Origin of the sequence: Kordia zhangzhouensis (assembly GCF_001005305.1) — a bacterium.
GTDB classification, from domain to species: domain Bacteria; phylum Bacteroidota; class Bacteroidia; order Flavobacteriales; family Flavobacteriaceae; genus Kordia; species Kordia zhangzhouensis.
The window spans coordinates 288,357-346,027 of record NZ_LBMH01000003.1 but is presented as its reverse complement, the minus strand read 5'-3'; the positions used below and the strand labels follow the sequence as shown (position 1 = coordinate 346,027).

The following is a 57,671-nucleotide window of genomic DNA, read 5'->3' as shown; positions in this document are numbered from 1 at the left end:
ATGAAGATATTGAAAACGCTATTATCGAGCTGTTTATACGTACACAACAAGACCTTAAAGAAACCATAGAAGAACGCAATAGAATATTAGGTATACAGTAAGATATTTTTGTCATCTTTTACATCTAGTGTAGTCTGCAAATCACAATTCGCTAAAAATACTGTACTTTTACAAAACACATAGATTTTTATAGTCAAACGTGTTTTATGTATTATGGATATAGTTTTAGCAGTATTAATTGGAGGAATCGTTTCATATTTCATTTATGATTTTGTAAGTAAACGGCAATCACAAAACCGAACTGTTCGCCAGTCTCATCTTCTTTTAGATAAAATAAAAAGTGTTTGTAAACTTACTACAGTAGAAGGAGACTTTAGCGAAATTTATCATTATGAAGATAAATCAGCACATTTCTTACGAATGATTTCTAGTAAGAAGCGAGCGCTTATTGTTATTAAAGCCAAAGCCAGTGTAGGATATGACTTGAAGAAATTGCGGCTAGAAGCTGATAAAGATCAGAAAAAAGTAAAGATTTTAAATTTTCCGCAGCCCGAAATATTAACGGTTGAAACAGACTTTACCTATTACGACAAGAAAGATGGAATGTTTAATAAATTTGGTGCAGCCGATCTTACAAAACTTACACAAGAAGCAAAGCAACATATTATCAATAAAGTTCCTGAAAGTGGCTTGATAGAGTCAGCCAAAAAAGAAGCATTGGATGCAATTTTAGTCATTGAAAAAATAGTACAAACCATTGGTTGGCAACTTGATTATTCAGCTCTTACGCTTCCAGAAGAAGACGTAACATATTTACAAAAGAACTAAAAGAGATTTTTTTATAAATATCTAAAAAACAATTTTTTAGCAAAAATCTACTACTTCAATAGATTTTTGCGTATTTAACATGTATTTTGTCGAAATTTTATATGGATTTAAAGAAAAGCTAACCTTTACTTTGACATTCTTGCCGTATATTTGCAATAACCTAAATAACAAAAGATGTCACTAATTGATAAAGTAATATATTATCTGAATGATGTTCTTGTAAGTCTGGATATTACACCTATTCACAAAACAACTACCAAGCAAAAAAATAAAAATAAGGAATTGCATGACCAATCAGATGTAAATGCCTAATTTTTTTAACGCTATATTTCTACAATCATTAGCGTGTATTTTTTATCTTGTTATCAAATTTGTTATATGAATATAGAAACTTTACGAGAATACTGTATCGCTAAACCAGCGGTTACAGAAGAGTTTCCTTTTGATCAAGATACACTTGTTTTTAAAGTACTTGGAAAAATGTTTGCATTGACTTCTTTAAAAAAATGGGAAGAAGGTAAAGGAGCTGTTAACTTGAAATGTAATCCAGAAAAGGCAGAAGAATTACGAGCAACATATGAAAGTGTATTGCCCGGATATCATATGAGTAAAAAACATTGGAATACAGTAGAATTATTTCAAGGAGAGCTTTCAACAGATTTTATTAAAACACTTATTGATGAATCGTATGAACTGGTTGTAAAAGGGATGCCTAAAAAACAACAAGCCGAATTGAAAAAACTTTCTTCTTAATGCTTGAAATTAGACCAAATTGTGAACATTGTGACAAAAATCTTTCTCCTGACGACTCTTCAGCTATGATTTGCACTTTTGAATGCACTTTTTGCTATGACTGTGTGTCAAATGTACTTCAAAACGTATGTCCAAATTGTGGAGGAAATTTTACTAAACGCCCTGTAAGACCAGAAAAGCTACTTACAAAATATCCAGCAAGTCAAAAACGGGTACATCGTCCTGTAGATGTTAATGCACATCTTGCAAGCATTAAAAATAGGATGATTTAAACAAAATAATAAAACCATTAATCTACTATAAAAGTCCATTCATCTTTCATAAAATATAATTAATCGAAAGAAAAGTGTGGTCTCGTATATAAAAAGGAAATTTACTAATTAATTGCTGAAACAATATAAATCCAATGAAAGAAAATCTTTCGTTTTTATTCATAGAAGATGATGAAATTGAGGTAATGAAGTTCAAGAAATCCTTAAAAAAATTAGGATTTACGCATCGAATATTGGAAGCTAAAAATGGCGAAGAAGCTCTTGCAATTTTAGAAAAGAAAGAAGAGCTTCCAGATGTTATTCTATTGGACTTGAATATGCCTAAAATGAATGGACTTGAATTCTTAAAAGAACTCAAGGAAGATTCTCATTTGCGTTACATTCCGGCAATTATTGTCACTACTTCCAACAATCACCAAGATATGCTAGAAAGCTATAAGCTTGGAATTGCAGGTTACATTATCAAGCCACTCCGCTACGAAGATTATATCAAAAAAATACAACGTGTCGTAGATTATTGGATGGTTAATGAAGTGATTAATTTCTAAATAGTTACTTCATATTATACAACTCTTAGTTTGTTTCTTACGCTAAACATGGTTGCAAATCAGCAACTCATCGGTTAATTCTGTTTATTGACCGAAAATTATTAAGAATTTAGTATATTCCATGCGCAAAATCCCAACAAACCCTATTTGCGTTCAATGAAAGATAAGATTCAAGCCCTAGAACTAGCACTTCAGAACGAAAAAAGAGCGCGCGAAAAAGCCGAAGAACTACTGCTGAATCGTACTAGCGAATTACTTGAAGTACGAGAAGCATTGAAGGTGAAAACCAACGAATATAATATCTTCTTTGAAAATATTTTGGATTCATTTATTGTAATGGACACAATGGGTAATGTCATCAAAATGAATGAAGCGGCTGTTAAATTGTTTGGGTATGATATTGAAAAAGAAAAATTTAATGTTGTAAATATCATCTATAAGGAAGATTTCGAATATGCCATGAATTCCTTCGCAAAACTTATTGAAGATGGCTCTTTTCCAAATTATGAAGCACGTGTCTATACAAAAAATAAAGAGGTAAAATGGGTTCAAATTAATTCTAGTCTGATTTACGATGAAGAAGGAAAAATCATAGCAGCGCAAGGAATTGTTAGGGATATTACAGAAGCCAAAAAAAACGAGGTAAATTTTGAAGAACAAAGAGAGCAACTTGAAGCTATTGTGGATAACTCTACTTTTGGAATTGTTTTAGCACAAGATCGAAAAATAATCAAAACGAATAATGCTTTTCAAAAACTTATTAAATATACAGAGGAAGAACTTCTAGGAAAATCAGTAGAGAGCCTGTCGTTTGAAGATGCACATGAAGAATCTAAAAAACTGTATGCACAAATGCTTAATAGAGAGATTGATCATTACAGTCTTAAAGAACGGTATTTGCGAAAAGACGGCACTTCTTTTTTATCTAAAACAAGTGTAACTAGTGTGCGCAATCAACAAGGTGAGGTAAAATATCAATTAGCATTTATTGAAGACATTTCTACTAAATACAAAAGACGTTTAATGTTGAATACACTAAACAATTTAACACGTTCTTTTATAGGAAAATTGAATATCCACGATATAGCTTGGGAAATTGCGAATGTGATTGCACACGAGTTAGAGTTTGAAGATTGCGTAGTTTACTTAGTTAACAAGGAAAAGAAATTGTTGGAGCAAATTGCGGGATATGGAGCCAAAGTAAACGCTAAAAAGGAAATTGTCAATAAATTGTATATTCCTTTGGGAAAAGGTATTGTGGGTAATGTTGCATTAACAGGAAAGGCTGAGCTCATTCGTGATACTAGTAAAGATGTACGATATGTAGTGGATGATAAAAGACGGCTTTCTGAAATTACAGTTCCTATCATTATCAACAAAGAAGTAGTTGGTATAATTGATTCAGAACACTCTTCAAAGGATTTCTTCACCCAAGAACATTTACGGTTACTAAGAAATGTAGCCAATTTGGTATCCATACAATTGACGAATGCCTCCAACTTAGAAAGAAGAATTGCCGCAGAAAGTGAAAATGAAGAATTACTGGAAAATCTTAAGCGAAGCAATAAAGAATTGCGTGATTTTGCGCATATAGTATCACACGATCTAAAATCTCCTTTGCGAAGTATAAATGCCTTAATTTCATGGTTTCAAGAAGATTATGAACATGTGTTAGATGATGATGCCATAGAAACTTTTGACAAGCTAAATAATAAATTAGAACAAATGGATGCGTTGATTGATGGAATTTTACGCTATTCTAGCGTCAATGACCAAAATATATTGAACGTACAAAAAGTAGATATTGTTGAAGTCCTTGATGAAATTAAAACCATTTTATATGTGCCAGAGCATATTCAACTAATTTATTCTAAAGATTTGCCTATTATCAAAGCTGATAAGACGCGTATCAAACAACTGTTCCAAAATTTAATTAGTAATGCAATCAATTATATTGATAAAGAAGCAGGAAGAATAGAAATAAAATGTAGAGAACTTAAGCATTATTGGAAGTTTTCTGTGTCCGATAACGGTGTGGGAATCGCAGAAGCGTATCACGATAAAATATTCAAGATTTTTCAAACACTAGACAAAAAAGGAAAATCTACTGGGATTGGATTATCAATCGTAAAAAAAATCATAGAACTGTATAAAGGAGAAATTCATCTAGAATCTGAAGAGGGAAAAGGAACTACTTTTTTCTTTAAATTAAAAAAATAACATGCAACTAGACATCCCAAATTTACACTACATTAAAGAGCTTTCCGATGGCGATGCAGAATTTGAAGCTCACTTAATTGCAATCTTACAAAAAGAGTTTCCTACAGAAAAAGAAGCTTACATAGAGAGCATTGAAGAAAAAAACTATCAAATTTCAGCAGCTCATGTACATAAAATTAAACATAAAATTAGTATTTTGGGGCTCGAAAAGAGTTATGAGTTTGCAATTTTGTATGAAGAAGAACTAAAAAGTGAAACCCCCTCAAAACACGAAATGTTCTTAAAAATTTTGCAAAACATAGAAGAATTTTTATTGACCTTATAAGCCTACCTACTTATGAAGAGTATAATAGTAGACGATGAAGCAGCAGCAAGAGCAATCACCAAACAACTATGTAAAAAAGTAGAGAAAATTGTTATTGTAGAAGAATTTGATAATGCAATTGATGCCATAAAATATCTAAATAATCATACTGTCGATTTGATTTTTTTGGATATTCACATGCCTACATTTTCTGGATTTGATTTTATTCAAACACTGAAAAACCCGCCACAGATTATCCTAACAACATCTGATAAAAATTTTGCCCTTGATGCTTTTGAGTATGAATGTGTTGTAGATTATTTGGTAAAACCAATTACCCAAGAACGTTTTGCAAAAGCTGTTGCCCGAATAAAAAATACAAGCACAGGTACTAGGACTCATGCAGAAGAAGCTATCAGTCAGGGTGAAGAAACTGCAGCAATTGGAAATGACTTATATGTAAATATTGACCGCCGTTTGGTAAAAATTAATGTGCCTGATATTTATGTCATTGAAGCCAAAGGAGATTATATAAAAATCAAAGCGGAAGATAAAAACTATGTAGTACACTCTACACTTAAAAAAATAGAAGAAAAACTTCCAAGTCACTTATTTCTGAAAGTACATCGCTCTTATATTATCAATACTACAAAAATTGTCGATATTGAAGACAATAGCGTCCTAATCAAACAGGACGTAATTCCTGTGAGTAGAGCCAACAGAAAAGAATTGATGCAGCGTTTAAACTTACTATGATTAGCCCTACATTCGTAACAAAATAGATGGTTTTCAGAACAATTTTGATATATAGATCGTAAAGACTTACATATTTTTCTTATCTTTTTTCACGCTAAGAAAATAACCTACTCACCTATGAGATGGAAAGGAAATAAAAAATTTAAAGAAGTCATAACTGAAGATGGCTATCACCTCAAGGCTGAATTTATCCACGAACAAAAATACTGGTGGATTGTATACAAAAACGGAAAAGTACTAGGACGCGCTATAGCTGAAGAAGAATTTGCTTGTAGTTTACAACTTGCTCAAGTTAGAGCCCAACAACAAATGATTCGACATTTAAAGACAAATAGCAACTAATCTATAATTGCTTTTTCTGTAAATTATAAAAGGAATCTGCTTGTAGTTGCATTAACTCTCTAGCTTTTTTACGCTTATAATTATATGCTTCCTCTTCTTCAGCAATATCATTATATACTTTATTGTTAAGGGATACATCTGTTTGCAAAAGTGTTTTTCGTTGATGAACCTTTTGTGCTACCCATGTTTTCACAGCATCTTCAGCATCTTGTAGCTTGGCATCATATTCTCCTTTAGGAGAAAAGAGTTTTGCAAAAATAGGAGAAGTTTCAATTGCCAAGAATAACAGGAATATAAAAAATGAAGGAAGCCAAGGAAGTTTGGTAAGTGCATTTACCCGAGCCATCAATCCATCAAAGCCATCTATGATAGGTTGTGTGTTGATTTCTTGATTTTTTTGTTGTGCGGCTAATTCTGAAATAGCAAGTTCTTTATGAGCAATTTTTTCGCTATTTTCAGTACGTAGTGTTTGCAGAGCTTGTAATGCGGTATCGTGTTTTTCTCGTTTCTCTTTATATACAGGTCCTTTCCCTACAATTTCAGTTCCTTTACGGCCTTCGGCTTCTGCAATATAGGTTTCATACAAGTCATTGACCTCTTTTTCTTTAGTGACAATTTCATCTTTTAACAAACGGATTTCTTCATGCAATTGTTTAATTTCTGGAGTAAATTGTTCTGCGATTTGCGCTTTATTTGCAAGAGTCAATTCGTTTTTTTGTTCTAACAATACTTGATCAATTTCTTTCTCAAATATTTTTAATTCTAAAGGTTTGGAAATAACGATGGCAATGATTATTGCTAAAATAATTCGAGGTGTAGCTTGTAAAAGCTCTGCAAATTTATCATTTTTTTTACGGAGAGTGGAAACAATAAAACGATCAAGGTTAAAAATTAATAATCCCCAGATAAGTCCAAAACCAATAGCTGCATAAGGATTGTCAAAAACCGTATACAAAGCATATGCGCTGGCAATAAAAGCCATTAAAGCTGTAAAAAAAACAGTTGCTCCAATTCCTACATATTTTGTCTGCTCTCCATCGCTACAATCACGAATAAGGGTAAGGTCGACACCCGAACATACGAGAAAAAAATGTTTTAACATAAAATGATTTTTGATTGATGATATGTATAAGAACGTAAAATAGATAGAAATGTTATATAAAAAAGCGACTTAATTTCTCAAAATCAGTCGCTTTCTGTAATGATTATAATGTGATTTAACTCTTATAAAAGCTTCGATAGTGCTTTTTGAAACTTCTCATCTTTAGAATTCAATTTTTGCCCATATCTATTGTAAACAGTTATAGTTTTGGCATTAATTGCATAATAATAGGCTTCTCCTTCTGCAACAAAACTTCCTGTTTGTTGTTTAGGATTTAAAAAATAGGTTACCTCTTTCCAGTTTTCCGAATTATTGGCTTCTTTTTCTACTTTTGGAAAATCCTTTTTGTTGTTTTCTGATTTCTTCGGAGTTGGAACTCTAATCTCTTTAATTTGAGGTTTTTCTGGTTTAGGAGCTGGTGGAGGCGGAGGTGGGAGTAAGTTACCTTCATCATCAACTAATCTGCTATCTTCATTAAAAATAAATTTTCTCCCTTTTTTTATCACATAGGTATATTTTTTACCATTAATCATCATGGTTTTTAATGATTCGCCTTTGGTGATTTTTTGCATAATCTCTACAGCTTTCTCATTGGAAGGAAAAACTGAATCTCTTTCTGCTGTTGTTTTTTTAGGAGCTGGAGGAGGTGGTGGAGGCGGAGGAACATTAGCAGCGTCTATCGTATAAATTTCATAAATTTTGTGTGTGTTCAAAAGTTTGCGAACGTCGTCAACTAAAGATTTTTGATTGCTTTCAAATATAATAGTAGCTCTACGAGCTCTTTTATGTAGAATTTTTTTCAATTCTATTTTAATATACGAATCGAGTTTAGTGAAATCCCCTATATGTTCATAATTCACGAGATACTTTCCACTTTTATTAATCATAATCACAATGTCACTTTTGTTTTTTTGACTCTTCTTTTTGATTACGACAGGACTCTTTTTTGAAGTTTTTTTATTGATATGAATAATGGTTCCTTTGTGTAAAGGGTTTGCAAGCTCTTTTTGTAACGTATCAAAGCCTGTTTGTGTGTATAATTGAACTTGATAGGATTGCGGAAACTTTTTACTTCGGGCATTTTTATGCACAAAACTACTTGTATAATGTACAATTGTATGTTGGTCAATCATTGTATTATTTACAGATTTTCCATCAATCCAAATTGCAAACTGCGCTCTATTTTTCCACTCGTTCAATAGTTTTTTGGAAGGAGGAGTTGCTATTGTTTTCTTAGAAAGAGGCAATAACGTTGTTTGTTGTTCGCTTGAAAGTTCATCATAGGTTTTGGTCAGTTTTGTGCCATTTTCATCTTCAACGATGAATGTAGTGTGTTCATAAAAAGTTGCCTTTGAATCTTGTGTTACTGTACTTTCTTTAGATATCTTTTGAAAATCATTGTCTTTTTGTGCAATTATCTTTGTGCTAAATAAAAAGAAGGCACTTATAAAAACAGGAAGTGTTAGCGAGGCAAAAAACCAGGCGCGTTCACGAGATGTATGTTTTGTCATCATTTGTAGTCTCTTTTTTGTTACTGAAAAATTAAAATTACTCGCCAATCGAAAATGACGATTACCATTCACTTTTTCTAATAGGAGTTGCTGGTAGTGCCAAACTTGTTGTGGGTTGGACTTTAATACCGCTTCATCTGCAAGAAATTCGTGATTGAGTTGCATGGCTTTTTTATAAAAAATCACCAAAGGATTGAACCAAAATAGTATTTGAATCAGTTCAATACATATAATATCTAACGTATGTTTTTGTCTTACATGTGCCAATTCGTGTGTGTATAATTCTTCTGCAATTTGCTGCTCTTGATGCGCTTTTTCGTCAAGAAAAATATAATGCAAGAAAGAATGTGGCAATACGTGCTCTTTCAATAATACCAATGAGGCTTCATTGTATAAAACCTTTATGTTTTTGGTTATTTTATGAAAAATTTGAAACAAATTGGTTACAAATCGAGACGTTAATAAGATACCGCCTATACCATATATAACAGCTAGCCAAAATGTCCAGTGAAAACTGGCAGTAATTTCTGGAGTGTCTGTTGTGGATACTGATTGTACAATAGGTGTTACGGCTATTGGATTTTTTTCTACTACAGAAACAGTTTCATATGAGGTAATAGTCATCAAAGGAACCGTTAAAGAGAAACACAAACCGAATAATAAATAATAACGATTAAACTGATACATACGCTCTCGTTCTAACAAGAGTTTATATATCATCCAAACAATTGCTAAACACAATCCAGACTTTATGATATAGGAAATCATTTTTTATTACTTTCTATTTGTTGGTCGATTATTGAGCGAAGTTCTTTTAATTCTGCCTCAGATAAGTTTGTTTCTTTTGTAAAAAAGGAAGCAAATTGAGAAGCTGAATCGTTAAAAAAGTTCTTGATTAGTCCGTTCAAGTGTTTCGAAAAATAATCTGCTTTTCGGATGAGCGGATAGTATTCTCTCGATTTTCCATGTGTTTTGTATCCTACATAGCCTTTATCAGTCATGCGTTTTAACAAAGTGGCAATCGTAGTTGTTGCAGGTTTAGGATCTTCATATTGTTCCAAAAGATCTTTCATGAAAGCTTTTTCAAGTTTCCATAAGTGTTGCATTAACTGTTCTTCTGTTTTAGATAATTTCATTTGTTAGATGATTTGTGCTTCGTATGAATCATATAAACGCATCATTATTGGTCGACAACAACAAAAATTTGTTTACTGATTACACTATGCGAAATGTAATATTACTCTACAAATGTAGAATTAAATTTTGTATTCTACAAGTGTAGAAGTGATTTTTATGATTTTAAATTTCTTCAAGCTTAAAAGAGGATTTTTTTAAATAACTTAAAATGAACCGCGCTATATAGGGTTTTATATGTATGTCATAAAAAAATCCGCCGTAGCGGATTCTAAAAAATATTATTTGGAAAGTTCTGTAAAATATTTGTAGAATAGTGGAATTGTTTCAATACCCTTGAGATAGTTGAAAATTCCAAAATGCTCATTTGGTGAATGAATAGCATCACTATTCAATCCGAATCCCATTAAAATAGTTTTACTTTTGAGTTCTTTTTCAAACAATGCTACGATAGGAATACTTCCTCCTGAACGTTGTGGAATAGGAGTAACGCCAAAGGTATCTTCATATGCTTTGCTGGCGGCTTGGTAACCAATATTATCAATAGGAGTTACATAACCTTGTCCGCCATGATGCGGTTTTACTTTTACTTTTACACCAGCAGGAGCAATACTTTCAAAATGATTTTTAAATAATTCTGTGATTTCTTTCCAATTTTGATTAGGGACTAAACGCATTGAAATTTTAGCGTATGCCTTACTAGCAATTACAGTTTTGGCACCTTCACCTGTATATCCTCCCCAAATTCCATTTACATCTAATGTAGGGCGAATAGAGTTTCGTTCATTGGTTGAGTAACCAGCTTCTCCATAAACAGCATCAATATCAAGAGCTCTTTTATATTCTTCTAATGAAAAAGGGGCTTTCGCCATTTCGGCACGTTCTTCAGTAGATAGTTCTTCCACTTTGTCATAAAATCCCGGAATGGTTATGCGATTGTTTTCATCGTGTAAAGATGCAATCATTTTTGTTAAAATATTAATTGGATTTGCTACAGCACCTCCATATAATCCTGAATGTAAATCACGATTAGGACCTGTAACTTCCACTTCAACATAGCTCAATCCTCGTAAACCAGTGGTTATAGATGGTTGTGTATTACTAATCATCCCTGTGTCAGAAATTAAAATGACATCGTTCGCTAGTTTTTCTTGATTACGTTCTACAAACCAGGCTAAGCTTTCAGAGCCTACTTCTTCTTCTCCTTCAATCATGAACTTAACGTTACAAGGTAGTTGTCCAGTAGCATTCATTAACTCCAATGCCTTTACGTGCATGTACATTTGTCCTTTATCGTCACATGCTCCTCGGGCGAAAATAGCACCTTCTGGATGGATTTCAGTTTTTTTAATAATGGGTTCAAAAGGACCGCTTTCCCAAAGGTCCAATGGATCAGGTGGTTGAACGTCATAATGCCCATATACCAAGACAGTAGGAAGATGATCAGAGATATGTTTATGTCCATACACAATAGGATAACCAGGTGTTTCACAAATTTCTACGTGGTCACAACCAGCTTTTTCTAGGCTATTCTTTATGGCAGTAGAAGTATCTATAACATCTTGTGTGTAAGCTGGATCAGCACTGATTGAGGGAATTTTTAAAAGTTCGATGAGTTCATCTATGAAACGGTTTTTATGCGTTTCTACATATGATTTAATTGTATTCATGTAGTCTATTGAATTTTTCTAGATACTCAAAAATACTAAAAAAACAGGGAAAAAATACTGTCGACTTCCTTTGAATATTAAAAATGTTCTTTATATTTGCAGCCACATTTGCGGGTGTGGTGAAATTGGTAGACACGCTAGACTTAGGATCTAGTGCCTCACGGTGTGAAGGTTCGAGTCCTTTCACCCGCACAACAAACGAAAGCCGAAGTTGTTTAGACTTCGGCTTTTTTATTTTTATAAATGTTGTGAAAATTATTTCCCATAAGGGTTTAATACGTTTCCTTTTTAACAATACTTACCTATTGATATATAAATTACGACTAAGAAAGTTGCCCTAAGCCCTAGAATATATAAATCACGACTAGCAATATTTTTTCATAGTATCTTGATGTAATAGTTTCGAGTCAATAAATAATTCTAAATAAATTTATTATGAAAAAACAAAATGTTAAAGGATTGACTTTAAACAAGAAATCAATTTCTAATTTGGAAAGTTTTAAAGCAGGTTTATCAAGAGATACTAATGATTGCCCAGATACAATGACCTGCCCGCTTTGGTCATGTGCAAATTGTACAGAGTTGACAAATGATACATGCAGAAACTATTGTAATACTCAAAAACAATAGGAAAGTTTACATTCCATTTGTGACTTGTATAATTATTAAAAAACGGACTTCGGTTCGTTTTTTTGTTTCAAAAATGATAAGTGGCTGTAAATAAGTGTGATAGTTTCAGTTTTTTTAATTACAGAATCATTTTTTGTGAGTTTTTTAACACATTATATCCTGTAATTTTCTATTCGCGTATATTCTTTTTAGAATATAATCAACTGATTTATAATATGTTAATTTTACGGTTTCTCCATAATTTATTGAGAGCGTAAATATCTAGTTTTGAGTAGATTAACCAAAATTAGAATACTATGAAAAAAATTACTTTTATTTTAGCGTTATTTACAAGCAGTCTTATTTTTGCACAAAATCAGTCTGCAGGACCTGTTCAATCTTCAATTACCACTCCTATACCACAGCAGTTTGGAGGTACAGAAATGTTTAGATTTAGTAAAGGGTTGATTACTCAGTTAGATTCTGGATCAGCTTTTGACTTTTCAACCAGTAGATGGTTTTCTTTTGGGCGACTTAATACGGGAAGCCAAACGGTGTACGGTTTACGTTTTCAGTTACCAGAGAGAGCAATTACTTTAGGTTATCAAGATGTAAATGATGACAATCCTCGAATTCAGTGGATTGGAGATTCTACCAAAAGTAACTTAGAGTTTAGAGCCGCTACAAGTTTTACTTCGACAAGTTCTACCCTTAATGCGACTATGACTTTTGATGGAAGAACTTTTTTTGGAAAACCTCTAGCTTCTAATGAGCCGTTGGTGGGAATTGATTATAGTACAGTGCCAGGAAGTACCAAAACCGGATTAATTGTTAGAAATAACACAACTTCTGGAAGTTACTTTACCGATATCAAAGCAATCAATACTATTTCTGGATACATTAAAACGGGAGTAGATGTGAATCATACTGGTGGAGCGTATAGTGACACAGGTGTAAATGTTCGTGTTGCAGATGCTTTTCAAAGTACAGGAGTTCGTTCTTCGGTAACAGGAAGTTCCAATGGAAGTACATATGGTGTTCAAGGATTTATAAGTAGCGTAGTAAGCAATCCTACAGGTTTTGGAGCAGCTATATATGGTAGTTCAGCTTCTCTTACAAATAGATATGCGGGATATTTTAATGGAGATGTGTTTGTAACAGGAATGTTTACAGTGTCTGATAAAAAATTAAAAGAAAATATTAAAGCAGAAGAAAATGCTTTAGAAAAACTGTCACAGTTAAATGCAGTTACCTATACATTCAAGGATAATGAACATTTAAACTTATCATCACAACTTCAACACGGATTCTTGGCTCAAGATTTAGAACAGGTTTTTCCTGAATTGGTCACTACAATTAACAAGCCTATTTACGATAAAGAAAATAAAGAAACAGGTTCATATGAGTACAAAGCAGTGAATTATACAGGACTGATTTCTGTATTAACCTCTAGCTTAAAAGGTCTTAATGAAAAAGTTACTTTGTTAGAAGCTGAAATTGTAGAGCTCAAAAATGAATTGGCAGAAAGCAAAAAGAACTTAGGAACTCTAGACGAAACAGAAGTTGGCTTTTCAATGGAACAAAATAGACCTAATCCTTTTACAAATCAAACCACAATCAATTATACATTGCCTGCAAATACAAAAGCAACAATCTCTGTATTTGATATGTCCGGTAAGTTTGTACGAGATTATAACTTAACTAGCCAAAAAGGACAGGTGGTTATTAGCTCAAATGAAATTGGAAAAGGAATGTTTATATATAGCCTAGTTTCCGATAATGAGATTATGATTAGTAAAAAAATGATTGTGAAATAATACTTCTTGTGAAAAATATATCAATAAAAAAAGCTTCTCTTTTTAGAGAAGCTTTTACTTTTTTAACTAGTGACAATTAGTGTCCTGTTGTTTTTTCTTTTAGGTCGTTAGCTGCTTTTTTTGTGTCTTCAACCGCTTTGTTAGCCGCATCTTTTACATCATTTGCCGCATCTTTAGTAGCATCAATAGCATCATTTACTGCATCTTTAGCACCATCAACAGCATCGTTAGCTGCATCTTTTACATCATTTACTGCGTCTTTAGTAGCATCAACAGCATCGTTTGCCGCATCTTTTACATCGTTCGCAACATCATTTGCTGCGTCTTTTACATCTTTCACTGCCTCTTCAGTTTTATCTGCAGCTTTTTCACCTTCTTTTTTTACTTCTTCACAAGAAGTCATTCCGAATGTTAAAGCAGCAACCAAAGCAGCTCTTAAAATTACTTTTTTCATTTGTATGTTTATTTATTGTTAATTGTAATAACAATGTTACTACTTCTTTTTGTATTCACAAAGAATCGGAGTCTATCTTTTTTAAATTTTGATGAATTGCTATTTTTTAGGAATGAAGTACAATAATTTTTAAGAAAACGGGTCTATTTTTTTAAATATGATATGATTGTTTCGGTTGCGTTTCCTTGTGTTTGAATATAATTTTTATTGATTGAACCTAAAGCATTTCGGTACTTTATATCAGTAAGCAGTCGTTTCATTATTTTTTCAAAACTTTCTTTAGAATTGATTGTGCAAATTCCCCCAAGCTTAACCAAATCTTCAGCCTCTTTGAAGCCTTTATAATTTTTACCAATGATGACCGGAATCCCAAAAACAGCTGGTTCTAATGTGTTATGTAATCCTGTATTTCCCATGCCGCCGCCAACATAGGCTACATCAGCATAGCTATATATTTTTGTCAAAATTCCAATCGTATCAATAATAAAAACGTCAAATTGATTCAAATCAGAATGTTGTTCCATTTCAGAGAATAATACAGTTTGTTTGGAAAGACTATTGGTTAGTTTTTGTATTTCTTGCGTTTTAATATTATGCGGAGCAATGATAAACTTACAACGTGTAGAAGTATTATTTATAAACGGGATAAAAACAGCTTCATCTTCCTGCCAGCTACTTCCTATAACTACACAAGGTAACTGTTCTTTGAATTTTTCTATAAATGGTAAAGAATTGTCTCGTTTCAATATTTCTAATACTCTATCAAAACGAGTATCTCCACTAATTGTCACATTTGTATAACGTATATTTTCTAATAGTTTTTTAGAGTTTTCGTCCTGTACGAAAATATGATCAAACGCATATAACGATTTTCGCATCCAAAATCCGTAAGACTTAAAAAATGCTTGAGAAGCTCTGAAAATAGCCGAAATAGAAATGGTTTGCACTGATTGTTTTTTAAGCTCTGCTAAATAGTTTGGCCAAAACTCATATTTAACAAAAACAACCAATTCTGGTTGTACTATCTGCACAAACTTTTTAGCATTTGCCTTTGTATCTATTGGTAAATATGTAATTACATCTGCAACACCACTATTTTTTTTGACTTCATAACCTGAAGGAGAAAAAAAGGTCAATACAAAGGTGCGATTAGGAAAATGTTGCTTCAATGCTTCCAACACAGGGAGTCCTTGCTCGTATTCGCCTAATGAAGCAGTGTGAAACCAAATCACTGAATCACTTGAGCTAATCTGCTCTTTGAGCGTTTTAAAAACATCTTTTCTACCCTTAACAAATAACGAGAGTTTAGTGTTGAAAAGGGCAATTATTCGAATAAAAAATCCAACAATATGAACTAATATGTTGTAGATGAAATACAAATGCTATCTGTTTGTTGCTAAAATACATTCTTTCACTCAAATTCATTGGGTATCGTTCTACAATTTTGTAATATTGTTAGAATAAAAGAAAGATACGAATGAAGAAAATCCAAATGGTCGACCTAAAAGGTCAGTACGAAAAAATTAAAGACCGAGTTGATCAATCTGTACTAGATGTTATCGAATCTTCAGCATTTATAAATGGACCAGAAGTACATACTTTTCAAAAAGAATTAGAAACTTACTTAGGAGTAAAACATGTTATTCCTTGTGCAAATGGAACAGATGCACTACAAATTGCAATGATGGGACTTGGACTGCAACCGGGAGATGAGGTTATAACAGCCGATTTTACCTTTGCAGCTACAGTTGAGGTAATAGCGTTATTACAATTAACGCCTGTCCTTGTTGATGTGGAGGAAGGTTCTTTTAATATTGATCCTGAAGCCATCCGCAAAGCGATTACTCCAAAAACAAAAGCAATTGTTCCAGTGCATTTATTTGGGCAATGCGCAAATATGGATGCAATATTAGAAATAGCTCAAGAGCATGATTTATTTGTAATTGAAGATAATGCTCAAGCAATTGGAGCTACTTATACATTTGCAAACGGAAATAAGAAAAAAGCAGGAGCTATTGGACATGTAGCTTCAACATCTTTCTTCCCTTCTAAAAATTTAGGTTGCTACGGTGATGGAGGAGCTATTTTTACCAATGATGATGATTTAGCACACATAATCCGTGGAATTGTAAATCATGGTATGTATGAACGATATCATCACGATGTAGTTGGTGTGAACTCTCGCTTAGATTCTATACAAGCAACCATCTTACGTGCTAAATTACCACATTTAGATTCTTATAATGCAGCACGCCAAAGTGCAGCGCGAAAATATAATGCTGCTTTTGAAGGAAATACTAAAATTAGTACGCCTTATATTTCAAAAACATGTGAAAATTCAATTTGTGAAAATTGCGATTGCCATGTGTTTCATCAATATACTTTACGTGTAAAAAACGTAAATAGAGATGCTTTGGTAAAACATTTGAACGATCAAGGAATTCCGTGTGGAGTGTATTATCCGATTCCTTTACATTCACAAAAAGCATACAAAGATGCACGTTATAACGAAGCTGATTTTCCAGTAACAAATCAATTAGTAAAAGAGGTAATTTCTCTGCCAATGCATACCGAACTGGATGACGAACAAATTGATTTTATTACCAAAACAGTATTGGATTTTGTAAACAAATGAAATAACGATTTCAAATTATAAAAGGTTGAAAAGAATAGTAGTTACTGGCGGATTAGGTTATATAGGCTCTCATACTGTTGTAGAGCTGCAATTGGCAGGTTTCGAAGTTATTATTATAGATAATCTTTCTAATTCATCTAAAGATGTGTTGAAAGGAATTGTAAACATTACCCAGAAAGAACCAACATTTGTAGAATTAGACCTAAGAGACAAACAAGCAACTATTTCATTCTTTACAAAATATGACAATATTGATGGAATTATCCATTTTGCAGCTAGTAAAGCGGTAGGAGAAAGCGTTGTAAACCCATTATTGTATTATGAAAATAATGTTACTACGCTAATTACCATTTTACAACAAATACAAAAAAAAGAGAACATACCTTTTATTTTTAGTTCATCGTGTACTGTATATGGTCAAGCTGAACAAATGCCAATTCCTGAAAATGCTCCCATTCAACAGGCATATTCTCCGTATGGAAATACCAAACAAATTGGAGAAGAAATTTTGTTAGATACTACAAAAGCGGTAAATGGGTTACAAGTAATATCGTTACGCTATTTTAATCCAATAGGAGCACATCCAACAGCTGAAATAGGAGAATTACCTATAGGAGTGCCGCAGAATTTAGTGCCATTTATTACACAAACAGCTATAGGATTACGAAAAGAGTTAGCTGTTTTTGGAAATGATTATCCTACAAAAGACGGAACGTGTATCCGTGATTATATACATGTTGTAGACCTTGCCAAAGCTCATGTAATTGCACTAAAAAGGTTGCTTTCTAAAACCAATACAGAGTCGTTCGAAGTATTTAACATTGGAACAGGAAAAGGAAGTTCAGTACTGGAAGTTATTGAAAGTTTTGAACGAGTTAGTAAACAAAAACTCAACTACTCTATAACCAGTAGGAGAGAAGGCGATGTAGTTGCAGCGTATGCAAATACTACAAAAGCAAATACAATTCTTGGATGGAGAGCAATCTCTTCTCTTGATGAAGCGATGCTTTCTGCTTGGAATTGGGAACAAAAGATTAGAAAAACCAACTAAAAACCAACCAAATGAAAAAACTACTCATCTTATGCGTGAGTATCTTGTGTGCTACTATGGCAATGGCACAAGATACCTATTTACATTGTGGAAAGATCATTGATACGAAAAGCGGAAAAATTCTCACAGAGAAAACGATTATAGTTTCTGGGAATACCATTAAAAGTATCCAAAACGGATATATTCAACCAGAAACAGAAAATGATAAAACGGTTGATTTAAAGTCCAAAACTGTCATGCCTGGCTTAATAGATATGCATGTTCATATAGAAAGTGAAACGAACCCAAAAGCATATTTAGAAAAATATACATTAAACGATGCAGATGTGGCTTTTCGTTCGGTAGGTTTTGCAAAAGTTACTTTACATGCAGGCTTTACTACTGTTAGAGATCTTGGAGGTTCAGGAGTAAATATTTCGCTTCGAAATGCAATCAATCAAGGAAAAGTAGAAGGACCAAGAATTTTTACTGCAGGGAAAGCGTTAGCTACTACTGGTGGGCATGCCGATCCTACAAATGGAAATCGTAAGGAAATTATCGGTGACCCAGGTCCAAAAGAAGGAGTTGTAAACAATGTAAACGATGCAAAAAAAGCTGTTCGACAACGTTACAAAAACGGTGCAGATGTAATTAAAATTACGGCAACTGGAGGAGTTTTAAGCGTTGCCAAAAGTGGAAGTAATCCACAGTTTACTATTGAAGAAATAAAAGTGATTTGTGAAACAGCCAAAGATTATGGAATGCATGTAGCAGCACATGCGCATGGAGATGAAGGAATGCAGCGTGCAATTATTGGTGGTGTAAAAACGATAGAACATGGAACTTATATGAGTGACGAAACAATGGAACTCATGAAAAAACACGATGCGTATCTTGTGCCTACCATTACAGCAGGAAAAGAAGTAGAAACTAAAGCAAAAATAGAAGGATACTATCCAGATATAATTGTACCAAAAGCATTAGCAGTTGGGCCAAAAATACAAGGAACATTTGCAAGAGCTTACAAAAAAGGTGTTGGAATTGCATTTGGTACTGATGCGGGTGTTTTTAAACATGGGGAAAATGGAAAAGAGTTTGGATATATGGTAGAAGCGGGAATGCCTGCAATTGAAACGATTCAATCAGCGACGATTACGAATGCTAAAATTTTAGGAATGGAAGACCAGTTGGGACAATTAAAAGTAGGTTTTTTGGCAGATATTATAGCTGTAGATCATGACCCTACTCAACACATATCTACTATGGAAAAAGTTTCTTTTGTAATGAAAGATGGAAAAATATATAAACAATAATTTATTCAATTAAATACTTTAAAAGCGGGTTATCAGCCCGCTTTTTTTGTTACCAACATTCAACTAATGATTGACAAGGATAATTAAGTGTCTCACACATATTGTTAAACGTTTTACAATCTGTAAATTGAGTACATGCCAAAGCAGAAGGACATGCATCAATTTGTGATCCGCATACTTGGATATCAGTGATTCTTATTAATCCGCCAGAAACATTAGCTCCTAACTTAGAAACAGAATTTTTACGAAGTTTTAGTAATTTCAAATTTCTTTTTTTCATGGGTTCAAGTTTTTGATTCTTAATTACTTAAAATAGAAAAATTAAATATGTTTTTAGTAAGGAAATCCCGTAATTAACAATTCTACATTTCGTATTGTTTGCGTATTGATTGTATAAGAATGGAAACTGATTAAAAAAAAACCTAGTCAAAAACTAGGCATTCTTTTAAAAAAAGTTATGAGATTGATAATTAAAAGTTTTACAGAAATCTTTTAATTTTCCTTTTAGATAGGAAAAGGACATTCTCTCGGGTTTTCAGTCAATGGACATACCCAAGCAGAAGGACATGCGTCTATAAACGAAGTACAAGGGCTGTCTAAAAAAGTTTGACAATCAAATTTGGTGTAATATGCCCCACCTTTTACATTTTCATTTGTTAAGTTTGACACTGAACTTTTATGAAGTTTCAATGACTTTACGTTTCTTTTTTTCATAATAAAAGTTTTTATTAGTTGTTTTATTATGATAAAATATAAAAACTACATAGAAAATCTCTACGGGAATACCGTAAATTAACGTCTTAACTTTGTTTAAATGAGGTCTTTAGATTAAAAGAAATAGTATAGGTGGTTACGATAGGGAGACTTCTTTTCGCTTGATAAAAGAAAGTAGAATTAATCCTGTTCCAAGCATCACAGAGACGTCTGCCATATTAAAAATCCCAGTTTTAAAGATACCGCCCAAATCAATGTGCATAAAGTCTGTAACGGAGCGATACACTATGCGATCATATAAGTTTCCAATTCCGCCTCCAATAATACAACATAAGCCAAAAATCATATAATTGTCCAAATCGGTATTTATAATAATTGTGCGGAGAATTAAAAACAAAACAACTACGGGAAGTATAATTAAAAAGATGCTTTTCAAAATAGGATTCTGCATAGTAGATAAAAAACCTAGAAAAGCACCTTTATTTTCAGTTTTCACTAAAACAATGTAGTTTCCAATAACAGAAATTTTTTCTGTACTATCAATATGCGTTCTTGCAACTGATTTTGACACTTGATCGCAACCAATATTCATCAAAATCAATCCAAAAATTAATACTATTCGTAGCGTATTGGAAATTTTCATTGGATAATTATATTATTCTGTTTCAAAAGTAGCACTCTCAGAAGTTACTGAACGATCTATTTTTCGTAACAATCCTTGTAGCACTTTTCCGGGACCAACTTCGATAAAATGTGTGGCGCCATCAGCAATCATTTGTTGTACAGATTGTGTCCATTTTACGGGAGCTGTTAATTGTAGAATCAAGTTTTTCTTAATTTCATCAGGATTCATAACAGCTGTTGTCGTTACATTTTGGTATATTGGACAGCTCGGTTTGTTAAATGTTGTATTTTCTATCGCAGTTGCTAATTCTTCTCTAGCTGGCTCCATTAAAGGAGAGTGAAAAGCACCACCTACTTGTAGAGCAAGAGCACGTTTTGCTCCAGCTTCTTTAAGTGTTTCACAAGCTTTTTCTATAGCTTCTGTTTCTCCAGAAATTACAATTTGCCCAGGACAATTATAGTTGGCAGCTACAACAATTCCTGAAGTGTCATTACAAACTCTTTCAACAGTCGCATCATCCAAACCTAATACAGCGGCCATAATACTTGGTTGTAATTCACATGCTTTTTGCATAGCCATTGAACGTGTGGAAACCAAGCGTAAACCATCTTCAAAAGTCAAAGTATTGTTGGCTACTAAGGCAGAAAGTTCTCCTAAAGAGTGTCCTGCAACCATTTCAGGTTGAAATGTATCTCCTAAAATTTTACTTAAAATTACAGAATGTAAAAAGATAGCAGATTGAGTTACTTTTGTCTGTTTTAGATCTTCAGCAGATCCTTCAAACATAATATCCGTTATTTGAAATCCTAAAATGTCATTGGCTTCTTCAAATAGGCGTTGAGCTTCGGGAGAACTTTCATATAAATCTAATCCCATTCCTGTGAATTGAGCTCCTTGCCCTGGAAAAATATATGCTTTCATTTGTAAGTTTTTAGGTTTCTTCAGTATGTCAAATGAAGAAAAGGGGTTTTTTAATTATGGAGCAAAAATAGGTAATTTTAAAATAACATTAAGTTAAACTCTATTTAAACTCGTTCGTATGTAATGAAAGAAAACTCGTATTCGTGCTTATTGTCTTTCGGGTGAAATTCATTAGCAGTCTCTTTCCAGTCTTTTGTGTCAATTTCGGGGAAATATGTATCTCCTTCAAATTCATGATGAACACGAGTCAGTTCAATTTTAGTAGCAAAAGGAAATGCTTGTTTGTATATTTCACCACCGCCAATCACATAAGGGTTAGCATCGCTAAGTGTGGCTACACTTACAGCTTCTTTCATGTTGTGAACTACAATTACACCTTTCGGGGCTTTGTAGTTTTTTTGTCGCGTAATAACTACGTGCGTTCTATTAGGAAGTGGTTTTGGAAAACTTTCAAAGGTCTTACGTCCCATAATGATATGGTGTCCAGAAGTCAGTTTTTTAAATCGCTTTAGATCATCACTTAAATGCCAAATCAATTGATTGTCTTTTCCAATCACATTATTTTCTGCAGCAGCGACAATTAACGATAAAGAGCTTCTATCGATTATTTCAGGTTTTACCGTATTTTCGAGCTCAGCTTTGGCTTGTTCTTTTGCTATTTTAGTTTCTTGTTCTAAGAATTTTTGTTTAAGTTTTTCGATGCGGAGTTCTTGTTGGCCAACCAAACGCTCTAATTGTTTAGCTTCCCAATCTTTTCCCATAAATTTATTGGTGATGTATACATCAAAAACATGAAATACAAATAAGAACAACCATGCTAATACAGCCCAAACAAACCACTGAGTTCCAAATAATGTAACATTATTGCCAAATCCTAATACTACATTAAGCAATACTAAAATGGCAGAACCTATAATAAAAATTACCAAATGATAGTATAAACGTTTTTTTTGTTTGATACGTTTTTGGGCATTTTTAATTAAAGCCAACTGTTCTTGATCTATTTGTGTGGTAGGTTTTTTTTTAGAGCCGAACATTTAAATAATTATAATTTAATTTGACTAGACTTATGTACTAAGGTTTCAGAAAGATTGAGATATAAACTATAAGCTGCACTTACGGTGCGACCATCTTGTTTTCCAGGAGAAAATGTAGGTAATTTTTCTAAAACCTTTTGTATGCGAGCTTTTAAGAGAGTGTTTTGAGTACGAACGCCAATATTTTGTACAGAGCCTTGTTCGGTTACTATAAAACGCACATATACTTTTTGCTCTTTTTCTTTTTTGATACTAGCTGTTATTGCGTTGTCTTTGGCTAATTGTTCCATTACAAATGCTTTGATTTTATCATCTGTACACTTTGAAGCATTTGTGGTTGTTTCACAACCTTTCAATAATGGAGCTTTATCCAATACAGCATGATTTACACTTCCATCAGGAGATACTTTTACCACAGACATATTGGTTGCTTTTTGTGCAAAACTTACTTGGAAGAAAAGACACGCCAAAGCTGGAAAAATAAATTTTTTCATTGCAGAATATTTTTAATGATATAAATATACTTCTCTTTTTTTGAATTGTTCATTTTGTGAAGAGGAAAAGATAAAGTTTTACTATGAAATGCTACTTTTTTCGGATGAATTTAAAATTGATTTATGCTAAAAAGTTGAAAAATTACGAAAACGATATCGTTGAAAATCAGGAGGTAAAGGGCTTAAAATAGCGTTGTTAATCCTTTAATTAAAGTGCTTTTTTGTTGTAGGTTTTTAATTTAAAAAACCAATTTTTTATCAAAATCATAATTCTTTCATATTTATGAATTCTTTCATTTGTTTACCAAAAATTCTTCTATACATTTGATTGTATCAAATACTTGAAATTATGGCAATTAAGAAACAATATTTAAAAAGTAAACCTGTTTGCAAAGTAACCTTTAGTGTTGATGCAAAAGAGGCAGAAGCGGTATCAGTAGTTGGAAATTTTAATGAATGGAATACCGAAGCAACAAGTTTGAAAAAATTAAAAAATGGAACTTTTAAAGGAACTGTCGATTTAGAAAAAGATAACGAATATGAGTTTCGTTATGTAGTTGACGGGATTTACACAAACGATGCCGAAGCAGATGCTTACAAGTGGAATGACTTTGCAGCTGCCGAAAACGGAGTTTTAAGTTTATAATCAGAATTTGACACTTAAAAAAGCCTTTTGCATTTCAGTAAAAGGCTTTTTTTTATAATTTTTTTAGAAGTTCTCGTTTGACACGGCTAAACCATTCGTGGCGCAAAATACTTAGTACTATACTATCTCTTCTTGTTGTAGGTGTAGCGCAATTACTGCGAAGTACGCCTTCTTCAGTACAACCAATACTCTTCATAGCAGCAATGCTTCTTTTATTTTTCAAATCAGCTCTGAATTCAACTCGTTGTACTTTCATATGTTCAAAAGCAAATTGAAGTAATAAAAATTTACAATTTTTATTGAGACCAGTTCCGTGAAAATCCTTTCCATACCAAGTATATCCTAAGGAAACAGTTTGATGAGTTTGGCTAAAATCATAAAAACGGGAGCATCCAGCGTACGTATTGTAACGTTTGTCATATACAATAAAAGGATAGGCGTTTTCGTCTTTTCTGTCTTGCAACGCTTTTGCGATATAACGCTTTAGATTTTCTTCACCATCTGCAGGAGTTAAAGAATATGTCCAAAGTTCAGGTTCATTTATAGAATAGGGTAATAAAAACTCAAAATCTTCAGTTTTTAATGGGCGTAATTGTACAAAACCATTGTCTAAGATGTAATTCTTTTTAAAATCTAGTAAAATCATAACTAAAAGATTGTCAATCTGTTAAAAAGGTACTACTTATTTCGCTTTCTTTTTTTTCTTTCGTTAACTTCTTTTCCTTGTACATTAAAGACAATAGGAAGCGCATAATTAATGCTTACGGGAGTATTTTCGATAATAGCAGGTTGCATAGGTGGAAGCATTTTTATAACTCTAATTGCTTCTTTTTCCAGTTGTGGGTGCGGCGCTCTTGAGCGTATTTCTTCGACTCCACCTTCTTTATTAATTTTAAAAACAACATAAATTCGATTGATGCCATCGAGCCCTAGTTTTTCTCCCAAAGTGTTGTCAAAATTTTCACCAACAAACTTAGAAATGCTTGTAGTCATGCATCGTTTTCTTTCTTCATTGGAAGTTGTTTTTTCACAACCAGGATATATAACTCCAACTTCAGGGCCGCTAAACGGAATTCTTTTTGGAGTGTATTCAGGTAAAGGAATTAATTTGTTTTGTTTGCGATCAACGACTAAATACAAGTGGCTGCGAAAGGATACTTTTTTGTCAGTATCCGCATGTGGAGCAAATGGTAAATCTTTTAAGGAAAAGCTTAAATCAATATCAAAATAATTTAACTCACTTTCGTGAAAATTCATAGAAGATTTTTCAATTTCTAAAGATTGATTTTCAAGAAAATACAATTTAGTATTCATGAAAATAGTATCTTTTTCTGTTTTCGCTATTACCTTTTCCATATCTATTTTTGTCAATGCATTATAAGCAACAGTTCGCAGTTTTTCTTCACTACATTCTGTAGGTTGCTCAGTGTTTTCACAGCCTTCTGCATAGACAGGTTTTGGAAGTGAGTTTTGCGTAAAACTGATTGTTATACAACAAAGAAAAAGGAGGGTAAAAAGATATCTTTTCATAAAATAGATTTGCTTTCAAATTCAATTATATCGCTACAGCGCCTTTAATGTGTGGATGATGCTGATAATTGACCAGTTCAAAATCATCAAACGTAAAGTCAAAAATACTTTTTATAGTTGGATTGATTTTCATAGTCGGTAGCGGGTAGGGCTCACGAGTTAGTTGCAATTGAACTTGCTCAAAATGATTACTATAAATATGAGCATCACCAAATGTGTGAATAAAATCACCATACTCATATCCGCACACTTGTGCTATCATCATAGTTAGCAATGCATATGAAGCAATATTGAAAGGAACACCTAAAAATACATCGGCACTTCGCTGATATAGTTGGCAAGATAGCTTACCATCAGCAACATAAAACTGAAAAAAGGCATGACAAGGTGGTAATGCTGCTTTTCCATTGGCAACATTTTCACTGAAAGAAACACTGGTGTCAGGCAATACACTTGGATTCCATGCAGAAACAATCATTCTACGGCTGTTAGGATTGTTTTTTAAGGTTTCAATTACTTCTGCTAATTGATCAATGCTTTCACTATTCCAATTGCGCCATTGATGCCCATACACAGGTCCAAGATTGCCATTTTCATCTGCCCATTCATTCCAAATACGGACACCATTTTCCTGTAAGTATTTTACATTAGTATCTCCTTTTATAAACCATAATAATTCATGAATAATCGATTTGAGGTGTAATTTTTTTGTGGTTACCATAGGAAAACCTTCGCTGAGGTCAAAACGCATTTGATAGCCAAATACACTTTTGGTACCTGTTCCTGTCCGATCTCCTTTTTCATTTCCATGTTCAAGTACATGTTTTACCAAGTCTAAATATTGTCTCATGATGCTTCTGATTTTAAAAGTGTTGCAATGCAGTTTTGTAGTTGGTAAAAATAAAAAAAACGCGCTGATTTTTAACCAACGCGCTTGTATTTTATCAATAGGTTATTAACGAGAATTTATCCCACAATCATTCCAGCTATTGTTGCAGATATTAAAGAAGCAATTGTTCCTCCAATCAACGCTTTCATTCCAAACTCAGACAATGTTTTTCGTTGTCCAGGAGCTAAGGAACCAATTCCACCAATTTGGATTCCAATTGAAGCAAAATTAGCAAAGCCGCATAACATGTATGTTGCCATGATGATAGACTTGTCAAATTTTAAATGACCTATATTTTCAGGGTTTTTTAAATCAGCCAATTGTATGTAACCTATAAATTCACTTGCAGCTAGTTTTACTCCTAATAGCTGCCCCATTTGCATGATGTCTTCCATAGCAACACCAATAAGCCACATAAGTGGGGCAAATATTGTTCCTAGAACTGCTTCTAATGAAAATCTTGTATAAGGTGTGTTTTCTGCCATCCAACTATTTAGAGAAGTCACATCTCCAATCCAACCAAAAATTCCATTAATCATCGCAATAAATGCAACAAATACTAGCAGCATTGCACCAACATTTACGGCAAGCTTTAAACCTTCTGTGGTTCCATTGGAAATAGCGTCCAAAATATTAGAACCTATTTTTTCTTGAGAAACTTCTACGTTATTATCAATTTTCTCTGTTTGCGGATATAAAATTTTAGAGATAACGATTGCTCCTGGTGCAGCCATTACGGAAGCAGCAAGTAAGTGTTTAGCATAAAAAAGGCGCATGGCAGGATCGTCACCGCCTAAAAATCCAATATACGCAGCTAATACAGCACCGGCTACAGTTGCCATTCCACCAATCATTACTAATAAAATTTCTGATCGAGTCATTTTCTCCAAATATGCTTTAATTAGTAAAGGAGCCTCTGTTTGTCCTAAGAATATATTTCCTGCAACAGATAGACTTTCTGCTCCCGAAATTCCTAATATTTTAGTTAATACCAAAGCCATACCTTTTACTACTTTTTGAATGATTCCTAAGTAGAATAATACAGAAGTAAGAGCAGAGAAGAAAATAATGGTAGGTAATACTTGAAACGCAAATATAAATCCATAGGAGTTTACATCCATAACACCACTAAATAGAAATTCACTTCCAGCGCGTGTGTAATCTAGAATATTAATAAAAACTTGTCCGACACTTTCGAAAATAGTTTTTACGAATCCAACTTTTAAAACGGCGATAGCTATTATCAGCTGAAACGCTAATCCTAGTCCAACCGTTTTCCAATTGATAGCTTTTCTGTTTTTACTAAAGAGGAATGCAATAAAAATTAATGATAACATTCCCAAAACACCTCGCCAAATGCTAGTAAAAGAAATTCCTTGACTTTCAATGATTTTACTTTCTACTTTTGCTGGCGGAATATAATTGGGATGGTTTTTTGAAATGAAAGTGTAAATTTGATTGCCATCCTTTTTTAATTTGAGCATTTGCTCGGTTTCTTCAACAACTTCATAATAGACATCAATGTTGGTTGGAGTTTTTTGCTTGAAAACTAATAAATCATTGTTTTGTAGCCAATATCCTTTGTTATAACCGCCGTCTAACACACTTTCGTACGAACCGTTGTTTCTTAGTGTTAAAAAGTCACTTCCTTTATTAAATTCAACAGTACGCTTTATACTATCTGGATATTTTCTTAAATCTTCATAAATGATGTTGCTATACAGTTGCCAACTCGCAACAGAATTGTCTGTGACTTTATTTTTTTTAAATTGATAAAAAACATCCTTCTCTTTAAAAATCAGTGTAGAATCATTGAGTGTAGTAATTTTATATTTACGGATTGTATCAGTGGGTTCATTGTAATAGAACACTAATAAATTGTTTTGATAAATATAATCTCCATTGGCGCTCAAATTATTTTTGGCAGCAAGTTGGTATTGAAATTCACCTGCTTCTAGGATGAGTTTGTCTTTGGGAGATGTTGGAACCAGAGATTCTCCTGCTGCATTTTGTATATCACTAAAGTTCCAGCGTCCATCAATTTGAACTTCTTGTGCATTCAAACTAAAGAGCATTGCAAATACGGTTAGAATGCTTAGAATAATTTTTCGCATGTGATTATAGGTGTTTTATTTTTCGTTTTCTTGTTCTCTTTTAGAGATTTCATCTCGAAGTCTAGCGGCCTTTTCATAATCTTCATCAGCAACAGCTCCATCAAGCATGGTATATAACTCTTGAAGAGAAACTGCAGCTAGAGAATTATCGTCTGTAGTACTTTCTACGATATCTAAATTTTCATCGTCTGCAAATAATTCATCGACTACAATACTTTCCTTTTCCGCTGTTTCCTCTTCTTCTTTAGAAGTAAGTTTTAAAAAGATTCCAGCTTTGTCTAAGATAGTTTTGTAGGTAAAAATTGGTGCATCAAATCGTAGTGCTAAGGCAATTGCATCAGAAGTTCGTGCGTCAATAATTTCTTCAATCTTATCGCGCTCGCAGATAATACTTGAATAAAATACACCATCTACAAGTTTGTGAATAATGACTTGTTTTACGACAATATCAAAACGATCTGCAAAATTTTTAAAAAGATCATGAGTCAATGGTCGTGGTGGTTTGATTTCCTTTTCAAGTGCAATTGCAATTGATTGTGCTTCAAAAGCGCCAATAACAATTGGAAGTTTTCGGTCTCCATCTACTTCATTCAAAATTAGCGCATACGCTCCATTTTGTGTTTGGCTGTATGAAATTCCCTTAATATTTAGTTTTACTAAGCTCATTTGTCTCTAAATGCATTCACATAAAAAAGGCTGTCTAAAAAAGGGTTAACTTGTTTTAGACAGCCCTTAATGGGCACAATTTAAAAAAAATTATGCGTTATTTGCTTTAAATTCTTTCAATTTTTCAATAAGCTGTGGAACTACTTCAAAAGCGTCTCCAACAATCCCGTAATCAGCTGCTTTGAAGAAAGGAGCTTCAGGGTCAGTATTGATTACAACTTTTACTTTAGATGCATTAATACCAGCTAAATGCTGAATAGCTCCTGAGATTCCAATAGCAATGTATAGATTAGAAGCAACAGGCTTTCCAGTTTGTCCAACGTGCTCACTGTGTGGTCTCCAGCCTAAGTCAGATACTGGCTTAGAACATGCGGTAGCTGCTCCTAATACATCTGCTAATTCTTCTACCATTCCCCAATTTTCAGGGCCTTTTAATCCTCTTCCTGCCGATACTACAATTTCAGCGTCAGCAATAGTTACTTTTCCAGTAACTTTATCTAAAGATTCCACTTTTACGCCAAATAATGCGTCGTTTAAACTTGGAGAGAATGCTTCTGCAGCAGCGTTGCCTGAATTTTCAACCAATCCAAAAGCATTGTTTGAAACACCAACGATTTTTACATCAGAATTGATTTCTGTATGATTAAACGCTTTGTTGGTAAATGCTGTTCTTTTTACAACGAAAGGACTTGTGCTTTCTGGAGCCGCTACAACATTAGAAGCATATCCTGCACTTAAATTCACAGCTAAAATTGGTGCTACAGACTTACTGTCAGCACTTGAACTTACTACAACTACCTTTGCAGCTTCTTTTTCAGCGGCTTGTTGAATTGTAGCAGCGTAAGCTTTTGCATTGAAGTCTTTCAATGTATCTTCAGATACTTTTAATACCTTATCAACACCATACTTTCCTAATTCAGAAGTATCGTCAACATTAATGGCTACTGCGGTAACAGTAGTTCCTAATTGATTTGCAACTTCTTTGGCGTATGAAGCGACTTCAAAAGCTGCTTTTTTGAATTTTCCTTGTTCTGATTCTGTATATACTAAAATTGACATAATTTTTTTAATAATGTCCTGATTTTATTCAGGATGGGTTAAACAAATAAAACGATTCAGTGATTAGATCACTTTTGCTTCATTGTGTAGTAAATTAACCAATTCATCAATATTATTGGCATCTACTAATTTTACGGCTCCTTTTGGAGCTGGTTTTTCAAATTTTACAGCAGTAGTCTCAGCAGCAGTGTCAGCAGCTTCTATTACATTTAGTGGCTTTTTACGTGCCATCATGATTCCTCTCATATTCGGAATACGAAGATCACTTTCTTCAACCAATCCTTTTTGTCCACCAATGACTAATGGAAGCGATGTTGAAGAAGTTTCTTTTCCACCATCAATTTCACGAACAGCCGTAGCATTAGTACCATCGATTTCTAGACCAATACAGTTATTAACGAAGTTAGCACCTGTCAATTCGGCTAACATACCAGGAACCATTCCACCATTATAATCAATAGATTCACGACCTGCAATTACTAAGTCGTATCCACCATTTTTTACAACTTCAGCTAATTGTTTTGCAACAAAAAATCCGTCTGTAGCAGTTGCATTCACACGGATTGCACCATCAGCACCTATCGCTAATGCTTTGCGTAGTGTTGGTTCAGTTTCAGCGCCGCCAACATTTACAACATCAACAGTAGCACCTTGTTTTTCTTTGAACCACATGGCACGTGTTAATCCAAATTCGTCATTTGGGTTAATAACAAACTGTACACCATTGGTATCAAATTTAGTATCACCTTCAGTAAAATTGATTTTTGAAGTAGTGTCAGGTACGTGACTAATACATACTAATATCTTCATTGGTATTATATATTTTTTATTGTTTTGAATTTTTTACGAAGATACTGATAATTTCTTTAAAATTACTATGCATGCATAGTAATTTTTTGTATAATTTATTATTTTTCAGCTGCTTTTTTTAAGAATCATCAATTATAGTGCGCTTTTTCTCATAATTTACGATATCTAACGGATGGAGATTTAATTTTATTTCATGAAAATCGTTCATAGTTATTGGTCAAAACCGAGTAAAAATTCAAGAGCTACCACTGCAAAATATTTTGGGGGTAGAACTTAAGCGTACTATGTTTTTAAGCTTCCATTGGCTGATATGCATTTGGAAATGAAAACGAATATAAAGGAAGTAATGACTTCTGAGTATGAATACATATTATTGGATTTATTTGAGTTTCCAGTGTCAGTGAAAGATGTGATAAATGAATTTTCCAGTATTTTTGATATCGAAAAAGAAGAAGATTTTCAAAGAGTTACTCAATTCTCTAAAGAAATCATAAAAACACTCTTCTTTAAGAAATGTTTGATTTTGTAATTCTCATTATTAGAATTAATTGTTACTTTTGTTTTTCACTTTTTTAAAAAACTACATCATTCGATGAGAACAATACAGTTTAGAGAAGCGGTAGCCGAAGCTATGAGCGAAGAAATGCGCAATGACGATAGCATTTATTTAATGGGAGAAGAAGTTGCTGAGTACAATGGAGCCTACAAAGCATCAAAAGGAATGCTAGACGAATTTGGACCAGATAGAGTAATTGATACTCCTATTGCAGAATTAGGATTTGCTGGTATCGGCGTAGGTTCTGCTATGAATGGCAACCGACCAATAATTGAATTCATGACCTTCAACTTTTCACTAGTTGGAATTGATCAAATCATAAATAATGCAGCGAAAATGCGTCAAATGTCTGGGGGACAAATTAATATTCCGATTGTTTTTCGTGGGCCAACTGCATCTGCAGGGCAATTAGCAGCTACACATTCACAAGCCTTTGAAAGTTGGTATGCAAACTGCCCAGGATTAAAAGTAGTAGTTCCTTCTAATCCTTATGACGCTAAAGGTTTATTAAAAACTGCAATTAGAGACGATGATCCAGTAATTTTTATGGAATCGGAACAAATGTATGGAGACAAAGGAGAAGTACCTGAAGGCGAATATACAATTCCATTAGGAGTTGCTGATATTAAGAGAGAAGGAAGCGATGTAACAGTTGTATCTTTTGGTAAAATTATCAAAGAAGCCTACAAAGCTGCCGATGAATTGGCAGAAGAAGGAATTTCTTGCGAGGTTATCGACTTGCGTACAATACGTCCAATGGATCATGATACAATCTTAAAATCAGTAAAGAAAACAAATAGATTGGTAATCTTAGAAGAAGCTTGGCCGTTTGGAAATGTTTCTACAGAAATCGTATACCAAGTACAAGCACAAGCATTTGACTATTTGGATGCTCCAATTCAAAAAATAAATACAGCAGATACACCAGCACCTTATTCTCCAGTATTACTTGAGGAATGGTTACCAAACAAAAATGATGTGATCAATGCTGTAAAAAAAGTGATGTACAAATAAAAATGTACTTTTAACATTATAAAAACTTCATCGGCATGTTTGTTGATGAAGTTTTTGTTTTTAAAATCAAAAAAATTGAAGACTACATTTTATTGTTTTTTAGCCATTTTTAGCTGCCTTTCAGCATTTTCGCAAACAAAAGTCAGTGGAGTTATAAAAGATTCGTCAGGAGAACCAGTACCTTTTGCGAATGTTGTATTTAAAAATTCTGTAGAAGGAACAATCAGTAATGAAGATGGAAGATTTTATTTAGAATCAGATACAACATATGATGTAGTTGTTTTTTCTTTTGTAGGATTTACAACGAAAGAGATTAAACTTACCAAAAAAGTAAACTACAATATGGAAGTGGTCTTGGAAGATGGTGAAAAGCTAGATGCTGTAGTCATTGTTTCAGGAAAACAACCCAAAAAGAATAATCCAGCAATTGATATTTTACGCAAAATTTGGAAGAGAAAACGATTTAACGGAATTCGACAATTTAAACAATATGCTTATGACAAGTATGAAAAAATAGAATTTGATCTCAATACAATCGATAGTGCGATGATGAAAAGCCGATTGTTTCGAGGAATGGAATTCATTTTTCAAGAAATAGATACTTCAAGCATTACAGGAAAAACATATCTGCCTATTTTTATCAACGAAGCTGTTTCAAAAGTATACGGAGACAATGTTAAAAACAAAGAAAAAGAAGATTTAATTGGTAACAGAAACTCTGGTTTTAGCAGTAATGAAACCGTAACTTCTTTTGTAAAAGATTTGTATGCAGATTATGATATTTATGATAACTATTTAAAGTTTTTTGACAAAAGTTTTACAAGTCCGTTATCGCGAACGGGAATCAATACGTATAATTATGTATTGGTTGATACTGCTTACATTGATAATAAATGGTGTTATAATATTGTGTTCTATCCACGAAGGAAAAATGAGCTGACTTTTAAAGGAGATTTTTGGGTAAATGATTCAACATTTGCCATTAAAAAAATAAACTTACAAGCTAGTAAAAGTGCAAACATCAACTGGGTAAAAGAAATATACATTGAACAAGAATTTGAAGTATTGAACGATTCTGTTTTCCTGTTAAAACGTGATTATATGTTGTCAGATTTTGCTCTGAACAAGAAGGAAAAATCAAAAGGAATTTATGGAAAACGAACAACTCTTTATGACAATTATGTGTTTGATGTAGAGAAATCAGATGATTTTTACAGTAAAGAGATCAATCCTTTTAATGAAGACATCTACGAACGTAGTGAAGAATTTTGGGCTGAAAACCGAATGGAAAAGCTCAATAAAGATGAAAAAGGAGTATATGAAATGCTCGATACTTTAAAAACAGTTCCTAAATTTAAGCGTCTATACAATTTGGCATCTATTTTGGCTTCTGGCTATATAGAGTTTGATCAATATAATATAGATTACGGACCTATATTTTCCACGTTCGGTTTTAACGATGTAGAAGGAATTCGTGTGCGTGCAGGTGGACGAACATATTTTGGACCCAATGATAAATGGCGTATAGAAGGTTATGGGGCATATGGATTTAGAGATGACAAATTCAAATATGGTATTTCAGGAAAATGGTTGCTCAATCCAAAAAATAGACTTATCATTTCTGCTGGAAATCGTCGAGATGTAGAACAAACAGGCGTAAGTTTAACGACAAATGATGATGTGTTAGGAAGAAGTTTTGCCTCGTCTGCATTATTGGCTAGTGGAAATAGTGATCGATTAACAGATATTAATTTAACGACTTTTGGGTTGCAAATGGAACCATGGAAAAATGTGACGTTAAGTTTAAATAGCTCATACAAAACAACCAAATCAGCTTCTCCCAATACATTTAGTCTATCATACATTGATCCAAATTCTCCAACAGGAATTGCAGACGAATTACGTCAAACAGAAGTAAATTTTGCGATTGATATTACTCCGGGAAGGAAAACGATTCGTCATGGAGTAGAGCGTAAAATTGTAAATGACGATTTTCCTCGCATATTCTTAAAATATAGTCAAGGGATAGAAGGAGCATTGAACAGCGACTTCAACTATTCTCGTTTACAATTCTTTTACAGACAACCATTTCAAGTAGGTGGATTTGGTCGTTTATACACAACAATCGAAGTGGGAAAAACATATGGAGAAGTTCCACTAAGTTTATTGAGTGTAGTACCAGGGAACCAATCGTATTTCTCTATTTACAATACATTTGCGCAGCTAAATTACTACGAATTTGTAACAGATACGTACGCTTCATTACATATTGAACATAACTTTAATGGACGTATTTTTTCAAGGATTCCACTATTGAGAAAATTAAATCTACGTGAAATCGTAGGAATTCGAGGTGTTTGGGGACAAATATCTAACGATAATATTGCATTAAATACTCCAGCATTTCAAAGCTTACCTTTTAGAAGTTTAACACCAGAAGGAATTGCTCCTAATGATAAAATTTATTGGGAATACTCATTTGGAATTGGGAATATCTTCAAAATATTTAGAATCGATTTCAATTTCAGAGGAAATTATAAAGACAATATTGATGCGCGCCAATTTGGTGTCACAGGAGCCTTTGGTTTTCATTTCTAAAAACCTATAAAAGAAATACATATAGTAAATATGTAATTTTTTTCTCTTTGCTTTCTTGGGCAAACTTGAAAAGATTCTCTATTGAATTAAAAGAGAATAAAAAAAGAGGTTCTTATAAAACTTAAAGAAAAGGTAACATAGAAACTCAAAATTAAGAGGAAACCTAATTGGTCAATCTCTGTGTTTTACGTACATTTGCAGCCGATTTTTACAAAACGTATAACAAAAGAAATATGACAGCGAAAGAAAAGATAACGTTTGATGCACTAATTGAAATTCCAAAAGGAAGTAGAAATAAATACGAATATGACTTCGATCTTAAGAAAATTCGATTCGACAGAATGTTATTTTCGTCTATGATGTACCCAGGAGATTATGGATTTATTCCTCAAACATTAGCTCTTGATGGCGATCCGCTTGACGTATTGGTTTTAGGAACAGAACCTACATTTCCAATGTGTGTAATGGAAGTAAAACCAATTGGAGTATTCCATATGGCAGATGAAAAAGGACCAGACGAAAAAATTGTGTGTGTGCCAGTAAGTGATCCAATTTGGAATAATTATAAAGACATTGAAGACTTAAATCCGCACCGAATAAAAGAAATTACACACTTTTTCCAAGTATATAAAGATCTTGAAAAGAAAAAAGTTGATGTTGGTGGTTGGGGAAATGCTGAAGAAGCCTACGAAATTGTTGATAAATGTATTGAGCGTTATGAAGCGAGCGAGCATAAAACAAACGGAGACTTCACAATATAGAAACATGACAACATAAAATATGTAAAAAAAACCTTCTAAAGCGATTTAGAAGGTTTTTTTTTCTGCTTGATTTTGTTACATTTATGCCGCTTAATAACTAATCAAACTAATTAGAATATGGAATCTTACATGATTTATGTGCCAATAGCTTTGGCAGTCTTGGGTCTCGTTTTTATGCTCATCAAAATGAGTTGGGTAAAAAAACAGGCTGCAGGAAATGAAAAAATGCAATCAATCTCAAAAAGTATCAAGGAAGGAGCGTTGGCATTTTTGAATGCAGAATACAGATTATTGGCAATATTTGTTGTCATTGCATCCGCATTGTTAGGATTTGTAGCTTGGAAAGTAGAAACTACAAGTTACATGATCATCTTAGCATTTATTATCGGAGCAATTTTCTCAGCTTTGGCAGGAAACATCGGAATGCGTATTGCAACTGATGCAAATGCACGCACAGCAGAAGCAGCAAAAACAAGTTTGCCACAAGCCTTAAAAGTGTCGTTTGGTGGTGGAACTGTAATGGGACTTGGTGTAGCAGGTTTGGCTGTTTTAGGACTGAGTCTATTCTTTTTATTATTCATGAAGCAATTCCTTACTGGAGGCGATTTTTATACTGAAATGACAGTAGTTTTAGAAGCCTTGGCAGGATTTTCACTTGGTGCAGAATCAATAGCACTATTTGCACGTGTTGGAGGAGGAATCTACACAAAGGCAGCCGATGTTGGGGCAGATCTTGTTGGAAAAGTAGAAGCTGGAATTCCAGAAGATGATCCGCGTAACCCAGCAACGATTGCAGACAATGTGGGAGACAACGTAGGAGATGTAGCTGGAATGGGAGCTGACTTATTTGGTTCTTACGTAGCAACAGTATTGGCAGCTATGGTGCTAGGAAATTATGTAATTCGTGATATCGCTACACTTTCAGGAGCTCCATTTACAGACAACTTTTCAAATATGGGACCAATTTTACTACCATTAGTAATTGCCGGTGTTGGAATTTTAGCGTCAATCATAGGAACGTTCTTAGTAAAAATATCAAATAATGAAGCTAAAGAAGCACAAGTTCAAAAAGCATTAGATATGGGGAATTGGGTTTCAATTCTTTTAACATTAGTAGCAAGTTTCTTCTTAATCAAGTGGATGTTGCCAGAAACGATGCAAATGAAGTTTTTTGGAGAAGCAGCAGCTAGAGAAGTTTCTAGTATGAATGTGTTTTATGCATCTTGTATTGGATTGGCAGTAGGAGCATTAATATCAATGGTAACAGCTTATTACACCAGTTTGGGTAAAAAACCAGTTTTAGATATTGTACAAAATAGTTCTACTGGAGCGGCAACAAATATTATTGCAGGTTTGGCAGTAGGGATGAAATCTACTTTCTTATCAGTATTATTATTCGCTGCAGCAATCTATGGTTCATATGCATTAGCAGGATTCTATGGAGTTGCGTTAGCGGCCTCTGCAATGATGGCGACAACAGCAATGCAATTAGCAATCGACGCATTCGGACCAATTGCGGATAACGCTGGTGGAGTTGCGGAAATGAGCGAATTAGAACCACATGTACGCGAACGTACTGATATTTTAGATTCTGTAGGAAATACAACTGCAGCTGTTGGAAAAGGATTTGCTATCGCTTCAGCGGCATTGACAGCATTAGCTTTATTTGCAGCGTATGTAACTTTTACAGGAATTGATGGAATTAATATCTTCAAAGCAGACGTATTAGCGGCCTTATTTGTAGGAGGAATGATTCCAGTAATTTTCTCAGCATTGGCAATGGAGTCGGTAGGAAAAGCAGCAATGGAAATGGTAGAAGAAGTACGTCGACAGTTTAGAGAAATTCCAGGAATTATGGAAGGTAAAGGAACGCCAGAGTATGGAAAATGTGTGGATATTTCTACGAAAGCAGCTTTAAAAGAAATGCTAATCCCTGGGTTAATTACAATTATTACTCCAATTCTAATTGGTGTATTTTTCCAAGCAGAAGCTTTAGGAGGATATATGGCAGGAGTTTGTGTATCTGGTGTAATGTGGGCAATTTTCCAAAACAATGCTGGAGGAGCTTGGGATAACGCTAAGAAATCTTTTGAAGCAGGTGTTGAAATTAATGGAGAAATGACTTATAAAGGGTCTGATGCGCACAAGGCGGCAGTAACAGGTGATACAGTTGGAGATCCATTTAAAGATACCTCAGGACCATCTATGAATATCTTAATTAAACTAACGTGTTTAGTAGGCTTAGTAATTGCACCAATTTTAGGTGGACACACTGATGAAACTGCTACAGCAGAAGAAGTTGATAAAAACGTGATTCAAGTAAGTACACAAGAAACGAATGAAGCAGATGTAGCGCTTAATATCATCACAATGAAAGAAGAAAACTTATAAAAACCGACATATTTTTATACAGTTGAGCCACAATTTTCGGATTGTGGCTTTTTTATGTTAGTTATGTAATTGCTTTTTTAATGTTTCAAAAGTGTCTGATAGATAAAAAGAAAAAACATTTCTAATACGAATGATTAGCTCTTGATGAATAAACTCTCCAGCTTCATTAGTTTGTGCTAAAAAAGTTTCCAAACCATGCGTGTCAATTAATTTTTGAGAGGTTTCAAAATTTGGCTTACTATACACTAATGCTTTTACAGCAGCTTTTACGTCATCACAAAATAAAAGAGCTACTTTATCGGCTACAATTTCCATCAAACGAGAAGTGATGAGTAAATTTTCAGAATGATCTTGCTGAGATTTTTCTTTCTTAAAAGGATTCAAATTATACCGTTCACTCACTTCCATTATCTCTTTCCCTTTTTCAGCAACATTAGCAACTTGTTCCACACGATTAATGATTGTTTTGTATTTTTCTACATTAGCAATATTTCCAAAAATAGTTCCGATGTTTCCTGCAAATGGCAGTACAGAAAGCAGCAAATTTACAACGGTAAAACCTTTGTCAGTAGCACCTCGCCAAACATCTGTTGAGGTAATTTTGGAATGTTCAAAGTAAATATGTGCCAATTCAATAGCAATTAAAAATAACAGTGAATTAATTTCTAAGAATTGCGAACTTTTAGAATCTAAAAAATCAATTCCAATTATTAAAAAAGCAGGTTTTCCTTCAACACCTATTACTACATCAGAATAGTTTCCGCGACCTATATAACATTCAGGAGCTTGTATTTGTAATGCATGACAAATGGCGGAGATTCGTGAAGTGATTTCTGGATAATTCGTTGAGTTTAATTCATCAGAGAACGAAATTACAGCATCATAGTCAGGAGGATTAAGTGCAGCAATGAAATTATGAAGCGAGTCAAAAAAACCTTTGGCGTCCTTAAAACAACTAGGCACTACTTTTTGTAAAATTTCTTTCTTATTTAGTGGTTGATACAAGGAAGTTGAATGGGTTTTTAAACTAGAAAAATTACTTTCCTGAAAAGTTTCTTGAATCGCTTTTGCTTTATACTTGAGAGCTTCAATTGTAAGCAAATCATCAATTCTACGATGAACTAAAGGTTGCAATTCGGCCAATTTGTGAATGGTTTCAGAAGTATTTTCTCCCAATTGTTTTTGGTTATATAAAATTGCTTCTAACACAGTAATTTTTAACTGCTGTCCACCTTCACCTTCTAATAAATTGGTGTTTTTAGTAGGTAACAAGTCCGTAATACTATCGTCTGGTAATAATTGATAAATTATTTTGTACAGAGCAACAGCTTCTGAAAAACGTTCAGCATTGGTCAAATGCCTGGCATAATTCAAATTGAACTCAAAAGTTTCTGTCTCTTTTCTCTTTTTATCTTGAAATTGTTCATACACATGTTGATGAAAAGCAATACTATGTTTTGCTGTAGACTTTTGCTGTAAAGGACGTATAATTTTTAAGAGCTCTTTTTGTGTTTTGAAAGAAAGCTGCCAGTTTTGAGCAATTGTTACTAGATTGTCGCCAAAATTAAAATCAGACGTGGCATGTTTAGTTAAAATTGCAAATAGTGTTTCCTCTTTTTGTTTGTGTATTGATAAATTTTTGAATAGAACTGCGACATCAGCTTTTAGTGTATTCAGTGACGAGAACATTGCGTCATTTTGTAAATGAAATATGCGAGAAGCTAATGCTAGATGGGCTTCTTTTTTAGAATATTTTTTTACTAACAAATCTGCAAAAACTTCCAAACGATTTTGTGCGCTTTTAATAACAGGTAACAATTCGTGAAACAAATAATCATTCATGAATTCTGTGTAAAAAGATAGCTTTTGTGTAGAAACCAAATCTTTACCTGTTTTATCGAAAATAGTTAATTCATTACGAGCAATCGAAATTATCTGAAAGTCATGTTTTATATCTCTTTGTAGTAAGAACTGTCGTTTGGAAGTAACGATAAAATACTCTACCTCTTTTTTAGAAACATGTTTATTTGCATCCTTTACAATGACATCATTAACACCTAAAATAGAGAGTACATATTCTTGTGGAGTGAATTGATGGAACAAAAAATTTTGTATTTCTAAATCAATAGTTGTTACAAAAGGAAGTTGCTCTTTGTTGTGTAAGGCATAAAGCTGATCGTTCTGTAAAATTAATAATTGCGTTTGTAAATACACAAAAAATGCTTGCTTTCGAAGGTCAAAAGAAGCTGGTTTTGTAGTTTCTTTATATGAAGAAAGATCTATCAAAACTGACTCGGCAATTACATAAATAACAGTTTCATTTTGTAAACATTGAACTCGTGTTTTATGAACAGTTTCTTTCTGATTATTCGTATGTATATCAATATCTACAATAAATCCTTTAGAAGTTTCTCTAAAAGTAAGCGCTCTGTTGTAAAAATCACTCAAAAAACCTCGCAGATTATTCACGGAAAAATGAGGTTTTACATATAATCTGGCTTGGTTTTTCAGATTGTGTTCCTGTGAATCTTTAAAAAAATGAAGCATAGTAGAGTAGCAGCTTTTAGTGATAGTAAAATACACATTTTTAAGTTGATGTAGTAATTTTTTAATGAATACACGTATAAAATCTATGGTAAAATATTGATTTGTAGAGATATAATTTTTATAACTTATAATCTATTAACCACAAAATTTAACTCATGAAAAAAAAGAAGTTCGAAAGTAAATTAGCATTTAAAAAGAGCAATATTTCTAATCTTTCAAATGTTCTTGGAGGATATGTCCCTCCATACGAAACTTATGATGTTGACTGCGAAGGTGGCGGAAGCGGCGGAAGTGGCGGTACGTATACGAATAATTGTAGCGGACAAACATGCGGAAATTGCATTACCAATGCACATCCATTAAGTGATCCATTGCATTGCAGAACGTGTCATACAGGTTGCTAAAACACAAAAGGTCGCTTTTTAGCGACCTTTTATAATATATTTTTTAAAACAATCCGTGAATCTCAGCATCAATCTTATTGATTACACTTCCAAGATCTTCAGGGTTATCTACAAAATCAAGATTGTCTACATCGATAATTAATAATTTTCCTTTATCGTATTTTGAAATCCAGGCTTCATAGCGCTCATTCAATCTACTTAAATAATCAATACTTATCGAGTTTTCATAATCGCGTCCACGTTTGTGAATTTGCGCAACTAAGGTAGAAATGTCTGCTCGTAAATAAATTAACAGATCGGGTGCATCAACCAATTTTTGCATCAATTCAAATAACGATTGATAATTTTCATAATCGCGATTGGTCATAAGTCCCATTGCGTGCAAATTCGGGGCAAAAATATGTGCATCTTCATAAATGGTACGATCTTGAATAATCTTTTTGCCACTTTCGCGAATTTGTAATACTTGTCGGAAACGACTGTTCAAGAAATAAATTTGAAGATTAAAACTCCAACGTTCCATCTGAGTATAAAAATCATCCAAGTATGGATTGTCAACGACATCTTCAAAATGGGGTTCCCATTGGTAGTGTTTTGCTAATAATTTAGTTAACGTTGTTTTTCCTGCGCCAATATTTCCTGCTATTGCAACATGCATGTGATTGTGTAATTAGGTGTTGTTCTTAATATCAGATTAATGGAATTTTATAATTGAAATTAAGAAAAATAGTATTCTTTTTATTCTTTTGTTGGTTTTTTGAGTTGAAACTGATACAATACAATTCCGTCGTAAATATACAAGATATCATTGTGAAGCGAAAACTGTTTTATTGCAATTCGGTCGGAGGGCATATTCACAGGATAAATGTCATCATTTATCATTAAAAATAATTGTCCATCTTTTAAAAAAATAGTGTCCGAGTTACTCATTGAGAAATCGCTTATGTCAACTAATTCTTGTTGAGTTAGCAAACTTCCATAAATATTGTAGGTGTATAATGTTTTGTTAGTTAGTACTTTACAAAAATTGTAATTACTTTTTTGAGTGATAAATTTTTCGGGAATAGGTAAATTTTTCACTAAGGTTTTTTCTTGATTATAATTAAAAACTTCTAGTTGTTGGGTGTTGGTATCAAAAATCCATAAATTTCGATCGTTGGCAGTAGTCGCGGCAGCTAAATTTTTGAATTCTGTCGTTAGATTGAAATCAATTCGTTTGATTTCATTAAGTGTATTGTCTAAAACAATGACAGTATTAAAATCTTCATAAAAAACAGTAATCTTCAATGGATTGAGAATGTCAACAGAGGTAATTTTCCCTAGTTGTAAATTTTTATATTCCCATGTTTTTTGATCTTTTCGTTTGGTAAGAATATGGTCGTTGATTGTATACAAAGCACCAAAGCTATCAACTGACACAAAATGGTCTACGGCTAAACTATCTTGTTCTATAAGTGTTGTAGTCAATGTTTTTTGACCAAATCCCATTATTGAACAGCAGAAAAACACTAAAAAAGTCAGTTGCTTCATACTTGGCAAAGTACAAAAAATACGCCATTATTAAGATAGTAATATATAATTTACTATTGAATTGAAAAAACATTAGTATTTGCCATTTGTGGTTAGCAAATCAACTTATATCCAAAACCGCGTACATTTACAATTTGAATTTCAGGATCGTTTTTCAGTTTTTTGCGAAGTTTTGTAATAAAAACGTCCATACTACGCGCATTGAAAAAATCATCATCTCCCCATAGTTTATTTAAAATAAAAGTGCGATCAAGAACAGCATTTCGTTTTTCTGATAAATGGTAAAGTAATTCGGCTTCGCGATGAGTGAGTTGCACCGGTGTTTCGTTCCAAATCAATTGTTGTTGTGTGTGATTAAAAATATAAGTTCCAATAGGTATTTTTGTTTCGTCTTGTTTTAGATGAATACGATTCAACAAAGCATGTATGCGAACAATTAGTTCTTCCATGCTAAAAGGTTTTTTTAAGTAGTCATTTCCGCCGTGTTCAAAACCTTCTACAACATCTTTTACTTGCGATTTGGCTGTTAAAAATATAATAGGAATGGTTGCATTTTCCTTTCGAATTTCTTGGGCAAGTGTAAACCCATCCTTTTTGGGCATCATTACATCCAAAACTAAGATGTCAGGTTGTTTAGTTTGATATGTTTCATATGCTTCTTCACCATTTTCACATAAAAAAACCTCAAAATGGCGTGATTCTAGACTCTCTTTTACAATTTGTCCTAAAGCAGGTTCGTCTTCTGCCAGCACTAATTTGATGCGATTTTTTTTCATCCTAACAAAGCAATTTTAAAAATGGTATGGTTAGTACTTGGAACTAATTGTATAGTACCTCCATGTTTCTCAATAATTTTTTTAGTGTAATACAATCCGATTCCAAAACCTTTCACATCGTGTGTGTTTCCTTTTGGAATACGGTAAAACTTATCAAAAATCTTTTCTCGTTGTGATTTATCAATGGTATTGCCATTGTCAGTTACAGTAATTTCGACGGTATCTAATACTTTATTTACCTGTACTTCAATTTGATTTCCTCCGTATTTTAATGCATTGTCAATCAAATTTGTAATTGCATTTTCAAAATGAAAAGAGTCCAATTCTAGTAGTAGTTCTTTTACATTACTTCGAAAAGAAATAGTTTTGTTTGAAGAAAGTGCTTGTTGTTTTTCTGTCGTTTTTTGGATAAAATCAACAATATCAAGCATCTCTTTTTTTAATAAAAGTTTTTCACTGTCAAGAGTAGCCGTTTCCAACAATTTCTCGACCATGAGATGTAGTTTTTTTAATTGTTTTTCGGAAATGGATAAATATTTTTTAGCTTTTTCAGGATCTTTCAAAGCGTCAAAATGTTGTATTGCCTCTAAAGCCGTGGAAATAGTTGTGATAGGTGTTTTGAATTCATGAGTAATATTGCTAATTAGGTCATTTTTAATTTCAGCTAGTTGTTTCTGCTGACGAATAATATGAAGTAAATACAATAAGGAACTAATAATTGCCAATGATAATAGAGTAGAGATAAGAATTCCTAAAACACTTTTTTTCCATATTACTTTAGAAATATTGGCATATTGCAATTCTAGTTTTTCTCCAGGTTTTAAGTAGGCTGATTTTGAATTTGTTTTTAAAAAATCATTAGAAATTTGATGGTTAGAGACCTGTCTTACTAACGTTTCATTCACATATTGGTTAAGATTATATGAGAGCTCAATTTGTTTGCGCTTGAACTCAGTGTCTAAGAATGTTTTTAGTTTGTCAAAATCTAATGAATCTTCAGAAATAGAAATATATAAAGATGAAATTTGATTAAACATTCGAATACTGTCTTTACTTTTCATTAGGTTAGGAATGCTGAATCGTTTGTTAAATTCAACAAGTTGTGTAGAGTCTGCTTTAGAAAACCCAGTACTATTTCGAGCGTCAATAATAATAGTATCAGTACTTGTTTTGATACGCGCTTCTATAGTTTGAAAAATTGAATCCAGATTTAGGTCACGTAATTTTTCAAAAGTCTTTGAGTTGTGCGTATGAGAAGTGTCGTTCATACTAATCAACATCATTTTTTCTTGCTTGGCAAAATCAGCGTAGTAAGCTTCTACAGCATTATCCAAACTAATTTGAACTTGATTGATGAATTGCTGTTTATTGACTTGATAGTTTTTGTAGTTCCAATAGATTTGTACTGCGACGGTAATGGCAATCGTTGCCATAATCGTATATAAAATCCAAGAAGAGCGTTTTTGCTTCATTTTCTATTTGTTACACTTCAAAAGTAAGAACAAAATCATAAAACAAGCGTATCGCTTAACACTCGTTAACGTTCGTTAACCAAAAACTAGTAATTTCTAATTCATATTTGTGCCATCAAAAAACTAAAAACACAAATAGTTATGAAAAATTATACTAAATCAATTATCGTTTTTGTATTTGTATTGATGAATGCTTTTTTGAATGCGCAAGACTTTCAAGGAGTAGCCACATATAAAACAAATATGAAAATGGATTTAAAAATTGACAGTTTAGGTCAGAAGCAAGGAATTGACAAAGAAATGCAAGAAAAACTCAATGAAATGCTTCAAAAACAATTTCAAAAGGAATACAAGCTCACATTCAATACTACAGAGTCTGTATACAAAGAAGAAGAAAAATTAGCAGCGCCATCACCACAAGCCGCTGGGATGCAAGTTATGGTAATGGGAGGAAGTGAATCTGCAATATTGTATAAGAATACTAAAGATAAACGCTTTGCCAATGCTCAAGAGATTTTAGGAAAAAAATTCTTAGTAAAAGACAAATTAGAGAAACAAGAATGGAATCTTGAAAAGGAAACTAAGTTTATTGGACAGTACCAATGTTATAAAGCAACTCGAACTATTGAAGTTGAACGGATAACCTCTTCATCTGTAAATGAAGCTACTACTGAAGAAACTAAAAAAGAAACGACAACTATTACAGCGTGGTATACACCAGAAATACCTGTAAATGCAGGACCAGATATGTATTGGGGATTGCCAGGTCTAATTTTAGAAGTAAATGATGGTAGACAAACGATTGTGTGTAGCAAGATTGTTTTAAATCCAAAAGATAAGATTGCTATTGAAGAACCAACGAAAGGAAAGGAAGTAACACAAGCAAAATTTGAAGAGATTATGCGTAAAAAATCTGAAGAAATGATGGAGCGTTATCGAGGGAATGGGAGAGGAGATGGAAATCATATTGAAATTCGAATAGGCGGTTAATTTATACACAACACAAATGAAAAATAGAATTATATATAGCTTACTTATAGTGTCATTCATCATCAATTTTCCTTTTGCACTTTTAGCTCAGCAAGCACAAATTCCTTTTGTGCATGACGGATTGATGTATGTTAAGGTAAAAGTAAATGAATATCCAGAAGAATTAAATTTTGTCTTTGATACAGGAGCGTCAACTACAGTAATAGATACTAAAATAGCAGAAAAAATAGGTGTAAAATCTAATTATCAACAACCTACTGAAGGAGCAGCAGGAACGGAAATGTATGATATAGCGTTGTTTCAAAAAGTTCAGGTTGAAAACATAACATTATCAGAAACACACATAGTGTTAATTGACTTAGAACGTTTATCAAAAAAAGGAAATCTGCCAATTGATGGAATTATTGGAGCAGATATTATGAAACGATTTATAACACAACTTGATTTTGACAAAAAAGTTATCGAATTGTATAATGATATCAATGAAGTTGCGGGAGTTGAAAAATATACAGAAACGCCCATAGTAATGGATTATAGTTCAATTCCACAAGTTCAATTAGAATTTACATTAAATACCAAAGAAAAATTCAGTGGAAATTTTTTATTTGATTCTGGTGCAAATTTTACATTCTTACTCAATACACCTTTTGTGAATAAACAGAAAATAGCTTCTAAAATAGGGACGACAATCGAAAATCGAGCTGAAAGCTTAACAACTTCTTCTAGCTTTAAAATAGGAAAAGTTGCCAATGTACGTTTTGGTAATTATCAGTTTGGAGAAATGCCAATGAACTTGTCCAATAGCGAAGCAGGCGTAATGGCTTCTGAAGAATATACTGGGATACTTGGAATCAAAATCATTAGTAGATTTAATACAATTCTCGATTACAAAAACCAAAAAATATACATGCAACCTAATACTACTTTTGGAGAACTTTTTGAGTTTCCTACAAGTGGAATTGCTCTTGAAAAAAATGCTGAAACAATTAATATCAGCAATGTGGTGGAAACATCGGAAGCCTACCAAAAAGGAGTTCGGGTAGGAGATGAACTATTGCAAATAAATCAAGTAGAAGCCCGTAATATAAAAGAGTGTCGTAAATTATTGAAACAAGAAGATAAAGCCGTTGAACTTACAATAAAAGATCAACAAGGAAATATAAAAAGAATAACAATTATACTAAAGAGGCTTATTTAATAAAAACAAATGAAAAATTAACAAAAGCAGATTAAACTTCCTTCCAAAATGTAAGTCTTACTAAAATTAAAAGTGTAACTTTTTGCACTATTTGGTACTAACGTACTAAATATAATTAAAACACATAAAGATTTACCAGATGAAACGATTACTACTATGGAGCTTGGTTTTATGTACGACTAGTATATTTGCTCAAAATTTTCAAGGGAAAGCCTACTATCAATCCAAAACAACTATGGATATGAATTGGGGCGGAAGAGAATTGTCTGAAGAGCAAAAAAAACGTATTCAAGAACGTATGAAAAGCTTTTTAGAAAAAGTATATGTACTCGATTTTAATAGAACATCTTCTGTATATAAAGAAGAAGAACGTGTTGAAGCTCCTGGGCAAGGACGCGGCGGATTTGGTAGAATGATGATGGGAAGTTTTTCTCAAGGAAATCAGTACAAGGATATTCAGAATGGTGAAATTTTAGAATCGAAGGAGTTTTTTGGTAAAAAATTTTTAATCAAAGACAGTTTGCAGAAGTTAGAATGGAAAATGGAGGGTGAAACCAAACAGATTGGTCAATATTTATGTTTTAAAGCAACAGCATTAAAAAAAGTTGACGAATTGGATTTTAACAGTATGCGACCTAGAAGAAGAGATAATGATAAAGAGAAAACACCTGAAGAAAAAAAACAAGATTCTATCAAAGCTGCAAAAGATCCGTTCAGTCAAATAGATATTCCAAAAGAAATATTGGTTACCGCTTGGTATACACTTGATATTCCTGTAAATCAAGGGCCAGGAGAATATTGGGGCTTGCCAGGATTAATATTGGAAGTAAATGCATACCGAACCACAATATTATGCTCTAAAATTGTAATGAATCCAGCAGAAAAAGATCCTATTGAAAAACCAACAAAAGGAGAAGAAGTCACTCGAAAGGAATACAATGAAATCGTGAAAAACAAGATGCAGGAAATGCAAGAAATGTATCGTGGACGCGGAAGAGGTCGAGGACGAGGAAGAGGCTAATACAGTACTGACAACTAAACAATCAGAAGAAAAAACAATTTATGAAAAACATATTATTTGTATTGCTATGTTTCATAGCACAGGAAACTATTGCCCAAATAAAACTAGAAGGTATTGTAAAAGATACATTAGGCAACCCTCTAGAATTGGCCAATGTGATTGCACTTAACAAAGATACAAATGCACTTGAATCTTATGGTATTACCAACAATGAAGGACGTTATAGACTCGCATTAAAAAAACACACCAGTTATACGATTAAAGTAAGTTTTATTGGTTTGGCAACAATCAATGATTCCTTAGTAACGAAAGAGTCGGACATCCAAAAAGATTTTGTAATGAAAACCGATGAAACTCTTGATGCGGTTGAACTTACCTATGAAATGCCAGTAACAATCAAAGGAGATACAATTGTTTACAATGCAGATTCTTTTAAAAATGGTTCAGAAAAAAAACTGGGAGATGTTTTAAAAAAGCTGCCAGGAGTAGAAGTTGATGATGAAGGAGAAATAAAAGTAGAAGGGAAAGACGTAACCAAAGTTATGGTTGAAGGAAAAGATTTTTTTGATGGCGATAGTAAATTAGCAACAAAAAATATTCCTGCGGACGCAATTGACAAAGTAGAAGTGCTTAAAAATCATAACGATGTATCGCAAATGCGAGGATTAGGAAACGATCAAGATAATGTGGCAATCAATATTAAATTAAAAGAAGGGAAGAAGAATTTTTGGTTTGGTGAAATCACTGGAGGACTTGGTCCTGATGAGCGTTATCTTGCCAATCCAAGACTTTTTTATTACAGTCCAAAATATAGTGTAAACATCATTACAGATTTCAATAATATAGGTTCTATTCCGTTTACACGACGTGATTATTTTAATTTTTCGGGCGGATTTAGAAGTGTGTCCAGAAATACTGGAACAAATTTTAATGTAACATCAAGTGATATTGGATTTTTAACGTTACGAAACAATCGAGCGAAAAATATATACTCTAAATTTGCTGCAACAAACTTTAGCTATTCTCCTAAAAAAACGTGGGATATTAGTGGATTTGCAATCTACTCAGGTTCACGAACAGAATTGCAGGAAAATAGTATTAACAATTATATTGATGAAACCACACCTGATGAAATTACAACCACTACAACACGACAAAAAAGTGATCTTGGACTATTTAAGTTAAGTACTACGTATAAACCAAATTCGAATAATCAATTAGATTATGATGTGTTTGCCAAAGTGTCAGAACAAACCGAAACTCAAGATTTTTTCTCTTCATTATTGGGAAATATAGACGAACGACAATCGCAGAATCCGTTTAGTATCAATCAAAATCTTAACTATTATTACACTGCTAGTGATAATCATATTTTTGCATTAGAAGCTCAACATTTACTCCAAGATGAAGATCCATTTTACAATGCACGATTGGCGCAAAGTGAGCAATTTCGCTTTACAGAAGTATTGGATCTCAATACAACACAATCATTCTTAGATATTGCGCAAGACAAACGTGTGAAGACTAATAAATTTGATGTCCGCTTGGATTATTGGTATGTATTAAATCAAAAAAGCAATATCAATTTGACGGCGGGAACAACGCTTAGCACTCAAAATTTTAACTCAGAGATATTCCAGTTGTTAGATAGCGGAAGTAAATTGCCGCTTCAAGCTCCACAACAAGACGTAATCAATGATGTTCGTTATAACTTTAGTGATGCATTTTTGGGAGCACACTATAAGATAAAATCGGGAAAATTTACATTCACACCAGGAATTACTGCGCATGCGTATAGTACTAAAAATACGCAGTTTGGTTCAGAATTTAAAGAAACCTTTACCCGTTTCTTGCCAGACATGAATATTCGAATACAATTAAAAAGTTCAGAAAACATAAACTTTAATTACCAGATGCAAACTGATTTTACGAATGTGAACAATTTGGCGGAAGGCTTGGTTTTTAATAACTATAATTCTTTGTACAGAGGAAATAGAACGTTAGAAAATGCATTGTCGCACAACATAAACTTAAGTTACTTTAGCTTCAATTTATTTAATTACACAAACATTTTTGCATTTTTAAATTATAACAAACGAATCGACCCAATTCGAAATCGTTCCCAATTTTTGACAATTCCTGGTACAGATCCAAACGCTCCTGATGTAGTAAGTACTAACAGTGTATCAACACCGTTTAATTCTAACTTTGCGGATGAAACTTTTTCGGCAAATGGTCGCTTTGAACGCATGTTTGGAAAAGTTAAAGCTTCCTTAGGAGGAAATTTTTCGCTCTCAAAGTTCAATCAAGAAATTAACGGAAACAGAAGTGTGAATGAATCGTTTTCGCAAAGCTATCAAACACGCATCAGTACCAATTTTAGAAATGCTCCGAATATTGAAGTTGGGTACAATTTGACAATTAATGATTATGATCAAGGGCAAAATTCAAATCGATTTATAACAAGTAGTCCGTTCGTTAATGTAGATGCGTATTTTTTGAAGAGCTTTATCTTTACGGCTGATTATTCATACTTTAATTACAAAAATGAAGAACGAACAATCAATAGCTATAATTTTTTAAAGGCAGAATTGTCATATCAGAAAAAAGACAGTTCGTGGGAATATGCCGTACGAGGAACCAACTTATTGAATACTAAATCCTTGAATCAAGATAATTCTAATAATTTTTTAACTAGTACAAGCGAATATTTTATTCAACCTCGCTACTTTATCTTTAGTGTAAAATATAATTTATAAGAATAGCTATATTCAATTAAAAGCCTTTCTGTACTTGAACAGAAAGGCTTTCTTTTTTGAAGAAAATAATTAAAAACCGCAATACATTACTATTTATGTTCTCTTACTAGATGTAAAAGCGAAATTGTGCCTATTATAATTTGAACCTTTTCAATAGAATAGCATTTTGATTTTTCATTTTGGCAGTGTTGTTATTGATTAGATAGAAAAGCTTTAAAAAGGTTGCGTTTGTTTTAAAAGAGAATTAAAATGAAGGGCGCTTTTTGTGCTTACAATTCATAAATCGTAAATAAGGTTTCTTGTGTTAAGAGATTTACATTGCTAAATTTAAGAGTATTAACAACGTCAAAATTTAATTCATTATGAAAAAAAAGAATTTAAGATCTTTAGCATTGAACAAAAAGTCAATTTCTAGTCTAAAACATGTTTCAGGTGGTGTTGCAGAACAAACAATGATAGGAGAACCGTGTCAACCTCCAACAATTTTCAATTCGTGTGATTATTGTCCTTCCTCAGTATGTGAAAGTTTTATTTGTCCATCATGGTGGGGCGGACAACTTTGCCCAAGTGGTGATAAATAGCATATAAAGCGAACTTCGGTTCGCTTTTTTTTACTAAAGTGCTTTTTTGAAATTGATATATTTTTGAATGGATTGCGATACAAAAATACTACAAAGTACAAATGCCATGAAGAAGAAAAAACCGTTTTGTAATTCAGATTGATTGGTTGTCAGAATATCTAAATGATTCGATACATTTTCTAGCTGAGTAAGTTGACTTGAAATGATTCCTGAAAATCCGATATATGCCATAAAAATAGCCACTACAAAAACATCTGCCATTGACCATTTTCCGCTTTTAAACACCATAAAACGAATAACTTTATTATTTTTTAATGAGTGATTAAATAGTAATAATACACTAGAAATTAATTTTACTAATGGAAAAATAACACTAAAAAGTACAACTAAAATCCCAACAAGTATGATTTTTATTTTCCCTTGTGAAAGCATTACATTGGCGACTTCCATTATACTTTTGCTTTTATAATATAACACTTGATCTTTAAAGACGATAGGTTCTCCCATTAGTTGCAATTCCATACTTGAAATACGTGCATCAATAGCAATCATTGGTAAAAAAACACCTAAAACAAGAACATGCAATATTGCAAGTATACAAATGGTTATTTTATAGGGAGAAAGTGTTTTATTGCTCCATAAAAAAAGTAAGATACTCAACAAAGCGAGCCCCAAAATTATGTTTAGTATGGTTTGCTCTTTTGTAATATCATGAATTTGTTTAGAAATGATTTTTTTACACTTTTCTTTAGTTAAAGCGTTGTAAGAGAAAAGTATATCTTGATATCTTGTATAATCTAATTTTTGAAACGTACTGTCGGTATACGAATTAATTTGCGCTAAAATATATTCTTTAATACTATCACGATTCTCTTCTTCTTCAAGAAAATTGAGAATATCTTCCGTAATAATCGGAACATGTTGTTTCAATTCTCCAAAGATTTCAAAGAAATCAGCTCCAAAATTTTTTAATGAAAAGCCATAATTGGCTTCTCGTTCATTCTCTGCTTTATAAGTAGTTTCAAATTTATCAATAGATTCGTATAAAAAAGTTTCAATCTTAATCCTTGCTTCTTCTCGATCGTTTCCTGAAAGTTTAAGTTCATTCAATTTCTTGGTGATGATTACAGCAAATTGTTCTTCCCAAGCATCTATATTAAACATTCCATATTTTATATCAGAAAGTTCAATGTGATCATTTTTTAAATGTCTTTTTTTCGTCTCTAATGTGTATGATAAAAATGTTGAAACACTAATACTAACGAGTAGGATAATTAGGATGATATGTGAAAATAATGGCTTTTGCACTTGGTAATAATGTAACGAGACAGAAGTAAGACGATTGGCTACTCAATTTGTTTCAGGTTTTTAGTAAATCATTCGTACTGTAATCCAATTTTTGATTTGACACGTTCTATAATAGCCATTAATTTTTCACTTAGATGTAGTGGCAGTTTAGTGCTTTCGTGTTGCTTATGTAAAATACATGAATTTACTTCTTCAATTTCATGAATATAGCCGTTTCCGCTAAACGGAAGTTCATAAATAGTTTCTTTACCATTTTGCGATACTGTAATTGTGCTTGGTTGATGGAATCTGCGATGTAATTTAATACTACCTTTCGTTCCATATAGGTAAGCTTCTGTTGGAGTATTTGCTTCTAGCGTTGATGTTAGGATTGCTTTTGCATTATTCTCATAGTCAAATAACATAGCACAAAAAGAATCAACATCAGTTTTAGTCATACGAGCCATTGCCTTAACATCTGAAGGAATACCAAGAACAAGTAAACTTAAAAAAATAGGATACAATCCAATATCTAACAAGGAACCTCCGCCTAATTTTTTGTTGTACAAGCGACTTTCAGTGTTGAATTCACTTTGAAAGCCAAAATCAGCTTGCACACTGATAATATCACCAATTGCTTTTGCGTCTAGTAGAGAAATCATTTTTTCAATTGCGGGCATAAATCGTGTCCAAATAGCTTCCATCAAAAACAATTTTCTTACTCGAGCTTCTTGAATTATGGTTTGCACTTGTGTAGAATTAATACCAAGAGGTTTCTCACACAAAACACTTTTGTGATGCTGTAAACACAACATTGAATTCTCAAAATGTAATGTATGCGGAGTGGCAATATATACTACATCAATTTTGGGGTCATTGACTAAATCTTCGTATGAATGGTATGCTTTTGAAACTTGATAAGTTTTGGCAAAATCAGTTGCTTTTTCTATACTTCGAGAAGCAACAGCATGCAATACTGCTACTTCAGAATATTGCAAGTCGGCAGCAAATTTGTGTGCAATTTTCCCTAAGCCAATAATTCCCCAATACACTTTTTGTGACATGATTTTATATTTTTTGAGAAGTTACAATTTTTATTTTTGCAACAAATAGAGATATTACTATGATTACAAATAAAAACCGCTTTTGTATAGAGTACAAAAGCGGTTTTTACATATATAACTAAGTTTGTGATATTTTACAATCCGAAAGCAGATTTTACCTTATCAACATAGTCTAACTTTTCCCAAGTAAACAATTCTACTTGCATCGTTTTGCTTTCACCATTTGGAGTAGTAAATGTTTTCTCTACAACTTCATTTTTACGTCCCATGTGTCCATAAGCAGCTGTTTCACTATACATAGGTGTACGTAACTTCAAACGGCTTTCAATAGCAGCAGGGCGCATATCAAATACTTCAGAAACTTTCTTAGCAATTTCACCATCAGTCATATTTACTTTTGCGGTTCCATATGTGTCAACAAAAATTCCCATTGGTTCAACCACTCCAATTGCATATGAAACTTGTACTAAAATTTCATCAGCAACTCCTGCGGCAACTAAGTTTTTTGCTACGTGTCTAGTTGCATACGCAGCACTTCTATCTACTTTACTTGGGTCTTTTCCAGAAAAAGCACCACCTCCATGGGCTCCTTTTCCTCCGTACGTATCTACAATAATTTTTCTACCTGTTAACCCAGTGTCTCCATGAGGGCCTCCAATTACAAACTTTCCTGTAGGATTGATATGATATTTAATATCATCACCAAATAGTGCTTGAATTTCTGGTTTTAATTTAGACTTTACACGAGGAATTAAAATTTGAATAATGTCTTCACGAATTTTAGCTAACATTTCTTCGTCTGTATCAGCAAAATCATCATGCTGTGTAGATACAACGATTGCTTCAACTCTTGAAGGGACATTGTCATCATTATATTCAATTGTTACCTGACTCTTCGCGTCTGGACGTAAGTAAGTGATGTCTTCATTTTCTCTACGCAATGCCGCCAATTCGATAAGGATTAAGTGAGAAAGATCCAAAGCTAGAGGCATTAAGTTTTCAGTTTCCTTAGTAGCGTAACCAAACATCATTCCTTGATCTCCTGCACCTTGTTCTTCTTTGGTTTCTCTATCAACACCACGATTGATATCTTCCGATTGTTCGTGAATAGCTGATAATACTCCACAAGAATTTCCATCAAACATATATTCACTCTTCGTATAACCGATTTTGTTTACAACCTCTCTAGCGATTTTTTGAACGTCTAGATAGGTGTTTGATTTCACTTCACCAGCAAGGATTACTTGTCCAGTAGTTACTAAGGTTTCACAAGCTACTTTTGATTCAGGATCGAATGCTAAAAAATTATCAATTAATGCATCAGAAATTTGATCTGCTACTTTGTCTGGATGTCCTTCTGAAACCGACTCAGAGGTAAAAAAATATGACATAATAAATCTTCTTTTATGATTAAAATGATGAAGAAAACTAAGAGTGATTGCTTGGTCGACTAAAGAAGTAGAAAATTACTGCTTTAGCATTTTTTAATATCCTGAATTTTCAGGATTTGAGGTTGCAATCAGTTCAAATTTTTCCTCAAATCAGCTGCAAATGTATAAAAATCTGTTCATAAACAAACAACAAAAAAATAGAATTTCATTTTTCTTTTAAAAACTGTTAAAATCAACTTTTTATGAAAAAATATTTGGATTTTAAAAAATTATGACATTACCTTTGTCACAAACAAAGACGAAGTATGTTTATTAAAGTTTGTAATATGTGTTGTATGATGTGTAGCAGAAATGCCGCAGAGGACACTATTGTATTACGCTAACTTTTAAAAGCATTATCAATAAATTCAAGCCTCTGCAAACGCAGAGGCTTTTTTCATGATTATATTTTAAGTTAATTTTTTAAGAACCAATGAATCGAATTTTTCAAATAGTAACTATCAAGACAACCATGACTATGTGTTGTTGTATGATGATGACTGCATGCATGATGTGTTGTGGTCACACTTGCTATTATCGAAAAGTTCCTGATAAATGGTAATTCGTTTATCGTAAGCATAAAAAAAGGTCTTTTTGGTAATACACATCCAAAAAGGCCTTTTTTCGTTGGTTGACACTCAAAATGAATCGAAATTCAAAAAAATAAATCACACAATTATCAAATACTAGAAAAATGAGTACACAAAAATTCGCAACAAAAGCTTTACATTCGGGACATGATACGACACTCAATGGAGGAACCCGAGCAGTACCAATTTACCAATCTACTGCCTATGTTTTCAATAACTCTGATCATGCATCCAATTTGTTTTCCTTGGCAGAAACAGGGAATATCTATACCAGAATTAACAACCCTACAAATGATATTTTAGAACAAAGATTAGCAGCTCTAGAAGGTGGAATTGCAGCAGTGGTAACTGCTTCGGGAACTTCAGCTATTGCAACAACACTACTAACCTTATTGAGAACAGGCGACCATATTGTAGCTTCCAACAGTTTGTACGGTGGCACTTATAATTTACTTAATGTTACGTTGCCAAGACTCGGAATTACAACGACATTCGTTGATCCTGCCGAAGAAAATAGCTTTAGTGAAGCTGTGCAAGAAAACACAAGAGCTGTTTTTATCGAGTCATTAGGAAACCCAAAACTAGATGTCCTTGACATTGAAGCAATTTCAGTGCAAGCCAAAGCTAACAAATTACCACTTATTGTCGATAACACCATTGCCACTCCTTACTTATTGAATCCTATCAAATACGGCGCAAATATCGTCATTCACTCACTTACAAAATACATCAATGGAAACGGAACTGCTTTAGGCGGCGCCATAATTGATGCAGGGACTTTTGACTGGACTAATGGAAAATTTCCTGAATTTACAGAACCATCACCAGGATATCATGGCTTAGTATATAGTGAGGCATTGGAAGCAGCTGCATTTATTGCCAAAGTTCGTATTGAAGGATTGCGTGATTTTGGTTCGGCATTGAGCCCATTTAACGCATTTCAAATTATTCAAGGGTTAGAAACTTTACCAATTCGAATCAAACAACACAGTCAAAATGCTTTAGAACTTGCTCAATGGTTGCAACAACAAGAGGCAGTAGCTTGGGTAAACTATCCTGGACTAGAAACTAGCAAATACAAAAAAATAGCAGAAAAATATTTACCAGAAGGGCAAAGCGGTATAGTTACGTTTGGAATAAAGGCGGGTTATGAAGCAGCTAAACGCATTGCTGATGAAACTCAGATTTTTTCGCTACTAGCAAACATTGGTGATACTAAATCATTAATTATTCATCCAGCAAGTACAACCCATCAACAATTAACGGAAGAACAGCAAATATCTACAGGAGTAACCCAAGATTTGATTCGTTTATCTGTTGGATTAGAAAATGTAGAGGATTTGAAGGCAGATTTGCAAACAGTGTTTGAAAAAATAACTTCCGGAATACCAGCTTCTTAATAATACAATTGTGGAAGAACAGCTAAAACATATAACCATTTCTGATTTCTTCACGGAAAGTGGAGCGTATTATCCCAATCTTAAACTAAGCTATCAATTGGTAGGCTCTGAAGATGCAAAAGCGCCGATTGTGTTGGTAAATCATGCGCTTACAGGAAACTCGGTAGTGACTGGGGAAAACGGTTGGTGGAATAACCTGATTGGAGAAGGGAAATGCATTGATACAAACGATTTTAAAATTTTAAGCTTTGATATTCCTGGCAATGGTTTTTCTAAGGAAACAGGCTTGATTAAGCGGTGTCATGATTTTGTAGCTAGAGATATAGCTAAACTCTTCATTAGAGGATTGGAAAATTTGAAGATTCACAAACTATTTGCTGCAATTGGAGGGTCGTTAGGAGGAGGAATTGCATGGGAAATGGCTGTTTTAGAGCCAAATTTGATAAAGAATGTAATTCCAATTGCTTCCGATTGGAAGTCTTCCGATTGGTTAATTGCC

At 33.2% G+C, this 57,671-nt stretch carries 55 protein-coding genes and 1 tRNA gene (2 of these 56 cut by a window edge); 29 read left to right on the top strand and 27 right to left on the bottom strand.

What is annotated here, in order from left to right; translation table 11 throughout:
* From AA088_RS04895 to AA088_RS04855, 10 genes are all read left to right on the top strand, one after another.
* Positions 1–101: the 3' end of a hypothetical protein gene (locus AA088_RS04895; protein ID WP_046743829.1), read on the top strand. It extends 160 nt beyond the left edge of the window; only the last 101 of its 261 coding nucleotides appear in the window; the start codon falls outside the window, past its left edge; the stop codon is at positions 99–101.
* A 112-nt stretch (positions 102–213) separates the two neighbouring features.
* The gene (locus AA088_RS04890; protein WP_046743828.1) at positions 214–828 is read left to right on the top strand and encodes a DUF4230 domain-containing protein; all 615 of its coding nucleotides are present in this window, start codon (positions 214–216) and stop codon (positions 826–828) included.
* Between the two features lie 174 nt (positions 829–1,002).
* The gene (locus AA088_RS18190; RefSeq protein ID WP_156168412.1) at positions 1,003–1,140 is read left to right on the top strand and encodes a hypothetical protein; all 138 of its coding nucleotides are present in this window, start codon (positions 1,003–1,005) and stop codon (positions 1,138–1,140) included.
* 66 nt (positions 1,141–1,206) lie between these two features.
* Positions 1,207–1,581, top strand: a complete 375-nt coding sequence (locus AA088_RS04885) for an MmcQ/YjbR family DNA-binding protein (protein WP_046743827.1) — start codon at positions 1,207–1,209, stop codon at positions 1,579–1,581.
* A complete protein-coding gene (locus tag AA088_RS04880) occupies positions 1,581–1,853 on the top strand; it encodes a DUF1272 domain-containing protein (protein ID WP_046743826.1) in 273 nt (90 codons plus the stop codon). Before AA088_RS04885 ends, AA088_RS04880 begins: the two co-directional genes overlap by 1 nt.
* A gap of 134 nt (positions 1,854–1,987) precedes the next feature.
* Positions 1,988–2,401 carry a response regulator gene (locus AA088_RS04875; protein WP_046743825.1) on the top strand — a complete coding sequence of 138 codons (414 nt, stop codon included), beginning with the start codon at positions 1,988–1,990 and terminating at the stop codon, positions 2,399–2,401.
* 156 nt (positions 2,402–2,557) lie between these two features.
* Positions 2,558–4,621 (top strand): PAS domain S-box protein, encoded by a 2,064-nt coding sequence (locus tag AA088_RS04870; protein WP_046743824.1) that lies wholly within the window; start codon positions 2,558–2,560, stop codon positions 4,619–4,621.
* Between the two features lies 1 nt (position 4,622).
* A complete protein-coding gene (locus AA088_RS04865; RefSeq protein ID WP_046743823.1) occupies positions 4,623–4,946 on the top strand; it encodes a hypothetical protein in 324 nt (107 codons plus the stop codon).
* Positions 4,947–4,958: 12 nt separating this feature from the next.
* Positions 4,959–5,681 carry a LytR/AlgR family response regulator transcription factor gene (locus AA088_RS04860; protein WP_046743822.1) on the top strand — a complete coding sequence of 241 codons (723 nt, stop codon included), beginning with the start codon at positions 4,959–4,961 and terminating at the stop codon, positions 5,679–5,681.
* A 117-nt stretch (positions 5,682–5,798) separates the two neighbouring features.
* The gene (locus tag AA088_RS04855) at positions 5,799–6,023 is read left to right on the top strand and encodes a hypothetical protein (protein ID WP_046743821.1); all 225 of its coding nucleotides are present in this window, start codon (positions 5,799–5,801) and stop codon (positions 6,021–6,023) included.
* A gap of 1 nt (position 6,024) precedes the next feature.
* On the opposite strand, the gene AA088_RS04850 is transcribed toward AA088_RS04855, so the two are convergent.
* The 4 genes from AA088_RS04850 to AA088_RS04835 all read right to left on the bottom strand — a co-directional run bounded on the left by AA088_RS04850 (position 6,025) and on the right by AA088_RS04835 (position 11,440).
* Positions 6,025–7,125 (bottom strand): DUF4407 domain-containing protein, encoded by a 1,101-nt coding sequence (locus AA088_RS04850; protein ID WP_046743820.1) that lies wholly within the window; start codon positions 7,123–7,125, stop codon positions 6,025–6,027.
* A gap of 122 nt (positions 7,126–7,247) precedes the next feature.
* Positions 7,248–9,404: a M56 family metallopeptidase gene (locus AA088_RS17550; protein ID WP_082106566.1), complete on the bottom strand. Its 2,157-nt coding sequence runs from the start codon at positions 9,402–9,404 to the stop codon at positions 7,248–7,250.
* A complete protein-coding gene (locus AA088_RS04840; protein WP_046743819.1) occupies positions 9,401–9,772 on the bottom strand; it encodes a BlaI/MecI/CopY family transcriptional regulator in 372 nt (123 codons plus the stop codon). The genes AA088_RS17550 and AA088_RS04840 overlap by 4 nt, the downstream gene beginning before the upstream one ends.
* Positions 9,773–10,051: 279 nt before the next feature.
* Positions 10,052–11,440 (bottom strand): dipeptidase, encoded by a 1,389-nt coding sequence (locus tag AA088_RS04835; protein WP_046743818.1) that lies wholly within the window; start codon positions 11,438–11,440, stop codon positions 10,052–10,054.
* Positions 11,441–11,550: 110 nt separating this feature from the next.
* On the opposite strand from AA088_RS04835, the gene AA088_RS04830 reads away from it, so the two are divergent.
* The 3 genes from AA088_RS04830 (at position 11,551) to AA088_RS04825 (ending at position 13,866) form a co-directional block, all read left to right on the top strand.
* A tRNA-Leu gene (locus AA088_RS04830) sits at positions 11,551–11,632 on the top strand.
* Positions 11,633–11,875: 243 nt separating this feature from the next.
* A complete protein-coding gene (locus AA088_RS18185) occupies positions 11,876–12,070 on the top strand; it encodes a hypothetical protein (RefSeq protein ID WP_156168410.1) in 195 nt (64 codons plus the stop codon).
* Between the two features lie 296 nt (positions 12,071–12,366).
* Entirely contained in the window at positions 12,367–13,866 is a 1,500-nt protein-coding gene (locus AA088_RS04825; RefSeq protein WP_046743817.1) for a tail fiber domain-containing protein, read from the top strand.
* 76 nt (positions 13,867–13,942) lie between these two features.
* Here the strand turns inward: AA088_RS04825 and AA088_RS04820 are convergent, their stop codons facing one another.
* Positions 13,943–14,320, bottom strand: a complete 378-nt coding sequence (locus AA088_RS04820) for a hypothetical protein (RefSeq protein WP_046743816.1) — start codon at positions 14,318–14,320, stop codon at positions 13,943–13,945.
* A gap of 143 nt (positions 14,321–14,463) precedes the next feature.
* Complete coding sequence (locus AA088_RS04815; RefSeq protein WP_046743815.1) at positions 14,464–15,699, bottom strand: 3-deoxy-D-manno-octulosonic acid transferase; 1,236 nt, start codon at positions 15,697–15,699, stop codon at positions 14,464–14,466.
* A gap of 98 nt (positions 15,700–15,797) precedes the next feature.
* Between AA088_RS04815 and AA088_RS04810 the strand changes: the two genes are divergently transcribed.
* Genes AA088_RS04810 through AA088_RS04800 form a run of 3 tightly spaced genes read left to right on the top strand, consistent with a single transcriptional unit; the run spans position 15,798 to position 19,298 of the window.
* Positions 15,798–16,955 carry a DegT/DnrJ/EryC1/StrS family aminotransferase gene (locus AA088_RS04810; RefSeq protein ID WP_046743814.1) on the top strand — a complete coding sequence of 386 codons (1,158 nt, stop codon included), beginning with the start codon at positions 15,798–15,800 and terminating at the stop codon, positions 16,953–16,955.
* Positions 16,956–16,980: 25 nt separating this feature from the next.
* Positions 16,981–18,006, top strand: a complete 1,026-nt coding sequence (gene galE, locus AA088_RS04805; RefSeq protein WP_046743813.1) for a UDP-glucose 4-epimerase GalE — start codon at positions 16,981–16,983, stop codon at positions 18,004–18,006.
* Positions 18,007–18,017: 11 nt separating this feature from the next.
* Positions 18,018–19,298, top strand: a complete 1,281-nt coding sequence (locus AA088_RS04800) for a metal-dependent hydrolase family protein (protein ID WP_046743812.1) — start codon at positions 18,018–18,020, stop codon at positions 19,296–19,298.
* Positions 19,299–19,347: 49 nt separating this feature from the next.
* On the opposite strand, the gene AA088_RS04795 is transcribed toward AA088_RS04800, so the two are convergent.
* The 6 genes from AA088_RS04795 to AA088_RS04770 all read right to left on the bottom strand — a co-directional run bounded on the left by AA088_RS04795 (position 19,348) and on the right by AA088_RS04770 (position 23,089).
* Positions 19,348–19,578 (bottom strand): hypothetical protein, encoded by a 231-nt coding sequence (locus tag AA088_RS04795; protein ID WP_046743811.1) that lies wholly within the window; start codon positions 19,576–19,578, stop codon positions 19,348–19,350.
* A gap of 224 nt (positions 19,579–19,802) precedes the next feature.
* Positions 19,803–20,012, bottom strand: a complete 210-nt coding sequence (locus AA088_RS04790; protein ID WP_046743810.1) for a hypothetical protein — start codon at positions 20,010–20,012, stop codon at positions 19,803–19,805.
* A gap of 136 nt (positions 20,013–20,148) precedes the next feature.
* A complete protein-coding gene (locus tag AA088_RS04785) occupies positions 20,149–20,655 on the bottom strand; it encodes a signal peptidase II (RefSeq protein ID WP_046743809.1) in 507 nt (168 codons plus the stop codon).
* Positions 20,656–20,667: 12 nt separating this feature from the next.
* Complete coding sequence (fabD, locus tag AA088_RS04780) at positions 20,668–21,558, bottom strand: ACP S-malonyltransferase (RefSeq protein WP_046743808.1); 891 nt, start codon at positions 21,556–21,558, stop codon at positions 20,668–20,670.
* A 104-nt stretch (positions 21,559–21,662) separates the two neighbouring features.
* Positions 21,663–22,595 (bottom strand): dihydrofolate reductase, encoded by a 933-nt coding sequence (locus tag AA088_RS17935; protein WP_046743807.1) that lies wholly within the window; start codon positions 22,593–22,595, stop codon positions 21,663–21,665.
* A gap of 8 nt (positions 22,596–22,603) precedes the next feature.
* A complete protein-coding gene (locus AA088_RS04770) occupies positions 22,604–23,089 on the bottom strand; it encodes an energy transducer TonB (protein ID WP_046743806.1) in 486 nt (161 codons plus the stop codon).
* A 349-nt stretch (positions 23,090–23,438) separates the two neighbouring features.
* Between AA088_RS04770 and AA088_RS04765 the strand changes: the two genes are divergently transcribed.
* On the top strand, positions 23,439–23,735 hold the full coding sequence (locus tag AA088_RS04765; protein WP_046744150.1) for an isoamylase early set domain-containing protein: 297 nt from the start codon (positions 23,439–23,441) through the stop codon (positions 23,733–23,735).
* Between the two features lie 52 nt (positions 23,736–23,787).
* On the opposite strand, the gene AA088_RS04760 is transcribed toward AA088_RS04765, so the two are convergent.
* The 7 genes from AA088_RS04760 to AA088_RS04730 form a co-directional block, all read right to left on the bottom strand.
* Positions 23,788–24,381 (bottom strand): GNAT family N-acetyltransferase, encoded by a 594-nt coding sequence (locus tag AA088_RS04760; RefSeq protein WP_046743805.1) that lies wholly within the window; start codon positions 24,379–24,381, stop codon positions 23,788–23,790.
* A 32-nt stretch (positions 24,382–24,413) separates the two neighbouring features.
* Positions 24,414–25,265, bottom strand: coding sequence for an energy transducer TonB (locus tag AA088_RS17545; RefSeq protein WP_052752784.1), 852 nt, complete (start codon positions 25,263–25,265; stop codon positions 24,414–24,416).
* Between the two features lie 25 nt (positions 25,266–25,290).
* Positions 25,291–26,115 carry a thymidylate synthase gene (locus AA088_RS04750; RefSeq protein ID WP_046743804.1) on the bottom strand — a complete coding sequence of 275 codons (825 nt, stop codon included), beginning with the start codon at positions 26,113–26,115 and terminating at the stop codon, positions 25,291–25,293.
* A 116-nt stretch (positions 26,116–26,231) separates the two neighbouring features.
* On the bottom strand, positions 26,232–28,268 hold the full coding sequence (locus tag AA088_RS04745; RefSeq protein WP_241483382.1) for a NupC/NupG family nucleoside CNT transporter: 2,037 nt from the start codon (positions 28,266–28,268) through the stop codon (positions 26,232–26,234).
* Positions 28,269–28,283: 15 nt separating this feature from the next.
* On the bottom strand, positions 28,284–28,934 hold the full coding sequence (locus tag AA088_RS04740) for a bifunctional nuclease family protein (protein WP_046743803.1): 651 nt from the start codon (positions 28,932–28,934) through the stop codon (positions 28,284–28,286).
* A gap of 90 nt (positions 28,935–29,024) precedes the next feature.
* A complete protein-coding gene (locus AA088_RS04735) occupies positions 29,025–29,993 on the bottom strand; it encodes an electron transfer flavoprotein subunit alpha/FixB family protein (protein WP_046743802.1) in 969 nt (322 codons plus the stop codon).
* Between the two features lie 63 nt (positions 29,994–30,056).
* The gene (locus AA088_RS04730) at positions 30,057–30,803 is read right to left on the bottom strand and encodes an electron transfer flavoprotein subunit beta/FixA family protein (protein WP_046743801.1); all 747 of its coding nucleotides are present in this window, start codon (positions 30,801–30,803) and stop codon (positions 30,057–30,059) included.
* Positions 30,804–31,395: 592 nt separating this feature from the next.
* On the opposite strand from AA088_RS04730, the gene AA088_RS04720 reads away from it, so the two are divergent.
* The 4 genes from AA088_RS04720 (at position 31,396) to AA088_RS04705 (ending at position 38,123) form a co-directional block, all read left to right on the top strand.
* Positions 31,396–32,373 carry a pyruvate dehydrogenase complex E1 component subunit beta gene (locus tag AA088_RS04720; RefSeq protein ID WP_046743799.1) on the top strand — a complete coding sequence of 326 codons (978 nt, stop codon included), beginning with the start codon at positions 31,396–31,398 and terminating at the stop codon, positions 32,371–32,373.
* Between the two features lie 45 nt (positions 32,374–32,418).
* Positions 32,419–34,971 (top strand): DUF5686 family protein, encoded by a 2,553-nt coding sequence (locus tag AA088_RS04715; RefSeq protein ID WP_046743798.1) that lies wholly within the window; start codon positions 32,419–32,421, stop codon positions 34,969–34,971.
* A 233-nt stretch (positions 34,972–35,204) separates the two neighbouring features.
* Complete coding sequence (locus AA088_RS04710; RefSeq protein ID WP_046743797.1) at positions 35,205–35,732, top strand: inorganic diphosphatase; 528 nt, start codon at positions 35,205–35,207, stop codon at positions 35,730–35,732.
* A gap of 117 nt (positions 35,733–35,849) precedes the next feature.
* Positions 35,850–38,123, top strand: a complete 2,274-nt coding sequence (locus AA088_RS04705) for a sodium-translocating pyrophosphatase (protein WP_082106564.1) — start codon at positions 35,850–35,852, stop codon at positions 38,121–38,123.
* Between the two features lie 57 nt (positions 38,124–38,180).
* Here AA088_RS04705 and AA088_RS04700 read toward each other — a convergent pair whose 3' ends face one another.
* On the bottom strand, positions 38,181–40,592 hold the full coding sequence (locus AA088_RS04700) for a M48 family metalloprotease (RefSeq protein WP_156168408.1): 2,412 nt from the start codon (positions 40,590–40,592) through the stop codon (positions 38,181–38,183).
* Positions 40,593–40,825: 233 nt separating this feature from the next.
* Between AA088_RS04700 and AA088_RS04695 the strand changes: the two genes are divergently transcribed.
* Positions 40,826–41,074: a hypothetical protein gene (locus AA088_RS04695; RefSeq protein ID WP_046743795.1), complete on the top strand. Its 249-nt coding sequence runs from the start codon at positions 40,826–40,828 to the stop codon at positions 41,072–41,074.
* A 43-nt stretch (positions 41,075–41,117) separates the two neighbouring features.
* Here AA088_RS04695 and AA088_RS04690 read toward each other — a convergent pair whose 3' ends face one another.
* From AA088_RS04690 to AA088_RS04675, 4 genes are all read right to left on the bottom strand, one after another.
* The gene (locus AA088_RS04690; RefSeq protein ID WP_046743794.1) at positions 41,118–41,732 is read right to left on the bottom strand and encodes a deoxynucleoside kinase; all 615 of its coding nucleotides are present in this window, start codon (positions 41,730–41,732) and stop codon (positions 41,118–41,120) included.
* An 80-nt stretch (positions 41,733–41,812) separates the two neighbouring features.
* Positions 41,813–42,562: a hypothetical protein gene (locus AA088_RS04685; protein WP_052752783.1), complete on the bottom strand. Its 750-nt coding sequence runs from the start codon at positions 42,560–42,562 to the stop codon at positions 41,813–41,815.
* A 134-nt stretch (positions 42,563–42,696) separates the two neighbouring features.
* Entirely contained in the window at positions 42,697–43,380 is a 684-nt protein-coding gene (locus AA088_RS04680; RefSeq protein ID WP_046743793.1) for a response regulator transcription factor, read from the bottom strand.
* The gene (locus AA088_RS04675) at positions 43,377–44,852 is read right to left on the bottom strand and encodes a sensor histidine kinase (protein WP_046743792.1); all 1,476 of its coding nucleotides are present in this window, start codon (positions 44,850–44,852) and stop codon (positions 43,377–43,379) included. The genes AA088_RS04680 and AA088_RS04675 overlap by 4 nt, the downstream gene beginning before the upstream one ends.
* 141 nt (positions 44,853–44,993) lie before the next feature.
* Here AA088_RS04675 and AA088_RS04670 point away from each other — a divergent pair, with 141 nt between their 5' ends.
* The 5 genes from AA088_RS04670 to AA088_RS04650 all read left to right on the top strand — a co-directional run bounded on the left by AA088_RS04670 (position 44,994) and on the right by AA088_RS04650 (position 51,401).
* Positions 44,994–45,842 carry a GLPGLI family protein gene (locus AA088_RS04670; RefSeq protein WP_046743791.1) on the top strand — a complete coding sequence of 283 codons (849 nt, stop codon included), beginning with the start codon at positions 44,994–44,996 and terminating at the stop codon, positions 45,840–45,842.
* A 16-nt stretch (positions 45,843–45,858) separates the two neighbouring features.
* Positions 45,859–47,040 (top strand): aspartyl protease family protein, encoded by a 1,182-nt coding sequence (locus AA088_RS04665; protein ID WP_046743790.1) that lies wholly within the window; start codon positions 45,859–45,861, stop codon positions 47,038–47,040.
* A gap of 139 nt (positions 47,041–47,179) precedes the next feature.
* The gene (locus AA088_RS04660; protein ID WP_046743789.1) at positions 47,180–48,061 is read left to right on the top strand and encodes a GLPGLI family protein; all 882 of its coding nucleotides are present in this window, start codon (positions 47,180–47,182) and stop codon (positions 48,059–48,061) included.
* Between the two features lie 41 nt (positions 48,062–48,102).
* The gene (locus AA088_RS04655) at positions 48,103–50,820 is read left to right on the top strand and encodes a carboxypeptidase-like regulatory domain-containing protein (RefSeq protein WP_046743788.1); all 2,718 of its coding nucleotides are present in this window, start codon (positions 48,103–48,105) and stop codon (positions 50,818–50,820) included.
* A gap of 362 nt (positions 50,821–51,182) precedes the next feature.
* Positions 51,183–51,401: a hypothetical protein gene (locus AA088_RS04650; RefSeq protein ID WP_046743787.1), complete on the top strand. Its 219-nt coding sequence runs from the start codon at positions 51,183–51,185 to the stop codon at positions 51,399–51,401.
* Positions 51,402–51,434: 33 nt separating this feature from the next.
* Here AA088_RS04650 and AA088_RS17540 read toward each other — a convergent pair whose 3' ends face one another.
* From AA088_RS17540 to metK, 3 genes are all read right to left on the bottom strand, one after another.
* Entirely contained in the window at positions 51,435–52,565 is a 1,131-nt protein-coding gene (locus AA088_RS17540) for a paraquat-inducible protein A (protein WP_052752782.1), read from the bottom strand.
* Between the two features lie 212 nt (positions 52,566–52,777).
* Positions 52,778–53,752, bottom strand: coding sequence for a Gfo/Idh/MocA family protein (locus tag AA088_RS04640; RefSeq protein ID WP_046743786.1), 975 nt, complete (start codon positions 53,750–53,752; stop codon positions 52,778–52,780).
* A 134-nt stretch (positions 53,753–53,886) separates the two neighbouring features.
* A complete protein-coding gene (metK, locus tag AA088_RS04635; protein WP_046743785.1) occupies positions 53,887–55,143 on the bottom strand; it encodes a methionine adenosyltransferase in 1,257 nt (418 codons plus the stop codon).
* A 733-nt stretch (positions 55,144–55,876) separates the two neighbouring features.
* Between metK and AA088_RS04630 the strand changes: the two genes are divergently transcribed.
* Positions 55,877–57,172 carry an O-acetylhomoserine aminocarboxypropyltransferase/cysteine synthase family protein gene (locus AA088_RS04630; protein WP_046743784.1) on the top strand — a complete coding sequence of 432 codons (1,296 nt, stop codon included), beginning with the start codon at positions 55,877–55,879 and terminating at the stop codon, positions 57,170–57,172.
* 10 nt (positions 57,173–57,182) lie between these two features.
* A protein-coding gene (locus AA088_RS18705) for an alpha/beta fold hydrolase (RefSeq protein ID WP_046743783.1) crosses the window boundary here: on the top strand, positions 57,183–57,671 show its start. The gene runs 501 nt beyond the window's last position; only the first 489 of its 990 coding nucleotides appear in the window; it begins with the start codon at positions 57,183–57,185; its stop codon lies off the right edge, out of view.

Excerpts from the sequence above, each read along its gene's own strand:
- AA088_RS04890 (WP_046743828.1), top strand. The coding sequence starts at position 214 with ATGGATATAGTTTTAGCAGTATTAATTGGAGGAATCGTTTCATATTTC.
- AA088_RS18190 (WP_156168412.1), top strand. The coding sequence starts at position 1,003 with ATGTCACTAATTGATAAAGTAATATATTATCTGAATGATGTTCTTGTA.
- AA088_RS04885 (WP_046743827.1), top strand. The coding sequence starts at position 1,207 with ATGAATATAGAAACTTTACGAGAATACTGTATCGCTAAACCAGCGGTT.
- AA088_RS04880 (WP_046743826.1), top strand. The coding sequence starts at position 1,581 with ATGCTTGAAATTAGACCAAATTGTGAACATTGTGACAAAAATCTTTCT.
- AA088_RS04875 (WP_046743825.1), top strand. The coding sequence starts at position 1,988 with ATGAAAGAAAATCTTTCGTTTTTATTCATAGAAGATGATGAAATTGAG.
- AA088_RS04870 (WP_046743824.1), top strand. The coding sequence starts at position 2,558 with ATGAAAGATAAGATTCAAGCCCTAGAACTAGCACTTCAGAACGAAAAA.
- AA088_RS04865 (WP_046743823.1), top strand. The coding sequence starts at position 4,623 with ATGCAACTAGACATCCCAAATTTACACTACATTAAAGAGCTTTCCGAT.
- AA088_RS04860 (WP_046743822.1), top strand. The coding sequence starts at position 4,959 with ATGAAGAGTATAATAGTAGACGATGAAGCAGCAGCAAGAGCAATCACC.
- AA088_RS04855 (WP_046743821.1), top strand. The coding sequence starts at position 5,799 with ATGAGATGGAAAGGAAATAAAAAATTTAAAGAAGTCATAACTGAAGAT.
- AA088_RS04850 (WP_046743820.1), bottom strand. The coding sequence starts at position 7,125 with ATGTTAAAACATTTTTTTCTCGTATGTTCGGGTGTCGACCTTACCCTT.
- AA088_RS17550 (WP_082106566.1), bottom strand. The coding sequence starts at position 9,404 with ATGATTTCCTATATCATAAAGTCTGGATTGTGTTTAGCAATTGTTTGG.
- AA088_RS04840 (WP_046743819.1), bottom strand. The coding sequence starts at position 9,772 with ATGAAATTATCTAAAACAGAAGAACAGTTAATGCAACACTTATGGAAA.
- AA088_RS04835 (WP_046743818.1), bottom strand. The coding sequence starts at position 11,440 with ATGAATACAATTAAATCATATGTAGAAACGCATAAAAACCGTTTCATA.
- AA088_RS18185 (WP_156168410.1), top strand. The coding sequence starts at position 11,876 with ATGAAAAAACAAAATGTTAAAGGATTGACTTTAAACAAGAAATCAATT.
- AA088_RS04825 (WP_046743817.1), top strand. The coding sequence starts at position 12,367 with ATGAAAAAAATTACTTTTATTTTAGCGTTATTTACAAGCAGTCTTATT.
- AA088_RS04820 (WP_046743816.1), bottom strand. The coding sequence starts at position 14,320 with ATGAAAAAAGTAATTTTAAGAGCTGCTTTGGTTGCTGCTTTAACATTC.
- AA088_RS04810 (WP_046743814.1), top strand. The coding sequence starts at position 15,798 with ATGAAGAAAATCCAAATGGTCGACCTAAAAGGTCAGTACGAAAAAATT.
- AA088_RS04800 (WP_046743812.1), top strand. The coding sequence starts at position 18,018 with ATGAAAAAACTACTCATCTTATGCGTGAGTATCTTGTGTGCTACTATG.
- AA088_RS04795 (WP_046743811.1), bottom strand. The coding sequence starts at position 19,578 with ATGAAAAAAAGAAATTTGAAATTACTAAAACTTCGTAAAAATTCTGTT.
- AA088_RS04790 (WP_046743810.1), bottom strand. The coding sequence starts at position 20,012 with ATGAAAAAAAGAAACGTAAAGTCATTGAAACTTCATAAAAGTTCAGTG.
- AA088_RS04785 (WP_046743809.1), bottom strand. The coding sequence starts at position 20,655 with ATGAAAATTTCCAATACGCTACGAATAGTATTAATTTTTGGATTGATT.
- fabD (WP_046743808.1), bottom strand. The coding sequence starts at position 21,558 with ATGAAAGCATATATTTTTCCAGGGCAAGGAGCTCAATTCACAGGAATG.
- AA088_RS17935 (WP_046743807.1), bottom strand. The coding sequence starts at position 22,595 with ATGTTCGGCTCTAAAAAAAAACCTACCACACAAATAGATCAAGAACAG.
- AA088_RS04770 (WP_046743806.1), bottom strand. The coding sequence starts at position 23,089 with ATGAAAAAATTTATTTTTCCAGCTTTGGCGTGTCTTTTCTTCCAAGTA.
- AA088_RS04765 (WP_046744150.1), top strand. The coding sequence starts at position 23,439 with ATGGCAATTAAGAAACAATATTTAAAAAGTAAACCTGTTTGCAAAGTA.
- AA088_RS04760 (WP_046743805.1), bottom strand. The coding sequence starts at position 24,381 with ATGATTTTACTAGATTTTAAAAAGAATTACATCTTAGACAATGGTTTT.
- AA088_RS17545 (WP_052752784.1), bottom strand. The coding sequence starts at position 25,265 with ATGAAAAGATATCTTTTTACCCTCCTTTTTCTTTGTTGTATAACAATC.
- AA088_RS04750 (WP_046743804.1), bottom strand. The coding sequence starts at position 26,115 with ATGAGACAATATTTAGACTTGGTAAAACATGTACTTGAACATGGAAAT.
- AA088_RS04745 (WP_241483382.1), bottom strand. The coding sequence starts at position 28,268 with ATGCGAAAAATTATTCTAAGCATTCTAACCGTATTTGCAATGCTCTTT.
- AA088_RS04740 (WP_046743803.1), bottom strand. The coding sequence starts at position 28,934 with ATGAGCTTAGTAAAACTAAATATTAAGGGAATTTCATACAGCCAAACA.
- AA088_RS04735 (WP_046743802.1), bottom strand. The coding sequence starts at position 29,993 with ATGTCAATTTTAGTATATACAGAATCAGAACAAGGAAAATTCAAAAAA.
- AA088_RS04730 (WP_046743801.1), bottom strand. The coding sequence starts at position 30,803 with ATGAAGATATTAGTATGTATTAGTCACGTACCTGACACTACTTCAAAA.
- AA088_RS04720 (WP_046743799.1), top strand. The coding sequence starts at position 31,396 with ATGAGAACAATACAGTTTAGAGAAGCGGTAGCCGAAGCTATGAGCGAA.
- AA088_RS04715 (WP_046743798.1), top strand. The coding sequence starts at position 32,419 with ATGAAGTTTTTGTTTTTAAAATCAAAAAAATTGAAGACTACATTTTAT.
- AA088_RS04710 (WP_046743797.1), top strand. The coding sequence starts at position 35,205 with ATGACAGCGAAAGAAAAGATAACGTTTGATGCACTAATTGAAATTCCA.
- AA088_RS04705 (WP_082106564.1), top strand. The coding sequence starts at position 35,850 with ATGGAATCTTACATGATTTATGTGCCAATAGCTTTGGCAGTCTTGGGT.
- AA088_RS04695 (WP_046743795.1), top strand. The coding sequence starts at position 40,826 with ATGAAAAAAAAGAAGTTCGAAAGTAAATTAGCATTTAAAAAGAGCAAT.
- AA088_RS04690 (WP_046743794.1), bottom strand. The coding sequence starts at position 41,732 with ATGCATGTTGCAATAGCAGGAAATATTGGCGCAGGAAAAACAACGTTA.
- AA088_RS04685 (WP_052752783.1), bottom strand. The coding sequence starts at position 42,562 with ATGGGATTTGGTCAAAAAACATTGACTACAACACTTATAGAACAAGAT.
- AA088_RS04680 (WP_046743793.1), bottom strand. The coding sequence starts at position 43,380 with ATGAAAAAAAATCGCATCAAATTAGTGCTGGCAGAAGACGAACCTGCT.
- AA088_RS04675 (WP_046743792.1), bottom strand. The coding sequence starts at position 44,852 with ATGAAGCAAAAACGCTCTTCTTGGATTTTATATACGATTATGGCAACG.
- AA088_RS04670 (WP_046743791.1), top strand. The coding sequence starts at position 44,994 with ATGAAAAATTATACTAAATCAATTATCGTTTTTGTATTTGTATTGATG.
- AA088_RS04665 (WP_046743790.1), top strand. The coding sequence starts at position 45,859 with ATGAAAAATAGAATTATATATAGCTTACTTATAGTGTCATTCATCATC.
- AA088_RS04660 (WP_046743789.1), top strand. The coding sequence starts at position 47,180 with ATGAAACGATTACTACTATGGAGCTTGGTTTTATGTACGACTAGTATA.
- AA088_RS04655 (WP_046743788.1), top strand. The coding sequence starts at position 48,103 with ATGAAAAACATATTATTTGTATTGCTATGTTTCATAGCACAGGAAACT.
- AA088_RS04650 (WP_046743787.1), top strand. The coding sequence starts at position 51,183 with ATGAAAAAAAAGAATTTAAGATCTTTAGCATTGAACAAAAAGTCAATT.
- AA088_RS17540 (WP_052752782.1), bottom strand. The coding sequence starts at position 52,565 with ATGTTTAATATAGATGCTTGGGAAGAACAATTTGCTGTAATCATCACC.
- AA088_RS04640 (WP_046743786.1), bottom strand. The coding sequence starts at position 53,752 with ATGTCACAAAAAGTGTATTGGGGAATTATTGGCTTAGGGAAAATTGCA.
- metK (WP_046743785.1), bottom strand. The coding sequence starts at position 55,143 with ATGTCATATTTTTTTACCTCTGAGTCGGTTTCAGAAGGACATCCAGAC.
- AA088_RS04630 (WP_046743784.1), top strand. The coding sequence starts at position 55,877 with ATGAGTACACAAAAATTCGCAACAAAAGCTTTACATTCGGGACATGAT.